Source organism: Phytohabitans sp. LJ34 (assembly GCF_052068095.1).
GTDB lineage: Bacteria > Actinomycetota > Actinomycetes > Mycobacteriales > Micromonosporaceae > Phytohabitans.
Genome location: NZ_JBQHDG010000013.1, coordinates 169,476 through 227,146 on the forward strand (window position 1 = coordinate 169,476; position 57,671 = coordinate 227,146).

The following is a 57,671-nucleotide window of genomic DNA, read 5'->3' on the forward strand; positions in this document are numbered from 1 at the left end:
CGCAGAATCGCTGGAAGCGCTGGCCGCGGACGGTCAGCTCCGCCTTGCCGCGCGGTCCCACGCCCTCGCGCAGCGCGGGGCGCCCCAGCCACCTGTTGATCTTCAGGAGGATGGTGCGCACGCCCTCGACGGTGATGTGCTCGTCGTACCGGTCGGCGAGCAGCCGCACGGCACGCTGCCGGGTGCCGGCCTCCACCACCGCCATGAAGACGACGCAGTCCCACTCGTCCGGCGCGCGGTCCCTCACCTTTCCCACAGCGGAAAGTTACGGCCCACACACGGCCTGCTTAGGTGATTTGCGGTACAGCGGCGTGGCTCCCGACAAGCGGAGCTTGCCGAGCGCAACAAATAGTTCTTCCGATCTTGGCCGAACCCGCGCCGCCAGGCACCGCCGAAAACCGGCCGCGATAATCGCCGCAACAGGTACAAAGCGGATGTGTTCGCCCGGCCGAGCTGGCACTCGCTCATCTTCTACGTCGGGGCCGCCAACGTGGCTCGGACGCTGCTCGCCCGTTGCCAAGGCGACCCCGAGCCGCACGCACACGTCGGCGTGTACGCGCTCTGCGCCGCGCTGGCCGTCCTCGTCGCCCGGCTCGTGGAGCGGGCCCGCAGCGCGCTCACCTCACGGGTGTGGAGCGCGTGCCTCGGCATGACCGGCCTGCTCTACGCCACGCTGCACGGCGACATCCACCCCTGGGCGCCGGTGCCGGCGGCGGCGCTGCTCCTCGCGGCAGTGTGCGCGGGCGAGCTCGGCTACCGGCTCAGGGGCACCCGCCGCCCCTCCTGGCACGCGGTCATCTTCTTCGTCGCGTCCTCCGGCGTGAGCCGCACGGTGCTGGTGGCGTACGGCGCCAGCCTGCCCCTGCTCGTCCACTGTGGCGCGTACCTGCTGTGCCTGGGCTTCGCGCTGGTGGCGGGCGGCATCATGCGGCGGGTCGAGAGCCCGCTGACGCCGCGCGTACACAGTGGGAGCCTCGGCCTCACCGGGCTGCTGCTCGCGTCCGCGCACGCGGAGACGCCGGCCCACGCGCCGGTCGCGGTCACCGCGCTGGTCCTCGGTGCGACCTGCGTGGGAGAGCTGGCCTACCGCCGTCGCAGCCTCTCGCGACGGAGTCAGGCCGGCACGGGGTGGCCGTGGTAGCCGGCCACGTGCTCGACGAGCGCGATCAGCACCAGCTTGCCGGACTGCCGCTCGCGCACGTCGCAGAGCACCACCGGCACGTCACGGTCGAGGTCGAGCGCCTGCCGCACCGCGTCCGCGGTGTAGCGGCGGGCGCCGTCGAAGCAGTTGACGCCCACGACGAACGGGATGCCGTGCCGCTCGAAGTAGTCGACGGAGGGAAAGCTGTCGGCCAGCCGGCGGGTGTCGGCGAGCACCACGGCGCCGAGCGCGCCGTACGCCAGCTCGTCCCAGAGAAACCAGAAGCGGTCCTGCCCGGGTGTGCCGAAGAGGTACACCTGGAGATCCTCGTTGATGGTGATGCGACCGAAGTCCATCGCGACCGTGGTGGTGCGCTTGCCCTCGACGCCCGCCAGGTTGTCGGTGCCGATGCTGGCGTGGGTGATTACCTCCTCGGTGTGCAAAGGTCGGATCTCGCTCACCGCACCCACCAAAGTGGACTTGCCAGCGCCGAACCCGCCCGCGATGAGTATCTTCAGCGCGAGCGGGATCCGCCGATCGGCGTCGAGGTCAGAGTGCCCGTAGTCCATTCACCACCGCCTGGAGGACGTCGTCTTCGGGGAAGTGGGCCGCCGTGGACGGCTCGTGCATCGCGATGAGACCGGCCGCGAGGAGGTCGCCGAGCAGCACCCGGACGACCCCGAGGACCAGGTTGAGCCCGGCGGCCAGCTCGGCCACCGACACGGGATCCTCGGCCATCGCGAGGATCGCGCGGTGTTCGGGTTGCAGGTAGGCGGCGTCCGGCGAACCCGCGGCACCCGGTGCCGCGAGGACGAACGCCATCAGGTCGAACCCACCGGTCACCGGCCGCACCCGGCCACCGGTCACCGTGTACGGACGGACTACCGGCCCGGCATCTTCGTCGAGCCAGTCGTGCTGGGCCTCGGGGGCCGGCGACGTCCGATCCGAGGAGCGCAGCGGCGAGGACGGACGGAGGCGGCCGTCCCCGGGGCCAACGCGCGCGGCCCGCGCGTCAGCCGGCTCAGCCCCGGAGGCCTCACCCCGCATCGGAGGGCACCGTCGGGTGGCGCATGGGTGTGCTCATGTTTTGCCCCACCCGCGCGACCAGCATCGCCATCTCATATGCGATCAAGCCAATGTCCGAGTCGATGCCGGCCAGCAGCGCCAGGCACGCACCGCGCCCGGCGGCCGTGACGAAGAGGTACGCCCCCTCCATCTCGACCACGGTCTGCCGCACCGGCCCGGTCTCGAAGTGGCGGCTCGCACCCTTGGCCAGGCTCTGGAAGCCGGCGGCCATGGCGGAGAGGTGCTCGGCGTCTTCTCGGGTCAGGCCGTGCGACGAGCCCATCAGCAGCCCGTCGGCGGAGAGCACCACGGCGTGGTGCGCGGACGGCACCCGCTCGATGAGATCGTCGAGCAGCCAGTTGAGTCTGGCGGCCGGGCTGGTCGTCGACACCACTACTTGTCTCCTTCCGGCTCGGCGGGCGGCTCACCATTGTCGCCTGCCGGCCCGACGTCGTCCGCGGCCAGCTTGCCGTGCCCGTTGGCGTCCGCGGGTGGCTTGTCGCCGACCGGGAACGCCTCCGCGCCGGCGACTCCGGGCTTGCGGGTGGGCAGTCCGTCGCCGGTCTTGCGGCGCGGCAGCCCGCCGCCCGTGGACCTGCGGGCGGGAGGTCCCTCCGCACCGGCCCGCCGGGAGGGTGGGGCGTCGGTGGCCCGCTTGCGGCGGGGCAGGCCGTCGACCACCTCGGGCGCCTCGCCGGTGGCCGCCGCGGGCGGGGGGACGACCGCGCCCGGCGGTGGCGACGCGGTGCCCCGGGCGAGCGGCACGGGCCCGGCCGGAGCGTCTGCGCCACCCCTCCGCGCCAGCGGCACGGCACCGGGCGGCCGGCTCGGCGGTATCGCGTCGGCGTCGCGGCGGCCGCGGGCGGTGCCGGCCTGGAGGGCGGCCATGGTGGCGCGGGCCTGCTCGGCGGTGCGCGGCGGCGGCTCCGCGTCGGCCCGGTCGAGCGTGAGCGGGCCGGCCGGCTCGCCGCGCAGCTGCGGCGCCAGGCTCGCCTGGCGCACGCGCTTGGGCAGCCCATCCGGCCCCGCCGTGAGCGACGCGTCGGTGGGCTCCTCCGGCTCGATGACGGGAGCGGGCACCAGCACCGGGCGGGCCACCGCCTCCAGCGAGCGGCGCGGCCCCGAGTCGATGCTGGCGAGCGCTCGGGCCCGGCGCACCCGGCGGGTCTCGGCACCGGCCGGGCCGGCCGGCAGCGCGGCCGGCTCGTCGCGCGGGGTGACGAGGTCGGGCGGAACGAGCACGACGGCGGTGACCCCACCGTACGGCGAGCTGCGCAGCTGGATCTTCACACCGTGGCGCGCGCCGAGCTGGGCCACCACGAACAGGCCCAGCCGAGCGCTGTTGGCCGGATCGAAGTCGGGCGGCCGGCTCAGCTTGCGATTGGCCTCGCCGATCGCCTCTGGCGTCATGCCGAGCCCGCGGTCTTCGATCTCGACCGCGTACCCATTGGGCACCGAAGCGCCGGTGACCTGCACCTTCGTCTCCGGCGGCGAGTACGACGTCGCGTTTTCGATCAGCTCGGCGAGCAGGTGGATCAGGTCGCCGACCGCGCGGCCGGCGATGTCGGCGGGCTCGGCCTTGGTGATCGCGACCCGGGAGTAATCCTCCACTTCGGACACCGCACCGCGGATCACGTCCATCACGCCGACCGGGTTTCGCCAGCCGCGGCCCGGCGCGGAGCCGGCGAGGATGACGAGGTCTTCGGCGTGCCGCCGCATGCGGGTGGCGAGATGGTCGACGCGGAAGAGGTTTTCCAGCTCGTCCGGGTCGGTGCTCCGGCGCTCCATCGAGTCGAGCAGCGCCAGCTGGCGATGCAGGAGCGCCTGGCTGCGCCGGGCGATGTTGAGGAACACCTCGTTGAAGCCCTGCCGCAGCGTCGACTCGTCGACCGCGGCCTGCACGGCGGTGCGCTGCGCCTCGGTGAACGCCCGGCCGAGCTGGCCGATCTCGTCGCTGCCGTACTCCAGCGGGGGCGCCTCCTCGGCGACGTCGACCTCCTCGCCGCGCCGCAGCCGGGCGACAACCCCGGGCAGCCGCCGGTCGGCCAGGTCGATCGCGCTCTCCCGCAGGCTGCTGAGGCGCCGGATCAGCGACCGGCCCACGCGCAGGGAGATCAGCAGCGACAGGGCGATCGCGGCGAGGCCGAGGAGGCCGGCGAGCGCCAGGCGGAGCAGCACACCGACGGCGACCGGCGTGGCCCGCTCGGCGAGCGCGTCGGCGCTGGAGAGCTCGAACTCGCGCAGCTGGCGCACGGCCGGCTCGTACGCGCTCTGCCAGGACGCGGCGGTGATCGGCAGGGCCTGACCGTCGCGCCCCTGTGCGATCACGCGGTCTTCGAGCCCGCGGAGCCGGGTGAACGCCTCGCCCTCGGTCATCCGCTGGTAGGCGACCCGCTCGGCGTCCGGCAGCGCGGGCAGGGCCTGGGCGAACAGAAAGCGGTGGGCGCCGATGATCTGCACCAGCTGGGCATGCTCGCCGCCGGAGAACCTGCCGGCCGCGAACGCACCCGCCAGCAGCGCGTCGGACTGCCCGAGCACCTCGCGGGCCCGGCCCAACGCGGTGATCGCGCGGGCCTCGCGGTTGAGGTCGTCGTCGTCGACGTCCGCGATGATCTCGAAGACCCGGAACCCGCCGTCGATCACACCGCTGTACAGCCCGAGCGCGCCGGCCTGGTCCATTTCCCGCCGGTCGATGAAGCCGCGGCCGGTGGGCAGCAGGTCGAGCGAAGTGAAGAGCTGGTCGAGGTGGCTGCGGAGCCGGCCCTCGGCGGTGTCGTGCAGGTCGGGGCTGCCGGCCCGGCGGCGAAACTCGGCCACCGCGGCGTCGGTGCGATTGCGCTGCTCGCCGAGCGCCGGCAGCTCGCCCTTGCCGGCGAGGTAGACGAGTGAGAGCCGCCGCTCGCGCTGTAGCTCGGCCACCATGCTTTCGCCCGGCCTGCCCACCTCGTCGAGGAGCTTTTGCGCCCCGAGCAGGGCCAATGCGGGGCCGACCGTGAGCGTCGTGGTGAATATCCAGAGCGCCAAAAGGGCGGCGAGGGGCACGGTGACCAGGGCGATAATCTTCGCGCGGATCGACCAGTTGCCTGTATTCATGAGACCTCGCCCGACGGGGGTACGGTACGGCAGCCTTGGGCAGGATACATTGCCCCCGCAAGTATCAAGGTGCCCCTTCTCGCGCGAAATGAGCACCGAAGATCAACGCTAATCGCGCCGAGATTTTGCCGGCTCGGGGATTGTTGATCATGGTTGAGCGGGAACTACACACCCATGTCAGCCACGCAGATCGTTGTCACCCTCATCGTCGTGCTCGCGGTGCTGGCCGCCGCGGGTGCCGGCTGGATGTTGTACCGCCGGTGGTCGCTGCGTCACCGGTTCGGCCCCGAGTACGACCGCCTCGTCGCACAGCGCGAGGGCAGGTCGGCCGCCGAGCGCGAGCTGCGCGAGCGCGAGCGCCGGCACGCCGAACTGGACCGCAGGCCGCTCAGCCCCGAGTCCCGCGCCCGCTACGCCGCGGAGTGGGAAGAAATCCAGATCCGTTTCGTCGAGTCGCCGGTCGAGGCCGTGAGCGCCGCCGAGGACCTCGTGGGCCGCATGGCCACCGAGCGCGGCTACCCCGCGGGCGACTTCGAGGAGCAAGCCGCATACCTGTCCGTCGAGCACTCGCGCTCGCTCGACCACTACCGCCAGGCGCACTCGGTGCGCGAGGCCGTCGACCGCGGCGAGAGCGACACCGAGCAGCTGCGCGAGGCGCTCGTGCACTACCGCGAGATGGTCACCGAGCTGCTCGGCCGCGAGGCCGTGCCCACCGCTCGCCGGCCCGCCGAGGAGGCCGCGCCGACGGCCGACGGTTACGAGAACAACCGGTGAGAGAGGGACACACGATGGCCAACCAGCAGACCCCCGAGCGGGTCACCTCCGATCCGGTTCCCGTGCCGCCGCCCACCGACGAGGACCGCGACCGGGACGGCGTTGTCGACGAGGACCGCGACCGGGACGGCGTCGACGAGCACGACCGGAACGGCGTGGTCGACGACCGCGACCGGGACGACGCGCGGCGGGACGCGGCCGAGGACGTCACCGACCGGGTGCCCGAGGACGCGATCGACGACCGCGGCACGTTCGAAGACCCGGTGCTCACCGGCGAGCGAAACGACCCGGACGACCTGACCGCCGTCGACACCCGTTCGTCCCACTTCGACGAGCCGGCGCCGCAGGAGACCGCGTTCGGCGCGGCCACCGTCGGCGGTGCGGTCGCCGCGGCGGCGCAGGCGGGCCCGTCCCGCGAGGTCCGCGACACCGACCCCGGCGCCGAGGGCGCCGTCGATGACCGCGACTTCGGCACCGACCCCGACGCTGTTCGGGACGGCCGCGACGACCGCGACACGGACACGACCCGCGATGACCTCCGCGGCGACACGACCGCGCTCGACGCGGACCGTGCGGCCGAGGAGCGGGCCTACCAGGACACGGCGGAGCGGCCGGTCGACGGCGCGGCCGACCTCCCGGAGATCGCGCCGGCCGTGGACACCCCGGCGGCGCCCAGCGCGGCGCCCGCCGTCGAGGAGCCGGTCGCCGGGCTGTGGGGCGAGGGGACCGCCCAGGGCTACCGCGACCGGTGGCGCGAGGTGCAGCTCCGCTTCATCGATGACCCGGCCGGTGCCGCCCGCGAGGCGAACCAGCTGGTCGAGGAGGCCGTCGGTGCGCTCACCGCCGAGCTGTCCCGGCAGAAGGAGTCGCTCAGCGGCTGGTCCGGTGAGGACACCGAGGAGCTGCGTTCCGTCGTCCGCCGCCACCGCGACTTCCTGGACCGCCTGCTCGGGCTTTGACAACGCTATTCGCATCCCGCGGGCCCGCGGATTGCTCAATGCGAGCTATCTGACAGCGACCCGTCCGGCACACATCGGGGTTCCGAACGCCTGGCATCACCTCGCACCGGGCGGAAGGAACCCCGATGTCCATAAGCACCCTAATGAACCTTTTTCAACCTCACCTCTCGGTCCGCCGTGAGCGTAAGCGCCGCGCCGTCCAGGTTGAAAAAAGTTCAATCTCCACGCGGCGCGGCGCCGCCGCACTCGCGGCGATGGCCGTGCTCGGCGGCGCGGGGCTCTACGGCCTCGGGCCGAGCGGCGCCGTGGCCTCCAGCCACCGTGAGGCGCCACTGATCGCGGCCGACCCGGCCGTCGACAACACCGACCTGTACGCGTTCGTCAGCCCCGACCGGCCCGACTACGTCACCTTCGTGGCGAACTGGATCCCGTTCGAGGAGCCCAACGGCGGGCCGAACTTCTACCCGTTCGCGACCGACGCCACCTACAACATCAACGTCGACAGCGACGGCGACGCCAAGGCCGACGCCGTCTTCCGCTGGAAGTTCAAGACCGAGGACCGCCGCGGCACCAAGACGTTCCTCTACAACAACGGCCCGGTGACCTCGCTGGACGACGAGAACCTGCTGGTCCGCCAGACGTACACGATGGAGTCCTCGTTCGGCGGCAAGCCGTTCAAGACCCGGGTGACCCGCGGGCCGGTGGCGCCGTCCCGGGTCGGCCCGGCGTCCATGCCGGACTACGCCAAGCTGCGCGACCAGGCCTCGATCCAGCTGCCCGGCGGCTGGAAGATCTACGCCGGCCAGGCGGACGACCCGTTCTTCCTGGACCTGCGGGTCTTCGACCTGCTGTACGGCGGCGACCTGAGCGAGACCGGCCAGGACACGGTCGCCGGCTACAACGTCAACACGATCGTCCTCCAGGTGCCGTTCAAGGACGTGGCGCTCAACGGCGACGCGAAGCGCAACCCCAACATCGGCGTGTGGACCACCACCGACCGGCCGCGCGTGCGGCTCGCCGGCGGCGGCTCGTCGGGTGACCGCGTGCAGGTCTCCCGCCTCGGCAACCCGCTGGTCAACGAGGTTGTCGTGCCGGCCGGGCTCAAGGACGCGTTCAACGCCTCCCGCCCCGACCAGGACGCCAAGAACCCCACCATCGTCAAGCGGGTGACCAACCCCGAGGTGCCGATGCTGATCGAGAAGATCTACGGCATCCCGGCGCCGGCGACACCCCGCAACGACCTTGTCGAGATCTTCCTGACCGGTATCACCACCAAGGCCGGTGGGCCGATCAAGGCGGACCTCAACTCGCAGCTCAACAACAAGGACGTGAATCCGAAGCGGTTCGTGCCGTCCGAGCAGCTGCGGCTCAACCTGACCGTGCCCGTCACCGCGGAGCCCAACCGGCTCGGCGTGCTCGCCGGCGACCTCCAGGGCTTCCCGAACGGGCGGCGGCTAACCGACGACGTGCTGGACATCGAGATCCAGGCGCTCGAGGGCGCGGCGCAGACCGGCAAGATCGTGGACGCGCTGGCCGCCGGCGACAAGGTCGACGCCAACGACCAGCAGTTCAGCGACACGTTCCCGTACCTCGCGCTGCCCAACGGCGTCGGCGTCAACACCGGTGGCGACGGCGTGAAGCCGGCTGCCGCCGACGGGTCCTCTTCGGACGGTCCGGCCCTGACTCCGGCCGGGTTCGCCAGCAAGGCCGACGACGACATGCCCGCCACCATCGCGGCGGCGGCCGTCGGGGTCGCGGCGAGCGCGGGCCTCGGCCTGCTGGTCCTCGCCTGGCTGTGGCGCCGCCGGGTCCGCCTCGCGGACCAGCGCACCCAGCGGTTCTGACCCTCGTTCCGGACGCGCCGCCCCAGCGCGGCGCGCCCGCTCTCCCTGGAGGCTCCACATGCGACGGACAGTCCTCATCGGCGGCGCGGCGGCGCTCGCCGTCGCGGTGACCGGTGCGGCGGCCGTGTTCGGCCCCACCGGAAACACCCCGGCGACCGCGCCGGCCGCGGCCGCCGCACCTGCCGACCCGATTGTCCGCGCGCAGGAACGCGTCCGGCTCGTCCCGGGCGACTGGCGCGGCTGGGCGGCGCTCGCGGTCGCGTACGTCGAGCGCGGCCGCACCACCGGCGACCCCACCAACTACCCGCGCGCGGACGAGGCGGTCCGCCGGTCGCTGGCCGTACGCGCCACCGGCAACGGCGAGGCGCTCGTCGCGCAGGGCGCGCTGGCCAACGCCCGCCACGAGTTCGCCGCCGCCCGGCGCTTCGCCCTCGACGCCACGAAGATCAACGAACACGACGCGGACGCCTACGCGGTGCTCGCCGACGCGGAGACCCAGCTGGGCAACGTGGCCGCCGCGACCGCCGCGGTACAGCGCCAGCTCGACCTGCGGCCGGGCCTGTCCGCGTACGCCCGCGCCTCCTACGACCTTGAGCTGCGCGGCAAAGTCGCCGAGGCCACCGACCTGATGCGGCGGGCACTCGACGCGGCGTTCAGCCCCTCCGACATCGGCTTCTGCCGGGTGCAGCTCGGCGACCTCGCCTGGCACGCCGGCGACCTCCACGAGGCGACCCGCCAGTACGACGCCGGCCTCGCCGCCGACCCCACATCCGTGACGCTGCGGCGCGGCAAGGCACGCGCCGACTGGGCCGCCGGGCGGCGGGAGGCGGCCCTCGCCGGGTACGCCGACATCACCCACCGCGCGCCAACACCGTCCTATGTGCTCGAGTACGCCGACCTGCTCCGCGCCGCCGGCCGGGCCGCCGAGGCGGACGCCCAGCTCGATCTGGCCGTCGCGGGCCACCGCCTCTTCACCGCCGCGGGTGGCGTCGACGGGCTGACCGGCACCGCGCTCGCCCTGGCCGCCGGCGACCCCGCCACCGCGCTGAAGGAGGCGCGGGGCGAGTGGTCGCGCCGCAGCCACGCCGACGTCGCGGACAACCTCGCCTGGGCGCTGCACCACGCCGGGCGGGACGCCGAAGCCCTGCGGTACGCCCGCGCGGCGGTCCAGAGTGGAGCGAAGTCGGCCACGTACATGTACCACCTGGGTGTGATCGAGCTGGGTCTGGGCCGCACCGGCCCGGCAAAGGCCGACCTGGCCGCGGCGCTGCGCCTCAACCCCCACTTCTCGCCCACCGACGCGCCGCTGGCGCGCACCCTGCTCGCGGGACCGGAGGTCACCCGATGAAACGCCGCTGGCTGCTCGCGCTCGCCGCCGCACCGCTCGCTTTCCTGCTGCTGCCGGCCGCGCCGGCGAGTGCGCACCCGCTCGGCAACTTCTCCGTCAACCAGTACACCGGCCTGACCATGCACCCTGACCGGATCGACGCGACGGCGGTCGTCGACTTCGCCGAGATCCCGACGCTCCAGGCCACGGCGGAACCCACCTGCGCGGACCTCGCACTCTCCGCGGCCGTCGACGGCGAAGCTCTACAGTGGACTCTCAAGTCGAGCGACTTCGCCTACGTCGAGGGCAGCGGGGGCCTCAGGACGAGCCGCCTCACGTGTGAGCTGTCGGCCGCGGTCCGCTTGGAGACCGCGACGGTGACGGTGGAAAACCGGTACGCGCCGGACCGGATCGGCTGGCGCGAGATGACCGCCCGCGGCGAGGGCGTGCGGGTCGAGTCGTCACTGCCGGCCGAGAGCATCAGCGACGAGCTACGCACCTATCCCGCCGACCCGCTGTCGTCCGCGCCGGACGTACGCTCGGCCACCCTGCGGGTCACCCCCGGCGACGGCACGGCGGGCGCCGCACTGAGCCGCCCGGACGACGGCCTGCTCGCCGGCGTCACCGCGGGCGTGGAGCGGCGCTTCCAGGAGCTGGCCGGCGGCCGCCTCACCCCGACCGTCGGGCTGCTCGCCGTGCTGCTGGCACTGCTGCTCGGCGCCGGGCACGCGGCACTGCCCGGGCACGGCAAGACAGTGCTGGCCGCCTACGCCGCGGCCCAGCGCCGCCGGATCCGCGACGCGCTCGCGGTCGGCGCAACCGTGACGCTCACCCACACCGGCGGCGTGCTGGTGGTCGGCCTGCTGCTGGCCACGTCCAGCACGCTCGCCGGGGACCGCCTGCTCGGCTACCTCGGCATCGTGAGCGGGGCCATCGTGGTCGCGGTGGGGATCGGCATGTTCGTCCGCCGCCGCAAGGGCGCACACCATCACCATCACCACCACGGCCACACGCACTCGCACGATCACGACCATGGGGACGGGCATCACCACCACCATCACCACGGCGGCTCAGGGCGGCTCGGTCTCGCCGGCATCGGCATCGCCGGGGGCCTGGTGCCCAGCCCGTCCGCGATCGTGGTCCTGCTGGCCGCGATCGGGCTGGGGCGCACGGCGTTCGGCGTGGTGCTCGTGCTGGCGTACGGCGTCGGCATGGCCGCGACCCTCACCGCGGTGGGCCTGGCGCTGGTCGCCGCCCAACGCCGCCTCGGCCGCCTGCCCAAGCTCCCCGCGCTCGCCCAGCGCTTCTCGAAGCTGGCTCCGGCCGGCACCGCCACGCTGGTCATGATGGTCGGCGCCGGCGTAGCCGCCCGCGCCGCCGCAGGCGTCTTCTAGAAACCTCCGGCGACAACCGCTTCGACCGCCACGGCCACGAAACCCCGTTCGAAGGACAGAGATCCGAGCTACCGCGATGCCCGTCGTGGTCCAGACCGCTGCTCCCGCGGCCTCACCCGTCCGCTGCTGGTCGCGCCCACCCCGCCGGCGTACCACTACGACCGCATCATCGAGCAGGGCTTCTACGGCTGGCTCGGCGACGTGCGGATCGTCGACCGACCGGTGCCAGTGAGCTCATTCCTCAACGCGTTAGCACCGCACGGGCTTAGAGTCGGCCACGAGGGAGGTACGCACCATGAGCGGAAAGATCGTTCACTTCGAAATGCCCGCCGACGACATGGAGCGGGCGCAGACCTTCTACCGGGACGCCTTCGGCTGGCAGCTCACCCCCGTGCCGGAGATGTCGTACACGATGGTGGTCACCACACCGAGCGACGAGCAGGGCATGCCCATCGAGCCGGGCGCCATCAACGGCGGGCTCACCCCGCGCCAGTCCCCCGTCTCCGCGCCGACGCTCACGATCGGCGTGGACAGTGTCGACGAAGCGCTGGCGACGGTGGAAAGGCACGGCGGCAAGGTGGTGGCCGGCACGATGGCGGTCGGCGACATGGGGTTCGTCGGCTACTTCAGCGACACCGAGGGCAACGTCGTCGGGCTCTGGCAGAACGCCGCGCCGGCCTGATCGAAAGCCGCCCTTCCCCGGGGCGTTACCCGATGGTAACTTCCGAGAATGGCGGGTCCACAGCACCATCGGATCGCGGTGATCGGGGCGGGTTTCAGCGGCCTCGGCGCCGCGATCCGGCTCAAGCAGCGGGGATATGACGACTTCGTGGTGCTCGACCGGGGCACCGAGGTGGGCGGCACCTGGCGCGACAACACCTACCCCGGCTGCGCCTGCGACGTTCCCTCGCACCTCTACTCGTACTCTTTCGATCTCAATCCGGAGTGGAGCCGCAGCTTCTCCCCGCAGCCGGAGATCTGGGACTACCTGCGCCGCCGCGTCGCCGTGTACGGCCTGGACCGGCACCTGCGCCTGGCGACCGAGGTGCACACCGCGGCCTGGGACGGCGGCCGGTGGATGGTCGAGACGTCCACGGGCACGTACAGCGCGGACATCCTCATCTCCGCCACGGGCGCGCTCTGTGAGCCGGCGCAGCCGAAGCTGCCCGGGCTGGAGACGTTCACCGGCGAGGTCTTCCACTCGGCTCAGTGGAACCACGACCTCGACCTCACCGGCCGCCGCGTGGCGGTGGTGGGCACCGGCGCGTCCGCGATCCAGTTCGTGCCGGCGATCGCGCCGGACGTGGAGCGGCTGCACGTCTTCCAGCGCACCGCGCCGTGGGTGATGCCGAAGACCGACCGGCCGATCAGCCGGCTGGAGCGGCGCGTGTTCCGGGCGGTGCCGGGTACCCAGCGGCTGGCCCGCGCGGGCATCTACTGGCTCCGGGAGTTCTGGCAGGGCACCGCGTTTCTCCAGCCGGTCATGATGCGGCTCGGCCAGCGGATGGCCCGGGCCCACCTGCGCAAGCAGGTGCCCGACCCGGAGCTGCGCGCCAAGCTCACCCCGCGATACCGGATGGGCTGCAAGCGGGTCCTGCTCTCCAACGACTACTACCCCGCGCTGACCCGGTCCAATGTGGAGGTCGTCACCGACGCCGTCACCGAGGTGCGCCCCGACGCGGTGGTCGCCGCCGACGGCACCGTGCGCGAGGTCGACACGATCATCTTCGGCACCGGGTTTCACGTCACCGACAACCCGATCGCCCAGAAGATCCGCGGCCGCGACGGGCGCACGCTCGCCGAGGTGTGGCAGGGCTCGCCGAAGGCATACCTGGGCACGACCGTCGCCGGCTTTCCCAACCTCTTCCTGCTGCTCGGCCCGGGCACCGGCACCGGGCACACGTCGGTGGTCTTCATGATGGAGTGCCAGCTCGCGTACGTGCTGGACGCCCTGCGCCACCTCGACCGCACCGGCGCCGCCGCGATCGAGCCGACGCCGGCCGCACAGCGCGGGTTCATCTCCACTGTGGACAAGAAGATGGTCGGCACGGTGTGGCAGACCGGCTGCAAGAGCTGGTACCAGGACGCCACCGGCCGCGTCGCCGCGATCTGGCCGGGCTACACCTGGTCGTACCGGCTGCGCACCAGGCGCTTCGATCCCGCCGACTACGAGGTGGTGGCCAATGCTTGACGGCAAGGTCGTGTTCATCACCGGCGCCGCCCGGGGCATCGGCGCGCACACCGCACGGCTGGCGGCGGCCCGCGGCGCGACGGTAGTGCTCGCCGGACTGGAGCCCGAGCGCCTCGCCGCCGTCGCGGCCGAGACCGGCGGCGCCTGGTTCGAGGCCGACGTGACCGACCAGTCGTCGCTCAACCGCGCGGCCGCCGGGACGGTCGAGCGGTACGGGCGCATCGACGCGGTCGTGGCCAACGCCGGCATCTTCCCGCGCGGCACGATCGCGGCCGGCGACATCGAGGCGATGACACACACCGTGCAGGTCAATCTCGTCGGCGTGATGCGCACGGTCGCGGCGACGGTCGACCACCTCATCGCCAGCCACGGGTACTGCCTGCTCGTCTCGTCGGCCGCCGCGTTCACCGCGCTGCCCGGCATGGCGGCGTACTGCGCGTCGAAGGCGGGCGTGGAGCAGTTCGGCAACGCGATCCGGCTGGAGCTGCGGCACCGCGGCGTCCGGGTCGGCACGGCGCACATGTCGTTCGTCGACACCGACATGGTCCGCGACGTGCAGGAGGACATGCCCGAGTTTCGCGAGACGCTGCACAAGCTGCCGTGGCCGCTCGGCACGCTCACCTCCGTGGAGACGTGCGCGCGGGCGTTCGTCGACGCGATCGAGCGGCGCCGGCGCAAGGTGTACGTGCCGCGCGCGATCGGCGCGGTGCAGGCGATCCGCTCGGTGATGCTCAGCCCGCTCAGCGACGCGATCGTCGGGCACAGCGCCCGCACCGGCGTGCCCCGGATGGAGGAGCAGGTCCGCGCGCTGGGACGCGCCTTCGGCCGGCACGGCGGTGGCCGATGATCGTGTACGAACGGCGCGGCGCCGGTGAGCCGCTCGTGCTGCTGCACGGCATCGGCCACCACTGGCAAGCCTGGCTGCCGGTACTCGACCGGCTCGCCGAGGCACACGACGTGATCGCGGTCGACCTGCCCGGCTTCGGCGGATCCCCGATGCCGGCCGAGGGCCCGCCGCGCGACATGGCCAAGGCCGTCGACGGCGTCGCGACCTTCCTGACCGACCTCGGCCTCGACCGGCCGCACGTGGCCGGCAACAGCCTCGGCGGCGCGATAGCGCTCGAGCTGGCCAACGCCGGCCTTGTCTCGTCGGTGACCGCGCTCTCCCCCGCCGGCTTCTGGAACCGCCGCGAACTGCGCTGGGCGATCGGCACGCTGACCGCCCACCGGTGGGGCACCCGGCTGCCCGAGCCGTTCATGCGCACCGCGTTCCGGTACGGCGCCTTCCGCGCGCTCTGCTTCGGCATGATCTGCGCCCGCCCCGGCCGCATCACGCCCGAGGTGGCCCTCTCCGACGCGCTGGCGCTCCGCGACGGCCACGCCTTCCGCGCGGTGGCCAGGGCCGGCCGGGCATACGCCTACCAGGGCGCTCCGCCCGTGCCGGTGACCATCGCCTGGGGCACGCGCGACAAGATCCTGCCCTACCGACAGGCCGCCCGCGCGAAGGCGGCACTGCCCGAGGCCCGCCACGTCGACCTGCCCGGCTGCGGCCACGTGCCGATGAGCGACAACCCGGACCTCGTCGCCTCGGTGATCCTCACGACCACAGGCGCCACCCGCTCGACTCCTTGACCTTGGATTTGCCCGCGCTCTCTGTCCGCTTTCGAAATCCAATTTCGAAAATGAGCTACCGCGATGCCCGTCGTGGTCCAGACCGCTGCTCCCGCGGCCTCTCCCATCCGCCGCTGGTCACGCCCAGCCCGGCGGCTGCGCCGGGCCCTACGGGCCCCGGCTGGGTAGGTGCGCGTGGGATGCATTTGCTCTGCTTCCCTGGAGTGGCCACCCCCATCGGCCCGCCGCCAGCAAGGGGAGGGCGTCGTGCGTGGGAGCGGTCTAGAGACCTTTCGGGTTCAGGGTGACGCTGTTGTGGTGTGTCTCAAGCTTGGGTTGCCCGGGTCCTCACGTCGCCGCCGACCCGGCAACAGACATTGTCGGCGAATCCCCTCCCGGGAAGGGGTGACCGTGACCAACCGCGAAGGGTGAGGCTGCGGGAGCAGCGGTCTGGACCACGACGGGCGTCGCGGTAGCTCAAATCTCTGAAGATTTGGGGAGGGGTCACGAGATGAGGCGCTCGGCATCCTCGGCGGGCACCGGCTCGGAGAAGAGGTGGCCTTGGCCGTAGGCGCAGCCGAGCCGCAGCAAGTGGTCGCGCTGCTCCTCGGTCTCCACGCTCTCGGCGATGAGTTGGAGGCCGAGGTTGCTGCCCATCAGCACGATCGTGTGCACGAGCGCGCTGCTCTTGGCGTCGACGCCGAGCCGGGCCACGAAGGAGCGGTCGATCTTCAGGGCGTCGATCGGTAGGCGGTGCAACGCCTCCAGCGACGAGTAGCCGGTGCCGAAGTCGTCGATGTGTAGCTCGCAGCCCAGGTTGTGCAGGTCTTCGAGCATCTTGCGGGCCAGCCCGACGTTGTTCATGATCACGCCTTCGGTGATCTCGAACGCCAGGCAGCGGGGGTGCAGGCGGGACACGCGCAGCGCCTCCGCCACGTCGTCGACAAGGCCGCCCTGCCAGAACTGGCGGTTGGAGACGTTGACGCTGATCCGCAGGTCTTCGCGCCCGGGGGTGCGCTGCCAGGCGGCCAGCTGCCGGCACGACTCGGCGATCACCCAGCGGCCGATCGGGATGACGAGTCCGGTCTCCTCGGCCACCGCGAGGAAGTATTCGGGCAGCACCAGGCCGCGGGTGGGGTGCCGCCAGCGGATCAGCGCCTCGAACGCGCGGGTGCGGCCGCCGACGAGCTGCGCGATCGGCTGGTAGTGCACCTCCAGCTCGCCCCGCTCGATGGCCCGGCGCAGCTCGGTCTCGATCTGGAGGCGCACGACGGCCTTGGCGTGCATGGCCACGTCGAAAAGCGCGTGCGAGCCCTTGCGCTGCGACTTGGACCAGTACATCGCGATGTCCGCGTCGCGCACGAGGTCTTCGGGGTCCGCGTACCTCGGGCCGCCCAGCGTGATGCCGATCGAGGCGGTCACCACGACTTCCTGCCCTTGCAGGCGGAACGGGGGCGCCAGCGCGGCGTGCAGGCGCTCGGCGACCTGCGTCGGCGTGTACGGGTCGGCGACGCCGTCGAGCAGGATCAAGAACTCGTCGCCGCCGAACCGGGCCGCGGTGTCCCGCTCGCGCAGGCTGTGCGAGATCCGGTTGGCCACCTGGATCAGCAGCGCGTCGCCGGCCGCGTGCCCGAGGCTGTCGTTGACCACCTTGAAGCCGTCGAGGTCGACGAAGAGGACGGCGCACTCCTCGCCGTCGCGCATCGCTTCGCGGAGGCGTTCCAGGAAGAGGGTGCGGTTGGGCAGGTGGGTGAGGTGGTCGTACTGGGCGGCCACCCGCAGCCGCTCCTCCTGCTCGCGGAGTGTGGCAAGCACCTGCTGGTAGTCGAGGGCGACGGTGAGCAGCGCGGCCCAGTGATTGATCGGCTCGCGCCCGGTGCCGGTGCGGGTCTCGACCGCGTCGACGACCGCGAGCAGCCCCCAGTCGCTGCCGTCGACCTTGACCGGGACCACGAACGTGACCGCGTCGCCGTCCTGCCGCGCCACGTCGAGCAGGTCGGGCGGCGGGAACTCGCTCACCGGGATCACCAGCGGCTGGGCGGTGCTCGGCTTGTCGCGCGTGTACACGCCGACCAGGTCGAGCGGCGGGTCGGTGCGGGAGGGGTCGGTCCAGAGCCCGAGGCTGCCGGCCCGCGCGCTGGTGCGGCCGAGCCAGCTCAGCCGGCGCGGGTCCTCCTCGTGCGCGCGGAGCAGGTCCATGCTCACCACGTACTGCTTGCTGAGGATGCCCTGTAGGTGGGTGCGCTCGCGGAAGTGCGCCCGCCCCTCGGCCTCCATCCGGGCCAGCGGCGGCAGAGTGGGCGCCTCGCCGGTGTCGTGGCGCCGGCAGCCGCACGACTCGCGGACGACGAGCGAGGTGCTCACGTACTGCCGGCCGCGCGGCACCGCCTCACCGCGGATGCGGCGCACCAGCAGGTCGGCCGCGGTCCGCCCGATGGTGTCGACCGGGTGGTTGACGGTGGTGAGGCGGGGCAGGCTGTACTGCGCGCCACGCACGTCGTCGAAGCCGACCACGGCCAGGTCTTCCGGCACCCGGTAGCCGGCGGCGATCAGGCCCTGCATGAGGCCGATCGCGTTCGCGTCGGTGCCGGTGATGACCGCGGTGGCGGGCATGCCGGCGCCGATCACCACGCGGGCGGCCTCCTCGCCGCTGGACATCTGGTTGTCCTCGATCGGGAAGAGCAGCCCCGGGTCGGGCTCGATGCCATGCGTGCGGAGCGCCTCGCGGTACGCCTCGTACCGCTGGCGGATGTCCTTCGCGCCGAGGTAGCCGGCGAACGCGATCCGCTCGTGGCCGTGCGCGACGAGATGGGCCACCGCTTCGCGGATGCCGCTGCCGTTGTCCGGCACCACCACCGGGCAGTCCAGCTCCGGCACTTCGTGGCTCACGATCACGACCGGCTTGCCGGCCTCCTGGACGGCCGCGAGGTAGCCCGGGTGCACCGCGTTGATGATCACGATGAACCCGGAGACGCGCCGCCACGCCACCGGATAGGAGAGGTCGGAGGGCTCCACCTCGGTCTGGTCGGTGCCGGCGTCAAGCGTCTGCACGGCGACGACGCTCGCGCCCTCGACCGCGGCGGAGCGCGCGATGCCACGCAGCAGCCCGCCGAAATACCAGCCGCCGAGGAAGGGCGTCAACACGCCCAGGGTCAGATCTCCCGACACCTGCGAGGCTACGCCGATCTTGCGCGCGCCGTCCGGCAATCGGGAATGACCACGGGGCCCGGGCGTTTCGCCCGGACCCCGCAGCCTCTTCATGTCTTCCTTACCTTGTACTCACTGTCGCCTTACAGGGGCGGGTAGGCGTTCTGCATCAGCTGCGAGAACTGAGCGGCGAACCAGGCACCGGAGATCGGAGCGCCGGAGAGCGCGCCGCTCATGCTGTTGCCGTTACGGGCGTTGCCGGCGTAGTTCGGGTCGCACATCTGGTCGAAGCCCTTGCCCTCGTTGTTCGGGATCAGGGTGCTCGAACCGTCCGACTCACCCGGAGGCTTGACCCACACGTAGGCGTCGATGCCAGCCGGGCCGGGGTTGGCCCGCGGACGCTCGCCGAGGCCGGCGCCGCTCTGGTTGCACCAGTTGCCCTTGTGGATACGGCGGTCGATCTTCGAACCGTTGATCTGCTCGTCGAGCGTGCCCGTGGTACGCGGGCCGGTCGGGCGGGCCGAGCCGCCCCAGCCGTTGCGGGACGTGTCGATGATCATGCCGATGTTGGACGAGAAGCCGGCCTGGACAAGCCGCGTGCGGAACGCCTGGGCGAAGCTCAGCTCGTCGTTGTACCGGTTCCAGTCGATCCACTTGGACTGGCGGTTCTGCTCGGTAACCGTGATGTACGGCTCCGACAGGGCCGAGTAGTTGGCCGTGTTGACGATGAAGCCGGTCACGTTGGCGATGTTGCTGCCCTGGGCGCGGGCGGCGGTGGCGAGCAGCTCGGCGGTCGGGCCGAAGTTGTCGTCCCAGCCGATCCAGCCGTGGTGCGCGGCGTCGATGTAGTTGTACACGTTCGGGATCGCGCCAAGCTTGGCCAGCGCGTATCCGACACCGTTCACGTAGTTGCCGTTGGACTTCATCGTGTTGCACATCGCGGTCTCGGTCGGCCGGCCGGACACGTTCGTGATCAGGTTCGGCAGCGAGTCGATCTCGATGATGTTGATGATCCGCAGGCTGCGGAACCGCGCGTCGTTCTGGTACGCGGCGATCGGGTCGATGTACGCCGTCTTGTACCGGTCGATCTCGGTCGGGCCGAGCTCACCGTTGGACGCCAGCGCGGCACAGTCGCGGCCGGGCAGGTTGTAGATCACGAACTGGATGTAGTTCGCGCCCTGCTGGACCGCTGCGAGCAGGTGGTCCTCGACGCCCATCGGGCCGTTCGAGCTGCTGCCGCTGGTGCCCTCGATCGCGGCGATGCGGTCGATCCACACCGCGGTCGGGTTGTTGGAGACCCGGCTACCGCCGGAGACGCTCTCCGCCTTGGCCTTCCACTCCGGGTTGACGTAGCCACGGCCAACGTACGGGTTGTCGACACGCGTCCCGGGCGGACCCGTCGTGGGGTTCGTGGTCGGCGGGGTGGTCGTCGGGTTCGTGGTCGGGTTGCCCGTCGGGTTACCGGTCGTCGGGTTGGTCGTCACCGGCGAGCCGGTGCAGACGGTGCCGTTGACCGAGAACGAGGTCGGCGCCGAGTTGGTGCCGTTCCAGTTGCCGATGAAGCCGAGGCTGAGCGAGCCGCCGTTGGCGACGTTGCCGTTCCACCCCTCGTTGGCCACGGTCACATTGCTGCCGCTCTGCGAGAAGCGGCCGCCCCAGCCCTGCTGCACGGTCTGGCCGTTGGCGAACGAAAACGTCAGGCTCCACGAGGTCCAGGCGTCGCCGACGTTGCGTACGGCGATGTCGCCCTGGAACCCTGGGGTCCACTGGTTTGTGACCCTGTAGGTCACGCTGCAACCCGCGGCGGCGCTGGCTGGCAAAGCCTGGATCACCGAGAGGCCGCCCAAGCCAAGCACAGCGACCGCGCCAATGGCGAGGCGCTGTTTCCGGGTACGACTCGAGACGAGTCTCATTCCTGTTACTCCTACATCGTCGCGCGGCAACCAGAGCGGATAGCTCTGGCCCGGCGGGCCGCGGGCGTCGCGGACGCGCGCGCCGCAGGCACGCCTTAGGGTTAGCTCGCCGGCCCGGAAGGCAAGCTGGAGATGGTGAGATCCCGCCCAGCCTGAAGGCTGGGGGAAGTGGTCCGCCGTGCGGAACGGCTGGAGACCGGCCCGCGTGCCCTGGCGAAGCTCACTCGCATCGGCTCCCCCGAATGCGTAGAGCGAGTCTTGCATGGGAGGGCTCCCATGCACAAGAAGCTCCGCAAGAAAGCGATTCCTACCTGGCTTTCCGGTACCAAGACAGATCGGACGCATCGGCGCGACTCGATGCCCTAGCTGCCCGTGGACCCGTCGCCGGGCCTCCACACCGACCCTCCGCGGAGGTCGGCGGCCCGCGGAGCGAGCCGAGCTCCCCCGCTCCGCCGCCAGGTCCGCGGTCCAAGCCCTCGGCGACCGCAGGGCGGCAACGCCGCATAAGCGAATGCGACGGCGAGGCTTGAGATCTAGGCGACTTTGGGTTGATATGGCGCCCTAACTCTCCCGGGATCGTTGGCCGGTATTTCCAGTGCCTGTGTGTCACCGTCCGACTGGCCCTTGATCGGCGCCGAGGACTCAACGCCCCTGGAGGGGTCCAGATGACCACGATCCACAAGCTGGCCGCCGATCACCCTTCGATCCCTGAATCCCTTATCTGGACAGAGATTTGAGCTACCGCGACGTCCGTCGTGGTCCGGACCCCTGCACGGGGCCCCCGGGGAAACGTGGAGCGCCGCGGAGCGTTTTCTTGGGGTGCATTTCCCGCGGCCTCACCGTCCGCTTTTGGTCGCGCTCTGCGCGCAGCCGGCCGGGAGGAAGAGGGCGATCCTGGAAAGCCACGGGGGTTTCGTCGCCGCGAGTAACCGCTGCGACGGTGTGAGCGGCGCAAGATTCGAGATCTAGGACAGTTAGGGCGCTATATCAACCCTAAACGTCCTAGATCTCGAAGGCCCGATCCCGGACTGGTCACGGCGCGTCACGGTGGCGGAGGTACGGTCGCGAAGACTCCTGCGGGGGCTTGTCCCGCGGACCTGGCAGTGGACGGCCGGGAGTTTCGGCGAGCGCTGCGAGCCGCCGGCCGGGAACGGTGCCCGCGGGAAAGCACCCCAAGAAAACGCTCCGCCGCGCTCCACGTTTCCCCGGGGACCCCGCGCACACGGCCCGCCGCTGACGCGGACGCGGACAAATCCGCGCAAGAAGCCGGTCTTGATTGGGGCGCGGCGCGGGGGCCGGAGGGTGGCAGCCCGCGCGCCGCGAACGACAAGAGCTAGAGGGACTTACGGCCGCGGGTGGAGACGAACTGGTAGGAGAGCGACGCGAACGCCGGGTCCCGCGACAGCTGCCGGAACGCGCGCAGCTGGTCCAGCGAGATCCCCGACGCCAGCAGCCGCGGCTCCAGGGTGCGGGAGTTGAGGTCGTGCAGGGCGGCGCCGGACGAGCCGCCGGTCCAGCTCTGTGAGTGGGTGATGGTGTCGATGTCGGTGAGGCCGGCCAGCGCCATCTCGGTGTGCACGTCCTGGGCCCACGCCAGGTCGGCGCCGCGGTCGCGCAGGCAACCCAGGATCGCCTCCATGACCTGCCCGAAGAGCTTGGCCGCGTCATCGGTCGGCGCGGTCAGCACGCGCAGCGGCGCCGTGCAGTCGAACTCCTCGACCACCAGCCAGCCGCCGGGAGCCAGCGCGTTGACCAGCTCGGTCAGCACCTTGCGGCGTTCCGGCAGGTGGAGCAGGAGCAGGCGGGCGTGGATCAGGTCGTACGGGCCGCCCGCCGGGGCCGGCTCGGTGCGGGCGTCGTGGCGCACCACGGTGAGGTTGCCACCGGAGGTTATGTGGGACGGGTCGATGTCGGAGGCGACCACCTGGCCCTCGGGTCCGACGGCGCTGGCCATCAGCCGGGCGACCGAGCCGCCGCCGGCGCCGACCTCCCAGCAGGTCGCACCGGCGCGCATGAGCGGGCGGAGGCGGGCGCCCGTCAGCGGGTCGAGGAATGCCTCCAGCGTGGCGAGTTGGGCGTCGGCCTCTGGTGCGTGGTTGTCGAACGAGTAGCCGGTGGGCACGATCGGTCAGCTCCCTTGCGGTAGTGGCTGGTCGATGCTGAGCATCGATTGGACGGTCGTGGGGTCCGCGCGTACCCGCGCGGTTGGCGCGTCGTAGATCACGCGCCCGTAATCCAGGACTGCGATCCGGTCCGCCACCTCGATCGCGTGGTCGAGCCGCTGCTCGACGAGCAGCAGGCCCAGTCCGGCCTTGGCCAGGCCGGTGACGAGGCCGCGTACCCGTGCGGCCAGGTCCAGTGCGAGCCCCTCCGAGGGCTCGTCGAGCAACAGCACCCGGGGCTGTGTGAGCAGCGCGCGGGCGATCGCGAGCATCTGCTGCTCGCCGCCGGAGAGCTGGTCGCCCCGGTGGTCGAGCCGCTCGCCCAGGCGAGGCAGCAGCTCCAGCACGCCTCTGACGGTCCACATCGGACCTTCTTGGTGGCGGGCCGCCAGCTTCAGGTGTTCGGCCACGGTGAGGCTGGGGAAGACCCGCCGTCCCTGCGGGACGATGCCCACCCCGGCCCGCGCCACCTGATGCGCGGGCCGGCCCGCCAGGTCCGCGCCGCAGATCTCCACCACGCCGGAGTACGGGCGCAGCAGGCCGGCGATCGCGTGTACCAGCGTGGTCTTGCCGGCGCCGTTGCGCCCGACGAGCGCCTGCACCGTGCCCGCCTCGACGCAGAGCCCGACGCCATGCAACACCCGCCCGCCGTGGTAGCCGGCGTAGAGGTCGTCGACGCGCAGAGCGACGGCCATTACGCCACCGCCCCGCTGTACGCCTGCCGCACCGCGTGCGACACCCGGATCTCGTCCGGCGTGCCGGTGACCACGTACTGGCCGTCGCGCAGCACGGTAACCACGTCGGCGAGCGCGTACACGAGGTCGAGCCGGTGCTCGACCAGCAGTACGGTCACGTCTTCGGGCAGGTCGCCGAGCACCGCGCCGAGCCGTTCGAACTCCACAGCGGACAGTCCCGCCGCGGGCTCGTCGAGCAGGAGCAGCCGCGGCTCGCCGGCCAGCGCCATGGCGATCTCCAGCTGCCGCCGCTGGCCGTGCGAGAGGCGTTCGGCCTGTACTCCCGCGTGGTCGGCCAGGCCGAGCCGGTCGAGCAGCTCGATGGCCGGGCGGCGGGAGCGCTTGACCCCGCCCCGCCGCCGGGACGCCGCCACGGCCACGTTGTCCAATGTGGTCAGTGATGGCCACACCGCCGGACGTTGGTGGATCCGGCCGATCCCCAGCCGCGCCCGCCGCGCCGGCCCGTAGCCGGTGATGTCCTGCCCGTCGAAGCGGATCCGCCCGCCGCTGGGCCGGATCGCGCCGGCCACCAGGTCGAGCAGTGTGGTCTTGCCGGCGCCGTTCGGCCCGATGACCGCCCGGCGCTCGCCCGGTACGAGGCGCATGTCGAGCCGGTCCACCGCGACCAGCGAGCCGTACCGCCGGGTGAGTGCCTCCGTTACGAGAATGTCCGCCATAGAACCCCCTTCGCCGCACGGTCCCGCCGACCGATACGGCGCCAGTCGAATCCCGCCACCCCGCGTGGCAGGAGGTAGGCCGTCAGCACGAACAGCGCGCCGAGGAGCAGCGGCGCGTGTCCGGGCAGCAGGCCGGAGAGCCAGTCGCGGGCGGCGAAGACGAGCGCCGTGCCCGCGACCGCGCCGAGCATCGACCCGGCGCCACCGATCACCACCCCCAGCAGGAGCAGGGCGGCGACATCGAACCCGAAGTCGGCCGGCGAGACGTACTGCTGGGTGGTGACCAGGAGTGCCCCGCCCGCGCCGGCGATCGCGCCCGCCGCCACGTACGCCCCGGTCAGGTACGCCGTCACCGGATGACCGCTGGCCCGCATCCGCGCCTCGTCGTCGCGGCTGGCCCGCAGGAGCAGCCCAGCCGGCGAGCGGAGTGCGAGCAGCACGAGGGCGAGGATCACGACGACCACCGCGAGGGCGTAGAGGTAACGCGCCCGGTCGGTGTCGAGCGTGGTGGTCGCGATAAGCCCGTCGGTGCCGCCGGTCACCGACTTCCAGCGGCCGGCCACGATGATCGCCAGCTCGCCGATCGCCAGCGTGATCATGAGTACGTACACGCCCCGCGCGTACACCACCAGCGGCGCGGTGAGCAGCGCGAAGCCGGCGCCGGCGCCGATCGCGGCGACGAGTTGCACCGGCCCGTCGAGTTGGGCGGCCGTGTACGCGCCGGCGGCGAACGGGGCCGTCTGCCCGAGCGTGGGCAGCCCGGTGACGCCGGTCAGCAGCGCCACGCTCACCGCTACCAGCCCGAGCACGAGGATCCGTGCCACCGTGGCCGTCGTGTAGTCGTCGACGAACCACGGCACCGCCACCGCGACGGCGCCCAAGACCGCAAGTAGTTTCACGCCATGCTCCAACGCCGCAGGAGGCCTCGCGCGCGGGCGGCGAGGATCAGGGCCATGGCCGCGTACAAGAGGAAAGGAGCGGCCGTCGGAAGCAGAGCGACCCCGAGGGTCTGTATCTCTCCCACCGCGAGTGCCGCGAGCAGCGTGCCCCCGACGGAGTTGAGGCCGCCGAGCACGACCACGACAAGAGATAGAAGGAGCACGGTCGCGGCCGTCGACGGCCCCGGGCCGATGATCGGCGCGCCGAGCACACCGGCGAGCCCGGCGAGTGCGCCCGACACCGCGAGCACGCCGACCCGCACGCGGGTGGGGTCGACGCCGAGGCAGGCCACCATCTGCGGGTCGTCGACCGCGGCCCGCACCAGCATGCCGGCGCGGGTGCGGGTCACGGTCAGGTAGAGGCCGACCGCGATCGCCGCGGCGACCACGATGAAGACCAGCCGGTACGCGGCGTAGGGGTGGCCGGCCAGGTCGATCGGGCGGTCCAGCGCCACCGGCACGCGCACCGGCAGGTCCTCCGGGCCGAACGCGCTGACCAGCAGGCTCCCGCCGGCCAGCGCGAGCCCGAAGGTCAGCAGCGCCTGGGTGAGGTGGTCGCCCCGCTTCACCGGTGTGAGCAGGCCGGCCAATGCCGTGCCCGCGGCTGTGGAGGCGACCACCCCGGCGACCAGCGCCAGCGGCACCGCGGCCCAGCCTCCGTCAGCCAGCCATGCCGCCATGTAGGCGCCGATCGCGTACAGGGTGCCGTGGGCCAGGTTGAGGATCCCGGCGACGCCGAAGCTCAACACCAGCCCCGCGGCGACCACGAAAAGCAGCAGACCGTACGCGACGCCGTCGAGCGCCGGAATCAGGTACGGCTCCACTGTGGACTCACTCGCCGACGGTCGCGAGGTCGCCGACGACCGTGTTGGACAATGCCCGGCCGTCGGGGCGGACCTGCCGCAGGTACCACTTCTGCACCGGCGAGTGGGTCTTCTTGGAGAACTGCCAGGCGCCGCGCGGGCTCTCGATCTGGCCCAGCCCGGCGATCGCGTTGTTGATGCTCTCCGCGGTCGGATTGGCGCCCGCCGCACCGATCGCCTTGTCCAGCACCGCGGCCGCGTCGAACGAGGCCATCGCGTACGTGGTCGGCGGGCCGTCGTGGTCGGCCTTCCACGCGGCGACGAACTCGCGGTTTTGCGCGTTGTCGAGGTCGGGCGAGTAGTTGAGCACCGAGAAGACGTTGCGGGCCGAGTCACCCTGCGCGTTGAGCACGCCGCCTTCGGTCAGGAAGCCGGCCGCGTACAGGGGCAGGTCCTTGACCTCCGACTGGGCGTACTGCTTGACGAAGTCGATCGCCGCCCCGCCCGCGTAGAACGTGTAGACCGCCGAGGCGCCGGAGGCCTTGATCTGCGCGAAGTAGGGGGTGAAGTTCTTCGTCGCCGGGAACGGCGTGAACCGCGCCTTGCCGTCCGGGTTGGCGAGCTCGCCGCCGGCCTTGGCGTACGCGTCGGTGAAGCCCTTGAGCTGGTCCCAGCCGCCCTGGTAGTCGGGGCCGATCGCGTAGACCTTGCCCTTGACGTTGTCGCGCACGTACTGGGCGATGGCCGCGCCGGTCTCCTGGGAGAGGTACGAGGTGTGCCAGGTGTGGCTGATGTCGTCGATCTTCGGCCGCGCGTTGGCGCCGATGAACGGGATCTTCGCCTGGGCCAGCACCGGCTGGATCGCCGCCGCGGAGCCACCGCCGACGACGCCGGTGAGCGCGACGACCTTGTCCTGCTTGACGAGCTTGGTGGCGGCGGGCACCGCGGTCGGCGCGCCGTCGCCCTCGTCGGCCACGACGAGCTCGACCGGGTGGCCGCCCAGCTTGCCGCCGTGCATGTTGAGGTAGAGCTGGAAGCCGTCGCGCATGTCCGTGCCGATCGCCTGGTACGTGCCGGACAGCGAAGCGAGCAAGCCGATCTTGAGCGAGCCGGTGGCGGCACCGCTCTCGTTGCTGCAAGCTGTCGCGCCGGTCGCCGCCAGGCCGAGGGCAATCAGCGCGGCGGTCATCTTGTGGGTACGCATCGAGGTGTACTCCGGGGGTCGGTTCAGCGGGAGTGGGAAAGGGCGGAGCGAGCCGCCGGGGTGAGCGCGTCGCCGATGCGGTTGGCCAGTTCCGTCATCTCGTACGACACCTTCCCGACGTCACAGTTGGGCGTGGCCAGCACGAGCAGCGAAGCGCCGTCGTTGAAGGCCATGGAGAACATGAAGCCGCCCTCGAGCTGGGTGACGTTGGAGATCACCGCGCCCGCGTCGAAAAAGGCGGCGGCGCCGCGCAGGAGGCTGACGAGGCCGCTGCCGGTGGCCGCGAGCTGGTCGGCCCGGTCCGGCGGCAGTGCGCGCGTGGCCGCCACCATGAGCCCATCGGCCGAGATGGCGATGGCATGGCTCACGTCCGGTGCGCGCTCGGCGAAGCTGTCCAGCATCCAGCCGAGGTCTCGTTGGTTGGTCACGAAGGCTCTCCTGTCGCGTCGTTGTTGGTGGCGTTGGCCAGGGGGCGGCGGCCCGCGACACCGCGGGCGTACGCGGACATGGCGGACGCGACCTGCGCGGGGTCGCGCTGCTCGGGCCGGCCCTGGTCGCCGCTGGGCGGCACCGCGCCGGGGATCAGGTGTGCCTGCGGCTTGCGGATCGGCAGGCCGGTGCGGGTGGTGCCGGCCACCTTCGGGGTTTCGAGCTGAGACGCCGCGCGCCAACCGTCGTCACCGGGCGTGCTCCAGTTGGCCACGGCCGGTGGGACCGGGGACTCGGCGACCGGCGCGGGCGCGGGCTGGGCTGGCGCTTCGCTCTGCTCCAACCTGACCGCGTGGTCGTGATCCGCCCGGAACCAGCTGTTGACCTGCTCGAAGATGATCAGCTCCTGGGTCTGGTCGATCTCCCGCACGGGTGCACGGCCCTGGATCGGGAGGGGTTCCGGCGGTGCGGGCGGCGGTGTGGCCGGCGGCCGTGCCGGTAGTCCGCCGTTCGCGCCGTAGATACCGCCGTTGGTGCCTTGCTGACCGCCGCCGTTGACCGGGGGCAGTGGCCCGGCGTGCGGCGTGCGTGGCAGCGGGATCTGCATGCCGGCCGGCGCGGGGCTGACCGGGATCGGGCCGTCCATGCGGATGGCGGCCTCCATCGGGCTCCCGAAGAGCGGCGCGTGGCCGGCGCTGGGCAGCTCCTGGTCCTCGGGCACCGGGCGGATCAGGTTGCCCGGCAACGCGACCTCGGCGATCGTGCCGAGCCGCGGGCCGGGACGCAGCTCCACCGTCGCGCCGAGGCGGATGGCGAGCTGGCCGACCACGACGAGACCCATGGCCCGCACGGCGGCGACGTCGATCGCCGGGGGCCGGGAGAGCACGTGGTTGAGCTGGGCCAGCCGCTCCTTGGGCAAGCCGACACCCTCGTCGCTGATCTGCACGATGACCCGGTCGCCGAGGCTCCGGGCGGTCACCCAGGTCTCGCTCTCCGGCGGGGCGTACGTCGTCGCGTTGTCCATCAGCTCGGCGAGCAGGTGCACGACCTCGTCGACCGCGTCCCGGGAGACCGCGACGTCGGTGTCGACCACGCCGAGGCGCACCCGCTCGTAGTGCTCGATCTGGGAGAGCGCGGCTTGCAACATCTTCGACAGCGGCACGTCGTCCTGCCGCATGCGGCCGACGCCGACGCCACCGAGCACCAAAAGGCTGGCGTTGATCCGCGCCATCCGGGTGGCCAGGTTGTCCAATGTGTACAGCCGCTGGAGCCGCTCGGGATCGGTCTCGTCCTGTTCGACGAGGTCGACCTGGGCCAGCACCGAGTCCACCAGGCGCTGCTCGCGGCGGCTGAGGTGGATGAAGATCTTCGCGGTGTTGGCCCGCATGACGGCCTGCTCGGCGGCGGTGCGGACAGCCGCCCGGTGCACGGCGGTGAACGCCTCGCCCACCTCGCCGATCTCGTCGCCGCTGCCCCGCTCCATGCTCGTGGTGACCTGCGCGGCCAGCATCTCGGGATGCACGGACGCGTCGGGCCGGCGCAGCTCCTCGACCATCGCGGGCAGCTCGTCGAAGGCCACCGCGTTCGCCTCGTCGCGCAACCGCCGCAAGCGGTGCGTGATCTGGCGGGCGACCGCCCACGTGACGAGCACGGTGAGGGCGAGCGCCACGGCCATCGCGGCCGCCTCGAGGATCGCGTTGCGCCGCTCGTCCACCCGCGCCGCGTCGATCCGGTCGAAGACGGCGCTGTCGACGCGCTGCTGCACCTCGAACAGCCGGCGGGCCCAGGACTGGGTCGCGGCGATCCAGTCGGCGGTAGGCACCCGCAGCTTGCTGCCCGGCTCGGCGCGCGAGACCTGGTCCTGTAGCCGCTGGAGCCCGACGATCTCCTGGCCGCTGCCCGCCTGCTCCCACCAGACCCGCCACTCGGGGCTGGCGAGGCTGAGGAAGGCGAGGCTGTTTTCGGTGAAGCCGGTACGCGAGGCGGTGATGTCCTGCTGCATCGCGGGCGTCAGCTGCCCGGCGGCGAGGGCGCGCATGACCGCGACCTGCTGCTGCCCCACGGCCTCGCCGGCCTTGGAGAGCGCTGACGACGCACGGATCTGGTCGGCGATCTCCGCCGACTCGACGCCCTGCGCGGTCGCCTCGCGGTAGGCCAGCAGGTCCGCGACGATGATGCGGTAGCTGAAGGTCATTGCGGAGACCGAGGCGTTCGCCGCGGTGCGCACCTGCGCCCGCAGCGGTCCAAGGTCGTCGATGGATCCGTCGATCCGCTGAAGGACGGCCGCGGTGCTCGACGGCACGGACGGCACGAGGGCCCGCTGCCGCCGGTACTCGGCGACCGCCTTGTCCGTCTCCGCCGTCTGCTTCGCGTACGCGTCCTCCTGGCGGGTGCCCCCGGTGGCCAGAAGATCGGCCGCGGAGACCCGCTCACGCTGCAACTGGTAAGCCAGGGCGCCCGCGTCGGCGCCAAGGCGCGCGAGGACACCGAGGTCACTGGCCCGCTCGGCTTGCTGGACGCTGCCCGCTAGCGCCAGGCCGGCGAAGCCGACGACAGCGACAAGGGGCGCGGCAACGATGATGCGCATGCGAGAGGCGATCTTCCAGCCCCGCTGCCGAGGGCCCGGTCGGGCCGCATGGGCATTCTTCCCGGACGCCAAGATTTCACTCCCACGGGTGGTCGGCACAGTTCCATGTGCACGTTGCAGGTAGCAATTCCCATCCGATCGCACACGTGGTGCGACAAACAGGGTTGCCCGAGGTACGAAAAACTGGTACCTGCATCTGTACCGCCCGGAGAGGATCAACCACTCTCCGTAGCAAAGCCTGATCCACCCGCTCCACCGGCAACCGGCAGTTGGCAGGTCAGCGGCGCCGGCTCCGGCTCAGGGCGCGGTCGATGACCGAACGCAGGTCGTCGATCTCGACGACGACCTCCGTGGGGCCGAGCATGGCTCCGTTGTCGACGATCATCGCGACGATGTCGTCGGCCGGCGTGCGGGGGCGGGGCGCCGGCCGCTCGCGCGGCCCGCGCCGGCCGTCGGCGGCGATCTGCTCGCGGGCCACGTCTGGCCAGAGGGAGGCGAGCAACCCGCCGGTGCCGAGCACCTCGTCGCAGCGCACGGCGAGCTCGAGGCTGCCGTAGCGCCGGCCGGACTCGACCGCGGCAACGGTCTCCCGGCTGAAGCGGACGCGGTCGGCGAGCGCGCGCTGGGTCAGCCCGTTACGGGTGCGCCAACGCCGCAGCTCCCGCCGAAACCGGCGACTGGCCATGGGATCAGGGGCAGCATCGGATGGCGCACGGTCCATGTGCTCACCTTCGAGTCAACCCGGCCTATCGGAAAAACCCGCCGCTCCCATTCTGACGGGCCGGCCGAGCCGTGGAAACCCACTCCAAAAGATCGACTCGGATAGTAATCGTCGATCAAGCCGCCCGCTGAGTGGCGTCGTCCAGCTGGGCGAAGGTGTCAACGAGGACCGGCAATGCGTTGTGCGCCCGGAAACCCACATTTGGCTTGAAGGAACTGATGTGCTCGGGCGCCAGCCGCAGGCCCGGAACCGCGGCGGTCAGCTGGGTGAGCGCCACCTGCGCCTCCAGCCGGGCCAGTGCGGCGCCGATGCAGAAATGCGGTCCGTAACCGAACGACAGGTGGTCGCGGACGTCGGCGCGGTGCGGGTCGAAGACGTCGGGGTGCGCGAAGGTCGACGAGTCGCGGTTGGCGGCGCCGAGCAGCAGTAGGCACCGCGAGCCCGCCGGGATCGTGGTTTCGCCGATGGCGACGTCACGCGTGGTAACCCGCAGCCAGCCGTCGATCGCCGGGCCAAAGCGCAGCGTCTCCTCGACGAACGCCTGCACGCCGGCCGGGTTTTCCACCAGCCGCTCCCACCGGGTGGGCACCGAAAGCGCGTTGTCGAGGCTGTGCGCGATCAGGCCGGACGTGGTCTCGTGCCCCGCCACCAGCAGGTTGAACGCGAAGCTGGCGACCTCGTTTTCGGTCAGCACCTCGTCGTCGCCACCGCGGTAGCGCAGCGCCCGGCTGATGAAGTCTTCGCCCGAGTCGCCGTCTTGGAGGCGGAGGGTCACGAGCTTTTGGCAGTAGCGCCAGAAGTCGAGCAGGCCCTGCGCCAGGCGCACCTGCTCGGCCGGCTCGGGCTGCCCCCACACCAGCGCGATCTGCCCGTCGGACCAGCTCTTGATCGCCGGTACGTCCTCGGGTGGCACCCCGAGGAGGTCGACGATGACGAGCAGGGGCAGCTCGGCCGCGAACTCGGGAACGAGATCGACGACGGTGCCCCGCCGGGCGACAAGGCGGGACACCAGCTCGTCGACGCGCCGGCGCACGATCGCGCCGTAGTGCTCGTTGACGCGTGCCGCGGTGTTGGGGAACGTCGCCCGCAGCGCGCGGCGAGTGCGCGTATGCGTCGGCGCGTCGGCCGCCGCGGTGGTCGGCGGCGCGTCGATCTCCATGACGATCGCCAGCGCCTCCGGACACATGTCATAAATGGGCATTAAGGTCAACGCGTTACTGAATGCTTCACTGTCGCCCAGCGCGTTGCGCACGTCTGCGTGTTTGGTGATCAGCCAGAGGCCGAGATCGTCGGCGAAATGTACCCGCTCGGGCCCGTCGAGCAGATCCCGCCAAATAGCGGCGGGGTCGGTGAGATACGAGCCAGAGAACGGCCTGAGCTCCATGCCTGCCTCCTCGGGACTTCTACCGTGCGATACGACGGAGGCGTTAGTCAATAGCCATTCCTGATACGCAATTCCGGGTTCACCGCGTCTCAATAGATGCAAGTTGCGTAATGCACATGAGCGCCGTTTGTGCGGGCGACTAATAGCGCGATTGACACCCTGGCATAAGGTACATGTGTGACGCGGCGTTGGTTGGCCGCGGTGGCCGCGCTCCTGCTCCTCGGCACCGCGGCGTGCGGGGGCACGACGGCGGCGGGGGGCATACCCGACGGGGTGATGCTCCAGCCGGACGACATCGACGGCGGCTCCGCCATCTCCGCGGCGCCCGACCAGAGCACACACCCGCTGCCGCCGGCGCCGTGCGAGCCGCTGCCGTCCGGGCCGCCGGTCGAGTCCCGCACGGTCGCCTTTCAGGCCGGGCGCCACAAGGTGTTCGAGTACGTCGCCCGCGGCCAGCTCTGGGCGCTGACCGCGGTGCGCGAGGCGATCGCCCAGTGCCCGGACGCGTACCGCGTCGCCGCGACGGACCTCGGCTACCGGGACACCGTGCTGATCAGCCACGACAGCGCCGCCTACTACATCGGCACGACCGGCGACTACTTCGTCGCGGTACTCGTCGTCGACGACATGACGCTCGCCGCCGACTACGGGCAGCGGGCGATGGCGCGGGCCGGGGCGAAACGCGAGCCAGGTGTCGAGATGCGGACGCCGACGGAGCCGCCGCGCTGGGTCAGCTACGCGGCCGAGGTCACCGGGCTGCGCATGGGCAAGAACGACCGGACCCTGCTGATCGACGTGCTCGTGCCGGAGTGCTCGCGCGACCGGAAGGTCACCTACCTCGACGAGTCGGTCAAGGGCGCGGTGCACGCCAACGTGGTGTACGAGGTGCGGGAGCCGAACGCCTGCCTGACCAAGATCCCGGCGACCGTCACGCTCACCACCAAGGCGCCGCTCGGCGACCGCGAGATCGTGCTCAACAGCGACAGCATCGCCTGGGGTCGCACCACGACCGGCTACCGGCGCTGCACGGGTGCCTTCGGCTGCGCCACCCCACCGGCCGACCACTGCGCACAAGGCTGGCTCGACGTGGTCCGAGGCGGCATGGACGTGCCGAAGCACAGCTCCTACAACTTCGAGCACTGCGACCAGACCTGGCTCATCGTCAGCGTGAACGAGACCGCCGGCGAGTGTGGCCCGGTCGAAGGCCAACGCCCCGGCTGCGCGGCCGAGCCCCGGGTGCAGCGGTGGTTCCTGCGCTTCGAGACCGGCTGGCAGGTGCGGACCGCCACCCGCGAGGCGGGCTGCCCCGCGGGGCTCGACATCCCCACCCGCCTCTGCGAAGGGCTCCCCGCACCGCGCTAGGCCCTGTCGAAACAGGGCCTAGGGCACGAAGACCTCGCCGGGCTTGACGACGCGCAGCCAGCGGCAGCCGTAGCGGCCGAGGCTGAGCCGCACCTCGCCGTCCTCGACGGGTGTGGTGCCGTCGCTGAGCAGGTCGACGAGGCGGTCGCCGGGCTCGAGGCGGTCGAGGCGCAGCGTCACGTCGACCGGCTCGTCCGCGAAGTTGTGCGCCGCCACCACCGTGCCGCCGTCCTGGTCGGCGCGGTGGGCCAGCACCGATTCGGCGTCGTGCTCCAGCACCTCGTATCGGCCCCAGGCCAGCTCCGGGCACTGCCGGTAGCGGCGGATCAGCAGCTTCATCCAGGACAGCAGCGAGTCCGGGTCGCGCAGCTGGGACACCACGTTCACCTTCTCCGGGCCGAACTCGCCTTGCACCATCGGCGCGGGAAGCTTTTCCGGATCGGCCGTCGAGAAGCCGCCGTTGTCGTCGTCGGACCACTGCATCGGGGTACGCACGGCGTTGCGCCCCTCCACGCTCAACTCCTCGGCCATGCCGATCTCCTCGCCGTAGAAGAGCACCGGCGTGCCGGGCATCGAGAAGAGGAGGCTGTACACGAGGCGGATGCGGTCCATGTCACCGTCCAACATGGAGGGTAGGCGGCGGCGCAGGCCGCGGTCGTAGAGCTGCATCCGCTTCTCCGGGCCGAACGCCTCGAAGACCTCCTGCCGCTCCTCCTCGCTCAGCTTGTCGAGCGTCAGCTCGTCGTGGTTGCGGACGAACGTCGCCCAGTGCGTGTCCTTCGGCTGCTCCGGCCGTTCGCGGAGCGCCTCGGCGAGCGGGGCGGCCTTTCCACGGGCCAGCGACAGGTACAGCCGCTGCATGCCGATGAAGTCGAAGCACATCGTGAGCTCGTCGCCGTCTTCGTCGCCGAAGAAGCGCATCGTGTCCGGGTACGGCAGGTTGACCTCGCCGAGGATTACCGCCTCGCCGTTGCGCCGGTTCAGGAAGGCGCGCAGGTCGCGCAGGTACTCGTGCGGGTCGGGCAGGTCCTCCGCGTCTAGCGCTCCCCCGGTCTCCAGCAGGAACGGCACCGCGTCCACCCGGAAGCCGGACAGTCCCAAGTGGAGCCAGTAGCCGAGCACGCGGGCGATCTCGTCGCGCACGGCGGGGTTCGCGACGTTGAGATCCGGCTGGTGCTTGTAGAAGCGGTGCAGGTAGTACTGGCCGGCCTTCTCGTCGTACTCCCAGAGGCTCTTCTCCTGGTCAGGGAAGACGACGCCCTTTGGGCCGTCGGCGGGCGGCTCGTCGCGCCACACGTACCAGTCGCGGTGCGGCGAGTCAGGGCTGGACCGCGCGCTCTGAAACCACGGGTGCTTGTCGGAGGTGTGGTTGACGACGAGGTCGGCGATCACGCGGATGCCCCGGTCTCGGGCGACCCGGAGAAACTCGACGAGCTCGCCGTTCGTGCCGAGGCGCGGGTCGACGCCGTAGAAGTCGGTGATGTCGTAGCCGTCGTCGCGGTCCGGCGTCGGGTAGAAGGGCATGAGCCAGATGCACGTCACGCCCATCTCGTCGAGGTAGCCGACCCGCTGTGCGAGGCCGTTGAAGTCGCCGCACCCGTCACCGTCGCCGTCGAAGAACGTCTCGACGTCGAGGCAGTAGATGACCGCGTTCTTCCACCACAGGTCGGCGGCGTGGCTCATCCTCATGACACACCTCCACGCAGCTGCGGCAGCACCTTGCCGCCGAACACCTCCAGGAACTCGTCCTGCTCCTGCCCCACGTGGTGCACCATGATCTCGTCGAACCCGAGGTCCGCGTACTCCTGGAGCCAGGCCGCGTGGCGCGCCGGGTCCGCGGAGATCCGCACCACGTCGTGCATGGCCTCCGGTGGCACGTGTTTGGCCGCCTCCTCGAAGTGCTCGACGAGCTCCAGGTCCCAGCAGACCGGCGGCGCGAAGACGTTGGTACGCCACTGGTCGTGCGCGATCCGCAACGCCTCGTCCTCGTCGGCCGCGTAGCTGATGTGCACCTGAAGGCGCAACGGTCCGCGGCCACCCGCCTCGCGGTACGCGTCGATCATGCGGCGCAGATGCTCGTGCGGCGCGCCGACGGTGATGAGCCCGTCGGCCCACTCCGCGCACCATCGCGCGGTCTCGACGCTGACCGCGGCGCCGACCAGGGCGGGTGTCTCGGTGGGCCGGGTCCACAGCTTCGCCCGGTCGACCGTGACAAGGCCGTCGTGGGTCACCTCGGCGCCGGCCAGCAGCGCCCGGATCACGTCGACGCACTCGCGCAGGCGGGCGTTGCGGACCTCTTTGCGGGGCCAGGCCTCGCCGGTGATGTGTTCGTTGCTGTACTCGCCGGTGCCGAGCGCGGCCCAGAAGCGTCCCGGATACATCGACGCCAGCGTGCCGATGGCCTGGGCGATGATCGCCGGGTGGTAGCGCTGGCCGGGTGCGGTCACGACGCCGAAGGGCAGCCGCGTGGCCTGGAGCGCGGCGCCCAGCCACGACCAGGCGAAGCCGGACTCGCCCTGGCGCTCGCTCCACGGCGAGAAATGGTCGGAGGACATCGCCGCGTCGAAGCCGGCCCGCTCGGCCCGAACGGCCGCGGCGAGCAGGCTTCCGGGGTCGATCTGCTCGTGCGAGGCGTGGAAGCCGTAGAGGGTCATGAGCACAACGTGCCCTTATCCGCGCCGTCTTACACCGGTCGTTCATCGGTGGCGGCTAAGGTCGGGTGGGTCCGTACCGAAAAGCCGGGAGTGAGCGATGCCTGACACAGTCCGCCTCAACGAGCTACCCGAGTGGGCCGCGCTGGCCAAGCACCGCGCGGAGCTGGGCGGGACGCACCTGCGGGAGCTGTTCGGGGTCGACCCGGGGCGCGCCGACCGGCTCACCGTGCGGGTCGGTGACCTCTTCCTCGACTACTCGAAGCACCTGGTCACCGACGAGACGCTGGGGCTGCTCCGCGACCTGGCCGCGGCGCGGGACGTCGCCGGGCTTCGCGACGCGATGTTCCGGGGCGAGAAGATCAACGTCACCGAGCGTCGTGCCGTGCTGCACACCGCGCTGCGCGCGCCGCGCGACGCGGTGATCGAGGTCGACGGCGAAAACGTCGTGCCGGCCGTGCACGCCGTCCTGGACAAGATGGCCCGCTTCGCCGACTCGGTCCGCTCCGGCGCCTGGACCGGTGCGACCGGCAAGCGCATCCGCACGGTCGTCAACATCGGCATCGGCGGCTCCGACCTCGGGCCGGCGATGGCCTACGAGGCGCTCCGCCCGTACACCGCGCGGGCGCTCGACTTCCGCTTCGTGTCCAATGTCGACGGTGCCGACCTGCACGAGGCCACCCGCGACCTCGATCCGGCCGAGACGCTGTTCATCGTGGCCTCGAAGACTTTCACGACGATCGAGACCATCACCAACGCCACCTCCGCGCGCGAGTGGCTCGTCGACGGGCTGGGCGGCGACAAGACCGCCGTCGCCAAGCACTTCGTGGCCCTCTCGACCAACGCGTCCGAGGTGGCCGACTTCGGCATCGACACCGAAAACATGTTCGAGTTCTGGGACTGGGTGGGCGGCCGCTACTCGTACGACTCGGCGATCGGCCTCTCCTTGATGATCGCGATCGGACCGGAGCGCTTCCGCGAGATGCTCGACGGCTTCCACCTCGTCGACGAGCACTTCCGCAACGCGCCGCCGGAGGCCAACGCGCCGATGGTGCTCGGCCTGCTCGGCGTCTGGTACGGCGCGTTCTTCGACGCCCAGTCGCACGCGGTCCTGCCTTACAGCCACTACATGTCGAAGTTCGCGGCGTACCTTCAGCAGCTCGACATGGAGTCCAACGGCAAGTACGTCGACCGGCAAGGCCAGCCGGTGGCCTGGCAGACCGGCCCGGTGGTGTGGGGCACGCCCGGCACCAACGGCCAGCACGCCTACTACCAGCTGCTGCACCAGGGCACGAAGACGATCCCGGCCGACCTGATCGGCTTCGCCCGTCCGGTCGCCGAGCTCGGCCCGCGGCTGGCCGCACAGCACGACCTGCTGATGGCCAACCTCTTCGCGCAGGGGCAGGCGCTCGCGTTCGGCAAGACCGCCGAGGAGGTACGCGCCGAGGGGGTGGCCGAGGAGCAGGTGCCGCACCGCACGTTCCCCGGCAACCACCCGACGACCACGATCCTCGCCACCGAGCTGTCGCCGTCGGTGCTCGGGCAGCTCGTCGCGCTGTACGAGCACAAGGTCTTCGTGCAGGGCGCGATCTGGGACATCGACTCGTTCGACCAGTGGGGTGTCGAGCTGGGCAAGGTGCTCGCCAAGCGGGTCGAGCCGGCGCTCACCGAAGGCGCGGACGTGCCCGGCCTCGACGCGTCGACGGCCCACCTCGTCGCCAAGTACCGCGAGCTACGCGGCCGGTAGCCGGGATTGGTCGCTAGTGCGGTGGCCACAAACGTTGGCCGGCTTCGCCGGACCGGGTGAGCGGCGGCCGAAGGCCACCGCTCACCCGTTGAAGGTTTGTGGCCACCGCACTAGGCGGTTACCAGCACCGGCGTCAGCGTTCCGGCGGCGCGCGTCCGGCCGCGTTCCGCCCACCGGAGCGCCGGCGCCATCCCGAGGCCGGCGGCGAGGAAGAGGCCGCCCAGCACCAGCCAGCCGGGCGTGCCCCAGCCGATCAGCAGCGTGGTCATCACGACCGGCCCGAGCATGCGGGCGATCTGCGGGCCCATGCCGAAGAATCCCTGGTACTGCCCCTGCTTGTCGGCCGGCGCCAGCCCGAACCCGAGCTCCCAGGCGGCCGCGCCCTGCATCATCTCGCCGAGCACCTGCACCGCCGCGGCGATGAGCAGCACCACCACCGTCGCCAAGGCGCCGATGCGGCCGGCGGAGAGGGCGTACACGCCGCAGGCGGCGAGCAGCACCCAGCCGGCCCGGCCGGTGATCCGGGCGGCGATGCGCAGACTCGTCACCCGCTGCGCCACCCGCACCTGGAAGAGCACCACGCTCAGCATGTTGACGATCAGGAGGCCGGCGGCCATCGCTTTGGGCGCGTCGGTGCGCTCTACGATCCACAGTGGAAGGCCGAGGCTGAGCAGCGGCATGTTGAGGTACATGACCGCGTTGAGCAGCGTGATCACCGCGTATGGCCGGTCGCGCAGCACGGCCAGTCGCGGCCCGGCGTCCGGAGCGACCGGCGCGGGCGGCACCTCGGGGAGCCGGCGCAGCACGAGCGCGGCGGCGAGGAAGCTCACGGCGTCCATCGCGAAGACCGCCAGGTAGGCACCGCGGGTGTCGAACGTCAGGGCCAGGCCGCCCAGCCCGGCGCCGACGGCGAGGCCGGCGTTGAGCGTCGACTGGAGGTGCGCCCGCACCCTGGTGCGCTCGCCAGCCTCCACGAGACCCGCCAGCAACGCGCCGCGGGCCGAGGTGAGGCCGCCCTGGCAGCACGCGTACAGGCAGGCGACGAGCAGGAAGAGCGGAAACGAGCGGACCGCCAGGAAGCTCGTCAGCGTGCCCGCGGTGACGACGGCGAGCACCACGGCGGTGCGGCGCGGGCCGAACCGGTCGGCGACGTACCCGAGCGGCACGCCGGCCAGCATGCCGGTGGCCCAGGCGAGGGTGAGCGCGACGCCGACCTGGGTCGCGGAAAGCCCGACCACGCGGGTGAAGAAGAGCGCCGAGCAGGCGTAGAACGCGCCGTCGCCGAGCGAGTTGGCCATCTGGGCGAGCGCCAGGGTGCGGGGTGAGCCGGCGGGCGGGAAGAACCGAGACATGAGATCAACGTAAGACCGGCGATTGGCTCACTGAAGCGCCAATCCTGGCCAATCCAATTGGGCCAATATTTCGCCCGTTACCTCGGACGACGGCCGCCGTCGTGGTGTGTCGCAAGCTTGAGTTGCCCGGGTCCCGCGTCAGCGCGGACCGCTGCTCCCGCCGGAGACCGCGCGGGTCGGCGGCGAGCTGGCGCTCGCCGAGTTCCCCGACCCCCGCTGCCAGGTCCGCGCCGCAAGCCCGCGGGGCGGGACCGTGTCGGAAGGGGTGTCCGAGGGTCGTTGCGGCTGCCGCCGCACCGGTTGTGACACAGCGTTACCAGCCCAGGGTCGGGACGCTGGCCACCCTCGCCACCGGCCTGGCAACGGACATGGTGGACAAATCGTCACCCCGCAAGGGGTGAGCGTGACCAGTCGCGAAGGGTGAGGCCGCGGGAGCAGCGGTCCGGACCACGACGGACATCGCGGTAGCCCAGATCTCGTTTTGAATCTTGGTTTCGAGGCCGCGGCGCACTCGCACCGGCCCGAAACAAAGCCCTCCGGTGCCGGCGCTGCCCCGCACATGGCCTCGCCGGCACCGGAGGAGTCTCATCCTCTAGAAGTTGAACTGGTCGATGTTGGAGGCGTCGAAGACGGTGGGCGGGCCGAGCACGACAACGCCGTCGGCGCCGATGGTGTACTCGCCGAGCTTGCCGGCGGTGAACTTCTCGCCTTCCTTGCCGGTGATCATGCCGGAGGCGAGGGCGGCGCCGGCGTAGGCGGCCAGGTAGCCCAGGTCGGCCGGGCTCCACAGGGCGAAGTTCTTGACCGTGCCGTCCTTGACGAACTCGCGCATCTGGTTGGGCGTACCGAGGCCGGTCAGCGCGACCTTGCCCTTGTACTGCGAGCCGGACAGGTAGCGGGCGGCCGCCGCGACGCCGACGGTGGTGGGCGAGATGATGCCCTTCAGGTCGGGGTAGGACGACAGCAGACCCTGGGTCTCCTGGAACGACTTCTGATCCTGGTCATCGCCGTACACCGTGGTGACCAGCTCGATCTTCGAGTACTCGGGCTTCTTCAGCTCGGTCTTCATCAGCTCGATCCAGGCGTTCTGGTTGGTCGCGTTCGCCGTCGCGGACAGGATCGCGATCTTCCCCGCCCCACCGATCTGGTCGGAGATGAGCTTGACCTGGTTTTCCGCGATGCCCTGCGCGGTCACCTGGTTGACGAACAGGTCACGGCAGTCCTTGTTGGTGTCCGAGTCGAACGTGACGACCTTCGCACCACCCTGCCGGGCCTGGTTGACCGCGCCGCAGATCGCGTTCGGGTCGTTGGCCGAGATCGCGATCACGTCGGAGCCCTGCTGGGTCAACGTGTTGATGTAGGAGACCTGGGAAGAGGCACTGGCCTCGGAAGGGCCGACCTCCTTGTACTCGCCCTTGAACTCCTCGACCGCGGCCTTTCCACCGCCGTCCGAGACGGTGAAGTACGGGTTGTTGACCTGCTTGGGCAGGAAGGCGACGCTCAGACCTTCCTTTATCTTTCCGGACGCACCCGCACTGGCGTTACCGCCGGCGGCCGGTGTGTCGCCGTCGTCGCTGGCGCAGGCCACCGCGCTCAGCATCAGCGCCGACAGCGCGACGGCGGAAGCCCCTAGGCGCATGCGTCGGGTCCGCATACCTCTCATGGCTTGTCCTTCCTCGACATATCAGAAACAGGGCTCGGCCCTAACCGCCGGCGGCGGGGGATACGGCTGGTCGTCGGCGCCGCAGCCGAGCGCGGATCATGCTGGCCGCGTTGGGTCCGACGACGGAGACGATGAGTAGCGCGCCGGTGACGATGGTGAGAGTGTCGGCCGGCACGTCGGCGAGCTGGAGCGCGTTGCGCAGGGTGATGAGCAGCAGCACGCCGGCCATCACGCCGATCAGGGTGCCGCGGCCGCCGAAGATGGAGACCCCGCCGAGCAGGACCGCGGCGACGACGGACAGTTCGAGTCCGGCGCCGTTGTCGGCGCGGGCGGACGCGTAGCGCATGGTCCAGAAGAACCCGGCCAGCGCGGCGACGGTGGCGGTGAGGACGAACAGCCAGAACTTGGTCTTCGCCACCGAGATCCCGGAGAAGGTGGCCGCCTGGTCGTTGTTGCCCATGGCGAACAGGGCCCGCCCGATCGGGGTGGCGTGCAGGATCACGCCGAACACGACGGCGAGGCCGAGCACGACGAGGGCGACCCAGGGGACGGTGGTCCCGGGGAGGGCTTCGATCATGTTGCCGGTCCAGGAGAACGGGAAGTCCGCGACCGCTTTGTCGCCGAGCACGACGTAGGCGAGTCCTCTGTAGAGGGCCAGGGTGCCGATCGTGACCGCCAGCGACGGGAGGCCGAAACCGGTGACGAACAACCCGTTGAGCGCCCCGCACACGACACCGAGCAGCAGGATGAGCGGCAGGATAAGCGGAAGGGGGACACCGGCGGCCCACAGCTGGCCCATGACCGCGCTGGACAAGCCGAGGACGCTGGCCACGGAGAGGTCGATCTCGCCGGTGATGATCACGTAGGTCATCGGCAGCGCGATGAGCGCGATCGGGACGACGTCCAGGAGCAGGAAGCCCCAGAACCGCGAGCTGGCGAAACCGTCCACTGTGGCCGCCGATACGACCACGACGATCGCGAGGACGACGATGACGAGCACGTCCCAGCTGCCCAGTCGTCTAAGCACCGCGGGCCCTCCTTCCCCGCAGTCGTTGCGCTATCCGCGCGGTCAGCGCCCGGTCGAGTCCGATCGCGGCCAGGATGAGGGCACCGACGACCGCCTGCTGCCAGAACGGGTCGATGCGCAGCACCGGCAGGGCGGACCCGATCGTGCTCAGTAGCAGCGCACCCAACGCGGCGCCGTAGACCGAGCCGCTGCCGCCGAAGATGGCCACCCCGCCGACCACGACGGCGGCGACGACGTTGAGCTCGATGCCGTTACCGGCCGCGGCGTCCAACGTGCCGAACCTTGCCGCGTAGAGCACTCCGGCCAGGCCGGCCAAGGCGCCGGAGACGGCCATCGCGGTGAAGACCCGCCAGCCGACCGGGATCCCGGACAGCCGGGCGGCGGCCGGGTCGGAGCCGATGGCGTACATCTCCCGCCCGGACCGGTACGAGCGCAGGTAGAAGCCGGCGATCAGCAGCACGGCGATCGCGAACAACGCCAGGACCGGAACGCCGAGCAGGGTCTGTGTGCCCATCCGTTTGAACCCGGATGGCATGTCCGCGGCGTTGATCTGCTGCCCGGCCGCCCACGAGTAGTCGATCCCCCGGAAGACGTAGAGGGTGCCCAACGTGACCACCAGGGCCGGGACCCGGGCGATAGCGATCAGGGCGCCGTTGACGATCCCGCACAACAGGCCCAGGCCCACGCCGGCGAGGATCGCCAGGACGATCGGCGCGTCCGGCATCGCCAGAAACAGCTTGCCCGTGGCGAAAGCGGACAGGCCGAGGACCGAGCCGACGGACAGGTCGACGTTGCGGGTGATCACCACCATCGCCTGCCCGACCGCCAGAACGACCAGGATGGTGGCGCCGAGCATCAGGTCCTTGCGGGACTGGGCGTTGAGGAAGCGCGGGTTGTAGATCGTGGTCACCGCGATCAGCAACACCAGCGCCAGGCCGATACCCAGCTCGCGGACCACGAACAGGCGGCGTGCCCCACGCACGTCACCGCGGGCTCTCGTCGGCGGGGGCGCGGCCGCACGTGTCGCCGCCGTCACGCCGCACCACCCTGGCTCTGTCCCGTGGCTGCCAGCATCACCGACTCCTCGTCGGCCCGCTCGCGGGCGATCTGCTCGACCAGACGGCCCTCGTGCATGACCAGCACTCGATCCGCCATCCCCAACACCTCGGGCAGCTCGCTGGAGACCATCAACACCGCCACACCCTCGGCGGCGAGCTGCGACATCAGCCGGTGCACCTCCGCTTTCGTGCCCACGTCGATGCCGCGGGTCGGCTCGTCGACGATCAGCACCTTCGGCTGGGTGGACAGCCATTTGGCGAGGACGACCTTCTGCTGGTTGCCACCGGACAATGTGGACACCGGGTCGGACAGGTGGCCGGCCTTGACCTGAAGCCGCTGGGTCCACTTGTGCGCGGCCTCCCGCTCGGTGCGTGGGCCGAGCAGGCCGAGGCGGGAAAGCGACCAACGGCGGGTCAGGGTGGCGTTGCGCTCGATGGACAGCTCCATCACCAGGCCCTGCTGGCGGCGGTCTTCCGGCACCAGGGCGAGGCCGGCGGCCATCGCGGCGGCCGGTTTGCCGCGTGGCAGGTGCTGGCCGGCGACGACCACCTCGCCGGAGTCGTAGCGGTCGACTCCGAAAACGGCGCGGACCACCTCGCTGCGGCCGGCGCCGACCAGGCCGGCCAGCGCGACGATCTCCCCCGCCCGGACATCGAAGCTGACGCCGTCGAAGACACCCGCCCGGGTCAGCCCGCGGACCTCCAGCACCACGTCGCCGGCGTCGGTGTCCTGCTTGGGATACAGCTGGGAAACCTCCCGGCCGACCATCCGCCGGACCACCTGCCCGACGGTCAGGTCGGCCGTCGGGTCGGTGGAGACCCAGCGGCCGTCCCGCATCACCGTCACCCGCTCGCACAGGGCGAACACCTCGTCGAAACGGTGCGAGATGAACAGCACCGCGGCGCCCGCCTCGCGCAGCGATCGGACCACCGCGAACAGGCGCTCCACCTCGACGCCGGACAGCGCGGCGGTCGGCTCGTCCATCACCAGCACGCGGGCGTCGAACGACAGCGCTTTGGCGATCTCGACCAGCTGCTGGTCGGCGATCGAAAGACCGCGGGCCGGACGGTCCGGGTCCATCCGCACACCGAGCCGGGCGAACAACTCCACCGTGCGCTCCCGCATCGCGGCGGCGTCGATCCGGCGCAGGCCGCGCAGCGGCTGACGGCCCATGAAGATGTTTTCCGCCACCGACAAGTCCGGGAACAGCGTCGGCTCCTGGTAGATCACCGCGATCCCCGCCGCGCGGGCATCGGCCGGGCCGCTCAGCGACAACGGCTGGCCGTCCAGCGTCATGCCACCCTCGTCCGGGGCGTGCACACCGGCCAGGACCTTCACCAGCGTGGACTTGCCCGCCCCGTTTTCACCTACCAGAGCGTGCACCTCACCCGCACGCAACTCCAGCTGACCGTCCGCCAACGCGTGGACGGCGCCGAACGACTTGCGCACCCCGGACAGGGTGAGCAGCGCCGCAGGGTGATCGGGACGTTCGGGCACGACACGCCTCCCCGGCATCAGGTCAAGATGACCGGATTTTGTGAAACGTTTCATGAACTTGTGGGGTAGACGTTAAGGGCTCGTTTCGGGGTCGGTCAAGGGTTTCAAGCCGGTTACCGAATCGTTAGGCAGGTAAGGGCTTTCCCGGAGGCCGCTATCCTGAGGCATTCTTGACACGATTCAGTTAGGCTGACGCGAGGGAGAGTGACGGTGTCGGAGATCCCGCTGGTCAGCATCCGAGACGTGGCCAACCACGCTGGAGTCTCCGTTGGCACCGTCTCCAACGTGCTCAACCGCCCCGACATCGTGGCCAACGCGACGCGCGCCCGCGTGCTGGCGGCGATCAGCGAGCTGGGCTTCGTGCCCAACGACGCCGCCCGCCAACTGCGCCGCGGCCGCGGCCGCACCCTCGGCCTGGTCGTCCTCGACGTCGCCAACCCCTTCTTCACCGACGTCGCCAAAGGCGTCGAAGACACCACCGGCGCCGCCGGCATGGCCGTCATCTTCTGCAACAGCGACGGCGACCTCACCAAAGAAAACGCCTACCTCGACCTCCTCGAAGAACAACGCGTCCAAGGCGTCCTCATCACCCCCATCGACGACGCCAGCCAACGCCTCCACCAGCTCCGCGACCGCGGCGTGCGGGTCGTGCTCCTCGACCGCCGCTCCACCGAGAAGGATCTGTGCTCGGTGTCGGTGGACGACCGGCTCGGTGGCGAGCTGGCGATGCGACACCTGGTGGAGAGCGGCCACCGCCGGATCGCCTTCGTCGGCGGGCCACACCGCCTCGAGCAGGTCCGCGACCGCTACGACGGAGCGCTGCAAGCCCTCAAAGACGCGGGACTCGACGAAGACGAGCACCTGCGCCGGTACGACACACCCGCCCTCACCGTCGCCGCCGGACGCGACGCCGCGGCCCGCATCCTCGGCCAGCCCAAGAACTCCCGGGCCACCGCCGTCTTCTGCGCCAACGACCTGCTCGCCCTCGGCGTCCTCCAGGTACTCACCCGCCAACAAATCCGGGTACCCGACGACATCGCCCTGGTCGGCTACGACGACATCGACTTCGCCGCCGCCGCGGCCGTGCCCCTCTCCTCCGTCCGCCAACCACGCCAACGCCTCGGACAGACCGCCGCCGGTCTCCTGCTCGACGAGGCCAACCAGCCCGAAACCCACCAGCACCAACAGGTCGTCTTCGAGCCCGAGCTCGTCGTACGCGAGTCGAGCCAGCGGATCGTCACGGCGGAGTGATCCGGGTCAGCGTCTCCTCGTACGCTGTGGAGGGCACGCGCCCCTGCGCGAACGGGCGCTCGATCTGCTGGATCGTGAAGAGCAGCAACGTGATCATGCTGGCCACCGTGGCGGTGAGGGCGAGCTGTGGCAGCGCCCGGTCGAACGGGAAGAAGAACATCGGCAGCCCGGCCAGCACCGCTCCGGCCAGCAAGGCGAACCAGGTCGCGTCGCCGATCCGCGACTCGGCCAGGGCGAGCCGCTCCTGGCGGGCCTGTAACAGCGACTCCACGGCGGCCGGCGCGTCTTCGGCCTCCTCGCCGTTGCGGCTGGCGAGGTCGTGCATGTCCTGCACCAGCTGCCAGCCGCGGGGGTGCTCCTCGGCGCTCGCCTCGGCGAGCCGCGGCCACTCCCGGTCGACCACCTCGCGCAGGTAGTCACGGGTGAGCCTGGTCATCTCGGCACGGTCCGGCTCCGGCATCCCGTTGACCGACCAGGCCACGAGCTGCGCCGCCTCCGCCTCCGCGTACGTGGCGTCGCGGGCCTCGTCGGCACCGCTCCACACGTCGATGAACACGAACGCGGCGACGATCGCGAAGAGCATGCCGGCGAGCGAGAAGACCGCGCTCAGCACGTTGATGTCGACGAGCGGTTTCGAGTCACGCCGCCAGCGGCGCAGCAGCGCGACAACGGCGAGAGCGGCGGCGGATACGCCCACCAACCAGAGCGTGCCGACTAGGTAGGTATTCATCGAGGTTCCATTTAGGATGCATCCACTTCGTCCGGGCTTACCAGGGTAGATGGGGTGTCATCTGTGCGAAACCGGCATGTCGCCTTACGGATGGTCGCGCTGCTCGCCACCGGCGGCGGTCTCGCACTTGCCGCACCGGCCGCCGCCACCCGCCCTGTGTCCACAGTGGAGGCGTCGTCGAACCAGTGCACCGGTGGGCTCTACCAGGTGCGCACGGTGCGCAAACACCGTTCGTCCACGCTGGACTCCATCGACCCAGATACCGGTGACACGCGGCGGTCCACAGGCCTTGCGTACACGGTCAACGCGATCGGGTACGACGCCGGGCAAGGGCTCTTCGCCGGCGTGGCCACCCGCCACGAGGGTCACCCGATCGGGGACGGCGGGCACGTCGTCACCATCACCCCGGAGGGTGAAACCCGTGATCTGGGGCCGGTACGGGGTGCTTCGGTGGCCGGGGCGTACTCCGGCACCGTCGTCGACGGCCGGCTGCTCCTGCATCTCGACGGTCATCTCGTCGCGGTGGACGTACGCCCGGGGAGTCCCACGTTTCGCACGGTGGTACGCCGCCTCGACCTGCCGCGCCTGCCCAGTTTCGGCGACTGGGACGCCCGGCCCGGCGACGGCGGCCTGTACGCGGTCTCCACGCAGGGCCGCGGCCCGAGCCGGCTGGTCCGCGTCGACCCGGCCACCGGCGCGGTGACCGAGAAGCCGGTGCCGGACCTGCCGGGAGACGGCTTCTTCGGTGCGGTCGCGTTCGACGACGGCGGCACACACCTGTACGCCACCGACAACAACCACGCCAGCACACTGTGGCGGATCGGGCTGGACGGCACGGCCGCGAAGCTCGCCCGCGGGTCCGGTCTGCTCGGCTCCGACGCGGCCTGGTGTCCACGCCCGCCGCCACCCTCACCGAAACCGACCACGCCGCCACCCGCGCGTCCGCGCCCGCCGGCCGCGGTTCCACCGCCCGCCGTGCCGCCGACGCCACCGCGACCGGTGCCGCCGGCGACGACCCCGCCCGTCACCACACCGCCGGTCACCACGCCGCCCCCGTCACCCACACCGGCGGCTGTGGCGAACGCGACCCGCAAGCCGCTGGCCGTCGTGGAACCGCCCAAGGACGACCGGATCACCACCGTGCGCTGGGGCATCGTGCTGCTCGTCCTCGGCCTCGGCGCGATCGCGCGCACCCGCCGGATCCGGCACCCGTAAGGGGCTCGTACGTCACCGTACGTACCCCGGATGCCGTCGTGGAGCCGACGCCGCGGGCGGCGGCCTGGGACACGATTTCTGGCATAGGGCGAGTAACCAAAGGAGATCGTGATGTTGGCAGAGCTGACGAGCTACACGGCGTACGCCCACCCGGGTCCCGGCTGGGACGGCAACGGCTGGGACGGCGGCGGCCCCGGCTGGTGGATCATCGTGCCCATCGTGTTCTGGGTGGCCGTGCTCTCCGCCGCGGGCTACCTGATCTACCGCTTCTCCCCGCGACGCGCGGCGCGCACGGCCGCCGAGCGCACGCTGGCCGAGCGGTTCGCGCGTGGCGAGATCGACGCGGAGGAGCTGAACCACCGGCGGTCCGTGCTGCGCGGCAAGGGCTGAGCCGCTTGGTGATCAAAGGTCCTCTCCAGCAGTTCGAACTGCTGGAGAGGACCTTTGATCACCAAGGGAGGGGGCGCGACATGTCCATCTGGCGACATGTCGCCTTTGCGCGCGCGACAGGTAGTGACCGTCGCGGGAGCGCGACCACAGACTCACGCCATGGTTCGTATCGCGCGTGCCGCGGTGGCGGGGGTCCTGGTCGCGGTGGCGCTGACCACGCCGGCGGCGGCGGACAGGGGCGGGACGCCGGCGGGACACACAGTCACCGCCGCAACGGGGGCGTCCCGGATCACGCTCATCACCGGCGACGTGGTGGACATCGCGCCCGCCGGTGACGGCCGGTACGCGGCGTCGGTGCGGCCAGGTCCGGGGCGCGAGCGGATCACCTTCCACACCGTCGAGGCGGACGGCGGGCTGCGGTTGCTGCCCAGCGACGCGGTGCCGTACGTCTCGTCGGGCGTGCTCGACGCCGACCTCTTCGATGTGGAGGAGCTCGTCGCCGGCGGGTACGCGGACGCGTCGGCCGGCCGGCTCCCGCTGATCGTGCGCTACGCCGGCGGGCGGGCGCCCGCGGTCGGCGCGCTGGCCGGCACGGCGTCGGTACGCCCGCTGCCGAGCGTGGGTGGGGCGGCCGTCGCCGCCGAGAAGGACACCCTCGGAGAGCTGTGGCGGTCGTTCACGGCCACACCCACCGCCGCGCTCCGTGGTGAGGGCATCACCGGCATCTGGCTGGACGGCCGGGTGCGCGCCAGCCTCGACCGGAGCGTCGCGCAGATCGGCGCGCCGGCCGCCTGGCAGGCCGGGTACGACGGCAGCGGCGTCGACGTGGCGGTGCTCGACACCGGGGTCGACGCGGCACATCCGGACCTGGCCGGCAAGGTGGTGGCGCGGGAAAACTTCACCGACGCCGCCGACGCGGCCGACCACTTCGGGCACGGCACCCACGTCGCGGCCACGATCGCCGGCACCGGCGCGGCCTCCGGCGGTAGCCGCAAAGGCGTGGCGCCCGGCGCGGACCTGATCGCCGGCAAGGTGCTCAACGACGCGGGCGACGGCTACGACTCCTGGATCATCGCCGGCATGGAATGGGCGGTCGCACAGGGCGCCGAGGTGGTCAACCTCAGCCTCGGCGGCGAGGCGACCGACGGCACCGACCCGCTGAGCGAAGCGGTCAACCGGCTCACCGCCGAGCACGGCACGCTCTTCGTGGTCGCCGCCGGCAACACCGGCAAGGACGCGGACGTGGGCACACCGGCCGCCGCCACGGCCGCGCTGTCAGTGGGCGCGGTGGCCCGGGACGAGAGCCTCGCCGACTTCTCCAGCCGCGGCCCGCGCCTGGGCGACGAGGCGGTCAAGCCCGAGATCACGGCGCCGGGCGTGGGGATCGTCGCGGCCCGGGCGGCCGGCACGGGCATGGGCGCGCCGGTCGACGACCGGTACACCGCCGCGTCGGGCACCTCGATGGCCACGCCGCACGTCGCCGGCGCGGCCGCGCTGCTCGCCCAGGCCCGTCCAGAGTGGACGGCGGCGCAGCTCAAGGACGCGCTGGTGAGCACCGCCAAGGGCAACCCCGCCATCGCCGTCGACGCGCAGGGCGCCGGCCGGGTCGACGTGGCCCGCGCGGTCGGCCAGGGCGTGTACGGCACGGCGACCGCGAGCCTCGGCACACACACCGAGCCGGCCACCGGCACGCGCGAGCAGGAGCTCGTGTACACCAACACGACCTCGGCGGCGGTGACCCTCGACCTCGCGCTCGACCTGCCCGCGTTCTCGCTCTCGGCCGACCAGGTCACCGTCCAACCTGGACAGTCGGCGGCGGTGACGCTCCGGCTGGACACGGCGAAGCTGACCCGTGGCCGCCATACCGGTTACGTGACCGCGACCGCGGCGGGCGGGGTGCTGGTGCGCACCGCGGTCGGTGCGACGCTCGACCTGCCCATCCACCGGATCACGTTTCGGGCGGTCGACCGCCAGGGCGCGAAGGTTTCGGTGCCGGTGATCCTGCTCTACGGCGACGAGCGCCGCAAGGACCAGACCGGCTACATCATGCCGTGGGACGAGAGCAAGACCATCGAGGTGTACGAGGGCACGTACGTCATGAACGCCCTCGTCGAGGACGGGGCGCCCCTCGACGAGCAGGCCACGTTCATCACCAACCCGGAGCTGCGCGTCACCGGCGACGTGGAGATCCTGCTGGACGCCCGCACCGGCACGCCGATCCGGATCGAGACGCCGAAGCCGGCCGAGCAGCAGGCGATCCTCAGCTACTACGAACGACGGGTGCACGCCAACGGGCGCTCCACCGCGCACGGCGTCATGCACTTCAGCACGATCCAGCAGGTCAACGTCACGCCGACCAGGCGTCCGGCGGCCGGCCAGTACGAGTTCTCGTCGCGCTGGCAGCTCGTGGCGCCCATGGTTCAGGTCAAGGTGACCGGGGTATCCGGGCCCATCGACATCAATCTGCTGCACCAGTCGCCCGCGTACGAGGGCACCCGCAGGTTCCGCCTCGTGCCCTTCGGCAAGGGTGACGTGCGCGGCGCCGCCGCGTTGATCGTCGGCGCGGAAGACCGCTCGGAGCAGGAGCAGATCGCCGACGCGGCCGCTGCCGGCGCCGCGGTGGCCATCATCGTGCGTACCCCGGACATGCCGGCCTGGACCGTGTGGCGGCCGGTCGGCGACCGGGAACCGATCCCATCACTCGTGGTCGCCAACGACGACGGCCAGAAACTCCTCAAGGCCGCGGGCGGCAAGGCGCGCCCGGCGATCGACCTCACGCTCGACACGTCCAGCCCGTACCTGTACGACGTCTTCCACGTGGAGCGGGGACGCGTGCCGGATCGGATCGTGCACCGGGTGACCCGCGACAACACCGTACGGATCTCCTCCCGGTACGCGGACAACGGCGGCTTCGGTTGGGCGAAGGAGCAACGGTTCGGGTGGCGGCCCTGGCAGGAGTACGCGTGGAACGACACGCAGCGGTTCGTACAGACGCCGAAGGTGCGCGAGGAGTGGGTGTCGGCGGGTGACTCCGTCTGGCAGCACCGCGTGCACCACGAGTACACCTGGGATGACATGAACCCGATCGGCGGAGGAATGACCGAGGTGCCGCGAAGCTACGCGGCGCGCAGCACGCTGACGGAGGGGTGGTTCACGCCGGTCGTGCGCCCCGCCGCCGTACCGGGCATGATCTCCGCCCGTACGGCCGACACGCTCGCCCTCTGGGTGCCCGAGTTCGTCGACGCGACCCGCGGACATTTCCAGGTGGCCGAGGGCGAACCGGTGGGCGCCAAGCTGTGGCGCGACGGAAAGCTCCTGGCCGAGCTACCCGACGCCCGCCGCGACGTGGGCACGACCGCCGCGCCGGCCACGTACCGGCTCGACCTGACGACCGAACGCGGCGGCGAGGAATGGCTCTGGGCCACCCGCACCGAGACGTCGTGGGAGTTTCGCTCCGGACGCCCGGCGGCGGGTCGCACCGAGCCGCTCCCGTTGCTCCAGATCGGGTACGGCGTGCCGGCCGACCTGACCGGGTACGTCTCCGGCCGGCACCCGCACCTGCTCGGGCTGACCCTGTGGCACCAGGAGGGCCTACGCCCACCGCGCGGCACCACCCTGCGCGTCGAGGTGTCACTCGACGAGGGCGCGAAGTGGCGCAGCGTCCCGGTGATCCGCCACGGCGACGGCTACCGCGCCCTCCTGCCCGCCGGCTACGGCAGCGTGTCACTGCGGGTCCATGCCCGCGACGCGGCCGGCAACGCGGTAACCCAAACCGTGATCCGCGCCTACGGCCTGAAGTAAATCCCAACACGGGAGAACATTTGGGCTACCGCGATGCCCGTCGTGGTCCAGACCGTTGCTCCCGCGGCCTCACCCGTCCGCCGCTGGTCGCGCCCAGCCCCTGCGCGCAACCGGCCGGGAGGAAAGGGGGCGGGGTGGCAGGGCTCGCGCCAGGCGGTGGTCGACGTTTGTCCACAATGTCTGTTCCCGGATCGGCGATCCGGGAAAGCAACGGGGTTGTCGTCGCCGTGTGTAACCGCCACGAGGGTGTGAGCGGCGCGAGGCTCGAGATCTAGGAGGGTTGGGGCGCCATTTCAACCCTAAATCTCCTAGATCTCGAAGTCTGGTGTCGTTGGCTGGTTACGTTGCGTCAGGATGGTGCAAGTGGGGCCGCGCCGACCCGCTCGGGCTTGTCTCGCGGAGCTGGCAGTGGACGGCCGGGGATTTCGGCGAGCGCTGCGAGCCGCCGGCCGGGAGCGGTGCCCGCGGGAGCATACGGTCCGCAGCTGACGCGGACGCGGGCAAATCTGCCTCGAAGCAACGCCACGACGAGCGGCGACCCTGACCCCGAAAGATCTCTAGAGCCAGCCGCGGCGGGCGGCTTGGAAGGCCAGGCCGGGGCGGGTGTCGACGCCGGCCAGTGCCATCAGGCGGTCGAGGCGGCGTTGCACCGTGCGGCGGCTGACGCCCATCTGGGAGGCGATCGACTTGTCCGGCACACCGGCCACGAGGAGCGAGAGCACGAAGCGTTCGGACTCGTCCGGCAGGTCGGGCTCCTCGTCCGGGACGCCGCCGTCGATCCGCACCGGCGTGGCGATGTCCCAGTGGCTCTCGAAGAGGGCGATCAGCGCGTCGAGCAGCTGGCTGCGGCCGATGACCGCGGCGGACGGCTCGCCGACGTCGCCCTCGTCGCCGCGGACCAGCGGGCAGATCGCCGTCGTGCGGTCCGCCACCGCCAGCCGGACCGGCAGCGTGCGTAGGCTGCGGGCCTCCTCGCCACGGCGGATGCCCTCGGCGACGTTGGCCTGCATGCCCGGCTCCATCAGCAGCGCCCGCTCGTAGATCACCTGGTAGTGCACGCCGCGGTCGAGCGCGTCGAACTCCTCGGTGTTTTCGGCGCTCTCCATCGCTACCGCGTTGGCCCGGCAGAGCCAGAGCATCTCCGACTTGGCCGAGTCCTGGAGCCGGCGGATGCGCTCGCGCAGCGCCGCCGCGCCCACCACGATCTCCACCAGCTGGTCGGCGTGCCGGCGGCGGGCGCTGGTCAGGTACTCCTCGCTCAGCGCGGCCAGGGCCCGCCGCGACTCCTCCAACGACTCCTGGCGGCGTAGCAGCTCGGTGCCGAGCGCGGGCTCGGGCGGCAGGGGGCGGTAGACGTCGGCCCCGTCGGCCGCCACCAGCCCCTTGTCGCTGAGTCCTTTCAGCAGCCGCTGCCCGTCGTCGGGCCGGAGCGACATGCGCTCCGCCACCTGGTCCGCGCGGGCCGTGCCAAGGCGCACCAGCACCCGGTAGGCCCACTCCTCCTCCGGCCCGAGCAAAGCCTCCCCGTCTCGCATGGCATCCACCATGCACCCGGCCGAGAGGATTGATCAATGATCGACGAATCGCGGAGCACCCGCCAGCGGGGGCCGCCGGGTCGCCCCGACGGCCCCCGGCCACCCCCGTCATTCGTTGTGCAGCACCTGGGCGATCGTGACCCGGGCGGCCGACCTGGCCGGTATGAACGCGCCGATCGCGGCGATCGCGACGCCGGCCAGAGCCAGCAGCACCAGCGTCGGCGCCTGGTACACGTCGAGAACGGCGGAGGGGAAGGCGACCTGGGCGGTGTTCGCCATGGCCGGGAGCACCACCCGGTGCACGGCGACCCCGATCGGGATGCCGAGCAGGCCGCCGAGCGCGCCGAGCGCGGCCATCGAGGTCACCACCATCACGGTGACCTGACCCGGCGTCATCCCGATCGACTTGAGCATGCCCAGGTCGCGCCGGCGCTCGCGGGTGCTGAGCACGGCCGTGTTGAAGACGCCCAGCGCGGCCACCACCGCGAGCATCAGCGTCAGCAACGTGACGGTGAGCAGCACGATCACGATGAACTCCTCGGCGCCCTCGGGCGGGCCGGCGGCAAGGCCGGCCTGCCGCACCGCCGCCATGTACGCCTGCGTGTCCGTGCCCTCGGTCAGCTGGATCTCGTAGTGGCCCGGGAACGCGTCCGGCGCCACGGTCGCCGCGGTCGACCAGTCGGCGATGATCGTCTCGGTCTCGTTGTACAGCACCATGCCGACGATCCGCACCTGCGTCGCGCCTTTGCCGGCCTCGATCGTGAAGGTGTCGCCGATGGACAGTCCACGCTGGACAAGGAAACGCTTGGCGACGGCCACCTCACCGGCCGCCGACGGCCACCGTCCCTCCAGGACCTGTTGGCCGAGCGCGGCGGTGTCTCCCTTGTAGAGCTTCAGCATCGTCTGGTCGGTGTTGCCGACCTGTCTGACCATCATGTCGAAGGAGCCGAGCACATAGCGGGTGCCGGATATCGAGCGCAGCAGCGCCTCGTCTTGTGCGGAGCCGCCTTCCGGGCCGCCGTCCGGAAACACCTCCACCTGCACCGCGCCCATGCGCGCCTCCTCCCGCTGGTACCGGGTCAGCGAGTCGGCGAGGCCGATCGCCAGCGTGACGCTCGTCACGCCGAGCACCACAGCGGCCATGGTCAGCGCGCTGCGGGCCGGGCGGGCGAAGGGCAGGCCGAGGCCGAGGCTCACCGCGCGGGGCAGTCGCGTGCCGCTGAGCCAGCGCTGCGTCCGCAGGCCGCGACCGGTGTGCGGGGCGCTGCCCGCGCTGATCGCTTCGGCCGCCGGCAGGCGGCGGGCACGCATCGCCGGCACGAAGGCGGAGAGGGCGACCATCAGCGGTACGCCGAGCAGCGCCGCGACGCTCACCCAGATCGGCACGCCGATGCCCTCGCTCCCCAGGTTGCGGAACGCCTGGGAGAGCAGCGGCCGGGCCAGCATGTTGCCCAGGATCGTGCCGAGCGCGCAGCCGACGATCGCCGGGACCGAGACCATCACCAGGTACACGGCGAGCACCTGGGTCGGTGTGAAGCCGAGCGCCTTGAGCACGCCGATGTGCCGGAAGCCGGCGACGACCGCGCCGCTGACCACGTTCGCCACGATGAGGATCGCGACCGCGAGGCCGAGCAGGCCGAACGCGATCAGGAACGTCACGTACGTCGCCGCCTCGCGCGCCGCCTCGTCCCGCAGGACCAGGTACGAGGTCGAGCCGAGCCGCGCACCGGCCGGCAGCCCTTTCGACACCTCGGCCTCGCCGGTCTGGATCTGGGCGGCGGTCGCGGCGTGAGTGAAGCGGTACAGCATCTGGGTCGAGGTCGGGCCCAGCGCGGTCATCTGCTCCGGCGTGACCCAGGCGTCGGCCGAGCGGCTCATGCTGTACGCGTGGCCGACCACCGTCAGCGTCGTGCCGTCCGGGGTGGTGAGCCTTTCACCGAGGCGGAAGAAGACGCCCGGACCTACCGGGTTCTGGTTGACCACGACCTCGCCGGGCGCGGACGCCCAGCGGCCCCGCCACACGTTGAGACGGTCCACCGACCCGTCGGGGTCGCCGCGGCCCACGATCGTGAGCGGCATGCCCGGCCGGCGCCTGCCGTCGCTGGGGTCGGAGTTGGTCTCGACCGTCGCCTGGCCGAACGGGCCCGCCGCGGCCGTCACCCCCGACCACCCGGCCCCGGAGGTGAGCTGCGCGTCGGTCGCCTTGGTCCGGTCGTAGGTCGCGGCCAGGTGCGCGCCGAGCTGCCGGGCGTACGCCTGGTCGAAGGGGGCTGACGAGACGGCGAGCAGGCCGAGCGCGACCACGATCATCGTGGTGGAGACCAGGACGACGATGCCCACGACGGCGGTTTGAAGCCGGCGCCGGCGTACCGCCGCGCGGGCCGCCAGCCAGACGGCGCTCACGCCCGCTCCAGGGCGCGTTCGCGGGCGACCCTGCCGTCGACGATCTCGATCACGCGGCTGGCGCAGCGGGTGGCGAGCCGCTCGTCGTGGGTGACCATCAGCAACGTCTGACCGATCTGGTTGAGGTCGAGCAGCAGGTCCATCACCTGCTCGCCGACCTTGCTGTCGAGCGCGCCCGTGGGCTCGTCGGCCAGCAAGAGGGCGGGCCGGTTCATCAGCGCCCGGGCCACCGCCACCCGCTGCCGCTCGCCGCCGCTCAGCTGGGCCGGGTACGTGTTGCGCCGCGCCGCGATGCCGAGCTCGTCCAGCAGTTCCAGCGCGCGGCGGCGGGCGTGCGGCGCGGCTACGCCGGCGAGCTGGGCGGCGAGCGCCACGTTGTCGAGGGCGGGCAGGTCGTCGATCAGGTTGAAGAACTGGAAGATCATCCCGATCCGCCGGCGGCGGAAGAGGGCCAGGCCCTTCTCGTTCAGCCGCCCGAGGTCGTCGCCGTGCACCACGACCGAGCCGGACGTCGGCCGGTCCAGCCCGGCGATGACGTTGAGCAGGGTCGACTTGCCGCTGCCCGAGGGGCCCATCACCGCGACCGCCTCCCCCGGGCGGATCTCCAGCGAGATCCCGTCCAGGGCGATCGCCTCGCCGTACTCCTTGCGGACGCCGGTCAGCTGGACGACCGCTGGCTCGTTGCCTTCGTCACTCATAGTCGTAGAGATTGGCGGGTCGGGTGCCGCTCGGGCATCGGCTCGCGGTGGTAACTCTCCGCGCGTCTCATCCTGGGGATGTAGGCGCTGCCTCCGGGGAATGATGTGCCGCTCGGCGGTGGCCTGAGAGAGTTGTCGTCATGGTGGGTTGGCTGGTCGCGCTGGTCGCGGTCGGGTTCGCCGCGCTCTTCGCGGTGCAGCTGGTCCGCACCCGGCGCGCCTTCACGAGGGCGCTGGAGGAGCGCGGCTGGCTGCTGGAGCGGGAGCGCGAGACGGCGGCGCGCGGCGCGGTCGACGCCGAGCGCGCCCGGATCGCCCGCGAGCTGCACGACATCGTCAGCCACAACGTGAGCGTCATGGTCGTGCAGGCCGGAGCCGCCCGCCAGGTGGTCGCGGCGGACGCCGACGAGGCCACGGCAGCGCTGCGGGCGGTGGAGAGCGCCGGCCGCGACACGATGACGGAGCTGCGCCACCTGCTCGGCGTGCTCGCCCCGGCGGCCGACGGTGAGGATGTCGACCTGTCGCCGCAGCCAAGCCTGAGCCGGCTCAGCCCGCTGGTCGACCGGATCGCGTTCGCCGGGCTGCCGGTCGAGGTGCGCATCTCCGGCGAGCCGCGGCCGCTGCCCTCCGGGGTCGACCTGACGGCCTATCGGATCATCCAGGAGGCCCTCACCAACGCGCTCAAGCACGGAGACGGGGGCAAGGCGGAGGTGGCCGTGCGCTACGGGGAGCGCTACCTGCGCATCGAGGTGCTCAACACCGGTCCGAGCGTGCTGTCCGGCGGCCGCCCGCGCCCGCGGGGCAACCCCGGCGAGGGCCGCGGCCTACTCGGCCTGCGGCAGCGGGTCGCGGTCTTCGGTGGAGACCTGGACGCCCGCCGCCGGCTGGGTGGTGGCTTTCGGGTCCGCGCCAAGATCCCCCTGGAACGCGCATGAACGCCCCACGGGTGGTCATCGCCGACGACCAGGCGCTGGTACGCAGCGGCTTCCGCCTGATCCTGACGGCCGGCGGGATCGACGTGGTCGGCGAGGCGGCAGACGGCGCCGAGGCGGTCGCGGCGGTGCGGCGGCTCCGCCCGGACGTCGCGCTGATGGACATCCGCATGCCGGGCATGGACGGTCTGGAGGCCACCCGCCGGGTGCTGGAGCACGCGCCCGAGTGCCGGGTGCTGATGCTGACGACGTTCGACCTC

General features: G+C 71.5%; 46 protein-coding genes (2 of these 46 cut by a window edge). 18 read left to right on the forward strand and 28 right to left on the reverse strand.

Annotated elements, in window-relative coordinates; genetic code table 11:
• Positions 1 to 256 carry the 5' portion of a hypothetical protein gene (locus tag ACTMTJ_RS23605; RefSeq protein WP_441219879.1) on the reverse strand. 839 nt of this gene lie to the left of the window's left edge, so the window shows 256 of its 1,095 coding nt (coding positions 1-256); its start codon is at positions 254 to 256; its stop codon lies beyond the left edge, outside the window.
• A 180-nt stretch (positions 257 to 436) separates the two neighbouring features.
• Between ACTMTJ_RS23605 and ACTMTJ_RS23610 the strand changes: the two genes are divergently transcribed.
• Complete coding sequence (locus ACTMTJ_RS23610; protein WP_441219880.1) at positions 437 to 1,141, forward strand: hypothetical protein; 705 nt, start codon at positions 437 to 439, stop codon at positions 1,139 to 1,141.
• Here the strand turns inward: ACTMTJ_RS23610 and ACTMTJ_RS23615 are convergent.
• The 4 genes from ACTMTJ_RS23615 to ACTMTJ_RS23630 all read right to left on the reverse strand — a co-directional run bounded on the left by ACTMTJ_RS23615 (position 1,114) and on the right by ACTMTJ_RS23630 (position 5,299).
• Entirely contained in the window at positions 1,114 to 1,710 is a 597-nt protein-coding gene (locus ACTMTJ_RS23615) for a GTP-binding protein (protein ID WP_441219881.1), read from the reverse strand. The two genes, ACTMTJ_RS23610 and ACTMTJ_RS23615, sit on opposite strands and share 28 nt — an antisense overlap.
• The gene (locus ACTMTJ_RS23620) at positions 1,691 to 2,098 is read right to left on the reverse strand and encodes a DUF742 domain-containing protein (RefSeq protein ID WP_441219986.1); all 408 of its coding nucleotides are present in this window, start codon (positions 2,096 to 2,098) and stop codon (positions 1,691 to 1,693) included. Before ACTMTJ_RS23620 ends, ACTMTJ_RS23615 begins: the two co-directional genes overlap by 20 nt.
• A 79-nt stretch (positions 2,099 to 2,177) precedes the next feature.
• A complete protein-coding gene (locus tag ACTMTJ_RS23625; protein ID WP_441219882.1) occupies positions 2,178 to 2,600 on the reverse strand; it encodes a roadblock/LC7 domain-containing protein in 423 nt (140 codons plus the stop codon).
• Positions 2,600 to 5,299 (reverse strand): nitrate- and nitrite sensing domain-containing protein, encoded by a 2,700-nt coding sequence (locus ACTMTJ_RS23630; RefSeq protein ID WP_441219883.1) that lies wholly within the window; start codon positions 5,297 to 5,299, stop codon positions 2,600 to 2,602. The genes ACTMTJ_RS23625 and ACTMTJ_RS23630 overlap by 1 nt, the downstream gene beginning before the upstream one ends.
• A gap of 174 nt (positions 5,300 to 5,473) precedes the next feature.
• Between ACTMTJ_RS23630 and ACTMTJ_RS23635 the strand changes: the two genes are divergently transcribed.
• From ACTMTJ_RS23635 to ACTMTJ_RS23675, 9 genes are all read left to right on the forward strand, one after another.
• Positions 5,474 to 6,073, forward strand: a complete 600-nt coding sequence (locus tag ACTMTJ_RS23635; RefSeq protein WP_441219884.1) for a hypothetical protein — start codon at positions 5,474 to 5,476, stop codon at positions 6,071 to 6,073.
• The gene (locus ACTMTJ_RS23640) at positions 6,070 to 7,032 is read left to right on the forward strand and encodes a hypothetical protein (protein ID WP_441219885.1); all 963 of its coding nucleotides are present in this window, start codon (positions 6,070 to 6,072) and stop codon (positions 7,030 to 7,032) included. The genes ACTMTJ_RS23635 and ACTMTJ_RS23640 overlap by 4 nt, the downstream gene beginning before the upstream one ends.
• A gap of 254 nt (positions 7,033 to 7,286) precedes the next feature.
• Entirely contained in the window at positions 7,287 to 8,876 is a 1,590-nt protein-coding gene (locus ACTMTJ_RS23645; protein ID WP_441219886.1) for a DUF4331 domain-containing protein, read from the forward strand.
• Positions 8,877 to 8,934: 58 nt separating this feature from the next.
• Positions 8,935 to 10,224, forward strand: coding sequence for a hypothetical protein (locus ACTMTJ_RS23650; protein ID WP_441219887.1), 1,290 nt, complete (start codon positions 8,935 to 8,937; stop codon positions 10,222 to 10,224).
• Positions 10,221 to 11,597, forward strand: coding sequence for a hypothetical protein (locus ACTMTJ_RS23655; protein ID WP_441219888.1), 1,377 nt, complete (start codon positions 10,221 to 10,223; stop codon positions 11,595 to 11,597). The genes ACTMTJ_RS23650 and ACTMTJ_RS23655 overlap by 4 nt, the downstream gene beginning before the upstream one ends.
• A gap of 295 nt (positions 11,598 to 11,892) precedes the next feature.
• Complete coding sequence (locus ACTMTJ_RS23660) at positions 11,893 to 12,279, forward strand: VOC family protein (protein WP_441219889.1); 387 nt, start codon at positions 11,893 to 11,895, stop codon at positions 12,277 to 12,279.
• A 48-nt stretch (positions 12,280 to 12,327) separates the two neighbouring features.
• Positions 12,328 to 13,788: a flavin-containing monooxygenase gene (locus ACTMTJ_RS23665; RefSeq protein ID WP_441219890.1), complete on the forward strand. Its 1,461-nt coding sequence runs from the start codon at positions 12,328 to 12,330 to the stop codon at positions 13,786 to 13,788.
• Positions 13,781 to 14,635 carry an SDR family oxidoreductase gene (locus tag ACTMTJ_RS23670; protein WP_441219891.1) on the forward strand — a complete coding sequence of 285 codons (855 nt, stop codon included), beginning with the start codon at positions 13,781 to 13,783 and terminating at the stop codon, positions 14,633 to 14,635. The genes ACTMTJ_RS23665 and ACTMTJ_RS23670 overlap by 8 nt, the downstream gene beginning before the upstream one ends.
• Positions 14,632 to 15,420, forward strand: a complete 789-nt coding sequence (locus ACTMTJ_RS23675) for an alpha/beta fold hydrolase (RefSeq protein ID WP_441219892.1) — start codon at positions 14,632 to 14,634, stop codon at positions 15,418 to 15,420. The genes ACTMTJ_RS23670 and ACTMTJ_RS23675 overlap by 4 nt, the downstream gene beginning before the upstream one ends.
• Positions 15,421 to 15,903: 483 nt before the next feature.
• Here the strand turns inward: ACTMTJ_RS23675 and ACTMTJ_RS23680 are convergent, their stop codons facing one another.
• The 12 genes from ACTMTJ_RS23680 to ACTMTJ_RS23735 form a co-directional block, all read right to left on the reverse strand.
• Entirely contained in the window at positions 15,904 to 18,567 is a 2,664-nt protein-coding gene (locus tag ACTMTJ_RS23680) for an EAL domain-containing protein (RefSeq protein WP_441219893.1), read from the reverse strand.
• 122 nt (positions 18,568 to 18,689) lie between these two features.
• The gene (locus tag ACTMTJ_RS23685; protein WP_441219894.1) at positions 18,690 to 20,459 is read right to left on the reverse strand and encodes a glycoside hydrolase family 6 protein; all 1,770 of its coding nucleotides are present in this window, start codon (positions 20,457 to 20,459) and stop codon (positions 18,690 to 18,692) included.
• Positions 20,460 to 21,792: 1,333 nt separating this feature from the next.
• On the reverse strand, positions 21,793 to 22,581 hold the full coding sequence (locus ACTMTJ_RS23690) for a class I SAM-dependent methyltransferase (protein ID WP_441219895.1): 789 nt from the start codon (positions 22,579 to 22,581) through the stop codon (positions 21,793 to 21,795).
• Positions 22,582 to 22,587: 6 nt separating this feature from the next.
• The gene (locus ACTMTJ_RS23695; protein WP_441219896.1) at positions 22,588 to 23,316 is read right to left on the reverse strand and encodes an ABC transporter ATP-binding protein; all 729 of its coding nucleotides are present in this window, start codon (positions 23,314 to 23,316) and stop codon (positions 22,588 to 22,590) included.
• Positions 23,316 to 24,032 carry an ABC transporter ATP-binding protein gene (locus tag ACTMTJ_RS23700; RefSeq protein WP_441219897.1) on the reverse strand — a complete coding sequence of 239 codons (717 nt, stop codon included), beginning with the start codon at positions 24,030 to 24,032 and terminating at the stop codon, positions 23,316 to 23,318. The genes ACTMTJ_RS23695 and ACTMTJ_RS23700 overlap by 1 nt, the downstream gene beginning before the upstream one ends.
• Positions 24,014 to 24,931 carry a branched-chain amino acid ABC transporter permease gene (locus tag ACTMTJ_RS23705; RefSeq protein WP_441219898.1) on the reverse strand — a complete coding sequence of 306 codons (918 nt, stop codon included), beginning with the start codon at positions 24,929 to 24,931 and terminating at the stop codon, positions 24,014 to 24,016. Before ACTMTJ_RS23705 ends, ACTMTJ_RS23700 begins: the two co-directional genes overlap by 19 nt.
• A complete protein-coding gene (locus tag ACTMTJ_RS23710) occupies positions 24,928 to 25,794 on the reverse strand; it encodes a branched-chain amino acid ABC transporter permease (RefSeq protein ID WP_441219899.1) in 867 nt (288 codons plus the stop codon). The genes ACTMTJ_RS23705 and ACTMTJ_RS23710 overlap by 4 nt, the downstream gene beginning before the upstream one ends.
• Positions 25,795 to 25,801: 7 nt before the next feature.
• On the reverse strand, positions 25,802 to 26,977 hold the full coding sequence (locus ACTMTJ_RS23715; RefSeq protein WP_441219900.1) for an ABC transporter substrate-binding protein: 1,176 nt from the start codon (positions 26,975 to 26,977) through the stop codon (positions 25,802 to 25,804).
• Positions 26,978 to 27,000: 23 nt separating this feature from the next.
• Positions 27,001 to 27,405 (reverse strand): roadblock/LC7 domain-containing protein, encoded by a 405-nt coding sequence (locus tag ACTMTJ_RS23720; protein ID WP_441219901.1) that lies wholly within the window; start codon positions 27,403 to 27,405, stop codon positions 27,001 to 27,003.
• Positions 27,402 to 29,993 (reverse strand): sensor histidine kinase, encoded by a 2,592-nt coding sequence (locus ACTMTJ_RS23725; protein ID WP_441219902.1) that lies wholly within the window; start codon positions 29,991 to 29,993, stop codon positions 27,402 to 27,404. The genes ACTMTJ_RS23720 and ACTMTJ_RS23725 overlap by 4 nt, the downstream gene beginning before the upstream one ends.
• A gap of 277 nt (positions 29,994 to 30,270) precedes the next feature.
• A complete protein-coding gene (locus ACTMTJ_RS23730) occupies positions 30,271 to 30,678 on the reverse strand; it encodes a helix-turn-helix transcriptional regulator (protein WP_441219903.1) in 408 nt (135 codons plus the stop codon).
• 151 nt (positions 30,679 to 30,829) lie between these two features.
• Positions 30,830 to 32,098 (reverse strand): cytochrome P450, encoded by a 1,269-nt coding sequence (locus ACTMTJ_RS23735; protein ID WP_441219904.1) that lies wholly within the window; start codon positions 32,096 to 32,098, stop codon positions 30,830 to 30,832.
• 177 nt (positions 32,099 to 32,275) lie between these two features.
• Here ACTMTJ_RS23735 and ACTMTJ_RS23740 point away from each other — a divergent pair, with 177 nt between their 5' ends.
• The gene (locus ACTMTJ_RS23740) at positions 32,276 to 33,460 is read left to right on the forward strand and encodes a hypothetical protein (RefSeq protein WP_441219905.1); all 1,185 of its coding nucleotides are present in this window, start codon (positions 32,276 to 32,278) and stop codon (positions 33,458 to 33,460) included.
• A gap of 18 nt (positions 33,461 to 33,478) precedes the next feature.
• On the opposite strand, the gene ACTMTJ_RS23745 is transcribed toward ACTMTJ_RS23740, so the two are convergent.
• Both ACTMTJ_RS23745 and ACTMTJ_RS23750 read right to left on the reverse strand, forming a co-directional pair.
• A complete protein-coding gene (locus tag ACTMTJ_RS23745; protein WP_441219906.1) occupies positions 33,479 to 35,149 on the reverse strand; it encodes an alpha-amylase family protein in 1,671 nt (556 codons plus the stop codon).
• Complete coding sequence (locus ACTMTJ_RS23750; RefSeq protein WP_441219907.1) at positions 35,146 to 36,114, reverse strand: TIGR03885 family FMN-dependent LLM class oxidoreductase; 969 nt, start codon at positions 36,112 to 36,114, stop codon at positions 35,146 to 35,148. Before ACTMTJ_RS23750 ends, ACTMTJ_RS23745 begins: the two co-directional genes overlap by 4 nt.
• A gap of 97 nt (positions 36,115 to 36,211) precedes the next feature.
• Between ACTMTJ_RS23750 and pgi the strand changes: the two genes are divergently transcribed.
• The gene (pgi, locus tag ACTMTJ_RS23755; RefSeq protein ID WP_441219908.1) at positions 36,212 to 37,858 is read left to right on the forward strand and encodes a glucose-6-phosphate isomerase; all 1,647 of its coding nucleotides are present in this window, start codon (positions 36,212 to 36,214) and stop codon (positions 37,856 to 37,858) included.
• A gap of 110 nt (positions 37,859 to 37,968) precedes the next feature.
• Here pgi and ACTMTJ_RS23760 read toward each other — a convergent pair whose 3' ends face one another.
• The 5 genes from ACTMTJ_RS23760 to ACTMTJ_RS23780 form a co-directional block, all read right to left on the reverse strand.
• Positions 37,969 to 39,210: an MFS transporter gene (locus ACTMTJ_RS23760; protein WP_441219909.1), complete on the reverse strand. Its 1,242-nt coding sequence runs from the start codon at positions 39,208 to 39,210 to the stop codon at positions 37,969 to 37,971.
• A 592-nt stretch (positions 39,211 to 39,802) separates the two neighbouring features.
• A complete protein-coding gene (gene rhaS / locus ACTMTJ_RS23765; RefSeq protein WP_441219910.1) occupies positions 39,803 to 40,873 on the reverse strand; it encodes a rhamnose ABC transporter substrate-binding protein in 1,071 nt (356 codons plus the stop codon).
• A 40-nt stretch (positions 40,874 to 40,913) separates the two neighbouring features.
• Entirely contained in the window at positions 40,914 to 41,900 is a 987-nt protein-coding gene (locus tag ACTMTJ_RS23770) for an ABC transporter permease (protein WP_441219911.1), read from the reverse strand.
• Positions 41,893 to 42,936 carry an ABC transporter permease gene (locus ACTMTJ_RS23775; protein WP_441219912.1) on the reverse strand — a complete coding sequence of 348 codons (1,044 nt, stop codon included), beginning with the start codon at positions 42,934 to 42,936 and terminating at the stop codon, positions 41,893 to 41,895. Before ACTMTJ_RS23775 ends, ACTMTJ_RS23770 begins: the two co-directional genes overlap by 8 nt.
• A complete protein-coding gene (locus ACTMTJ_RS23780; RefSeq protein WP_441219913.1) occupies positions 42,933 to 44,456 on the reverse strand; it encodes a sugar ABC transporter ATP-binding protein in 1,524 nt (507 codons plus the stop codon). Before ACTMTJ_RS23780 ends, ACTMTJ_RS23775 begins: the two co-directional genes overlap by 4 nt.
• A gap of 210 nt (positions 44,457 to 44,666) precedes the next feature.
• Here ACTMTJ_RS23780 and ACTMTJ_RS23785 point away from each other — a divergent pair, with 210 nt between their 5' ends.
• Positions 44,667 to 45,707: a LacI family DNA-binding transcriptional regulator gene (locus ACTMTJ_RS23785; protein ID WP_441219914.1), complete on the forward strand. Its 1,041-nt coding sequence runs from the start codon at positions 44,667 to 44,669 to the stop codon at positions 45,705 to 45,707.
• Here ACTMTJ_RS23785 and ACTMTJ_RS23790 read toward each other — a convergent pair.
• Complete coding sequence (locus ACTMTJ_RS23790) at positions 45,694 to 46,437, reverse strand: hypothetical protein (protein WP_441219915.1); 744 nt, start codon at positions 46,435 to 46,437, stop codon at positions 45,694 to 45,696. The genes ACTMTJ_RS23785 and ACTMTJ_RS23790 overlap by 14 nt on opposite strands.
• A gap of 63 nt (positions 46,438 to 46,500) precedes the next feature.
• Between ACTMTJ_RS23790 and ACTMTJ_RS23795 the strand changes: the two genes are divergently transcribed.
• The 3 genes from ACTMTJ_RS23795 (at position 46,501) to ACTMTJ_RS23805 (ending at position 51,843) form a co-directional block, all read left to right on the forward strand.
• Complete coding sequence (locus tag ACTMTJ_RS23795; protein ID WP_441219916.1) at positions 46,501 to 47,652, forward strand: DUF6923 family protein; 1,152 nt, start codon at positions 46,501 to 46,503, stop codon at positions 47,650 to 47,652.
• 111 nt (positions 47,653 to 47,763) lie between these two features.
• Complete coding sequence (locus ACTMTJ_RS23800) at positions 47,764 to 48,042, forward strand: hypothetical protein (RefSeq protein ID WP_441219917.1); 279 nt, start codon at positions 47,764 to 47,766, stop codon at positions 48,040 to 48,042.
• A 159-nt stretch (positions 48,043 to 48,201) separates the two neighbouring features.
• Positions 48,202 to 51,843 carry a S8 family serine peptidase gene (locus tag ACTMTJ_RS23805; protein WP_441219918.1) on the forward strand — a complete coding sequence of 1,214 codons (3,642 nt, stop codon included), beginning with the start codon at positions 48,202 to 48,204 and terminating at the stop codon, positions 51,841 to 51,843.
• Positions 51,844 to 52,400: 557 nt separating this feature from the next.
• On the opposite strand, the gene ACTMTJ_RS23810 is transcribed toward ACTMTJ_RS23805, so the two are convergent.
• The 3 genes from ACTMTJ_RS23810 to ACTMTJ_RS23820 form a co-directional block, all read right to left on the reverse strand.
• Positions 52,401 to 53,378 carry a helix-turn-helix domain-containing protein gene (locus tag ACTMTJ_RS23810; protein WP_441219919.1) on the reverse strand — a complete coding sequence of 326 codons (978 nt, stop codon included), beginning with the start codon at positions 53,376 to 53,378 and terminating at the stop codon, positions 52,401 to 52,403.
• A gap of 108 nt (positions 53,379 to 53,486) precedes the next feature.
• On the reverse strand, positions 53,487 to 55,781 hold the full coding sequence (locus ACTMTJ_RS23815; protein WP_441219920.1) for an ABC transporter permease: 2,295 nt from the start codon (positions 55,779 to 55,781) through the stop codon (positions 53,487 to 53,489).
• A complete protein-coding gene (locus tag ACTMTJ_RS23820; RefSeq protein ID WP_441219921.1) occupies positions 55,778 to 56,479 on the reverse strand; it encodes an ABC transporter ATP-binding protein in 702 nt (233 codons plus the stop codon). Before ACTMTJ_RS23820 ends, ACTMTJ_RS23815 begins: the two co-directional genes overlap by 4 nt.
• 140 nt (positions 56,480 to 56,619) lie before the next feature.
• Between ACTMTJ_RS23820 and ACTMTJ_RS23825 the strand changes: the two genes are divergently transcribed.
• Positions 56,620 to 57,414 (forward strand): sensor histidine kinase, encoded by a 795-nt coding sequence (locus tag ACTMTJ_RS23825; RefSeq protein ID WP_441219922.1) that lies wholly within the window; start codon positions 56,620 to 56,622, stop codon positions 57,412 to 57,414.
• Positions 57,411 to 57,671, forward strand: partial view of a response regulator gene (locus ACTMTJ_RS23830; protein WP_441219923.1) — the beginning only. The gene runs 408 nt beyond the window's last position; 261 of the gene's 669 nt are visible here — the first part of the coding sequence; it begins with the start codon at positions 57,411 to 57,413; its stop codon lies beyond the right edge, outside the window. Before ACTMTJ_RS23825 ends, ACTMTJ_RS23830 begins: the two co-directional genes overlap by 4 nt.

Coding starts and splice junctions, on each gene's coding strand:
- ACTMTJ_RS23615 (WP_441219881.1), bottom strand. CDS start 1,710: ATGGACTACGGGCACTCTGACCTCGACGCCGATCGGCGGATCCCGCTC.
- ACTMTJ_RS23630 (WP_441219883.1), bottom strand. CDS start 5,299: ATGAATACAGGCAACTGGTCGATCCGCGCGAAGATTATCGCCCTGGTC.
- ACTMTJ_RS23635 (WP_441219884.1), top strand. CDS start 5,474: ATGTCAGCCACGCAGATCGTTGTCACCCTCATCGTCGTGCTCGCGGTG.
- ACTMTJ_RS23645 (WP_441219886.1), top strand. CDS start 7,287: ATGGCCGTGCTCGGCGGCGCGGGGCTCTACGGCCTCGGGCCGAGCGGC.
- ACTMTJ_RS23650 (WP_441219887.1), top strand. CDS start 8,935: ATGCGACGGACAGTCCTCATCGGCGGCGCGGCGGCGCTCGCCGTCGCG.
- ACTMTJ_RS23655 (WP_441219888.1), top strand. CDS start 10,221: ATGAAACGCCGCTGGCTGCTCGCGCTCGCCGCCGCACCGCTCGCTTTC.
- ACTMTJ_RS23660 (WP_441219889.1), top strand. CDS start 11,893: ATGAGCGGAAAGATCGTTCACTTCGAAATGCCCGCCGACGACATGGAG.
- ACTMTJ_RS23665 (WP_441219890.1), top strand. CDS start 12,328: ATGGCGGGTCCACAGCACCATCGGATCGCGGTGATCGGGGCGGGTTTC.
- ACTMTJ_RS23670 (WP_441219891.1), top strand. CDS start 13,781: ATGCTTGACGGCAAGGTCGTGTTCATCACCGGCGCCGCCCGGGGCATC.
- ACTMTJ_RS23675 (WP_441219892.1), top strand. CDS start 14,632: ATGATCGTGTACGAACGGCGCGGCGCCGGTGAGCCGCTCGTGCTGCTG.
- ACTMTJ_RS23685 (WP_441219894.1), bottom strand. CDS start 20,459: ATGAGACTCGTCTCGAGTCGTACCCGGAAACAGCGCCTCGCCATTGGC.
- ACTMTJ_RS23695 (WP_441219896.1), bottom strand. CDS start 23,316: ATGGCCGTCGCTCTGCGCGTCGACGACCTCTACGCCGGCTACCACGGC.
- ACTMTJ_RS23700 (WP_441219897.1), bottom strand. CDS start 24,032: ATGGCGGACATTCTCGTAACGGAGGCACTCACCCGGCGGTACGGCTCG.
- ACTMTJ_RS23715 (WP_441219900.1), bottom strand. CDS start 26,977: ATGCGTACCCACAAGATGACCGCCGCGCTGATTGCCCTCGGCCTGGCG.
- ACTMTJ_RS23725 (WP_441219902.1), bottom strand. CDS start 29,993: ATGCGCATCATCGTTGCCGCGCCCCTTGTCGCTGTCGTCGGCTTCGCC.
- ACTMTJ_RS23730 (WP_441219903.1), bottom strand. CDS start 30,678: ATGGCCAGTCGCCGGTTTCGGCGGGAGCTGCGGCGTTGGCGCACCCGT.
- ACTMTJ_RS23735 (WP_441219904.1), bottom strand. CDS start 32,098: ATGGAGCTCAGGCCGTTCTCTGGCTCGTATCTCACCGACCCCGCCGCT.
- ACTMTJ_RS23745 (WP_441219906.1), bottom strand. CDS start 35,149: ATGAGGATGAGCCACGCCGCCGACCTGTGGTGGAAGAACGCGGTCATC.
- ACTMTJ_RS23750 (WP_441219907.1), bottom strand. CDS start 36,114: ATGACCCTCTACGGCTTCCACGCCTCGCACGAGCAGATCGACCCCGGA.
- pgi (WP_441219908.1), top strand. CDS start 36,212: ATGCCTGACACAGTCCGCCTCAACGAGCTACCCGAGTGGGCCGCGCTG.
- ACTMTJ_RS23760 (WP_441219909.1), bottom strand. CDS start 39,210: ATGTCTCGGTTCTTCCCGCCCGCCGGCTCACCCCGCACCCTGGCGCTC.
- rhaS (WP_441219910.1), bottom strand. CDS start 40,873: ATGAGAGGTATGCGGACCCGACGCATGCGCCTAGGGGCTTCCGCCGTC.
- ACTMTJ_RS23790 (WP_441219915.1), bottom strand. CDS start 46,437: ATGAATACCTACCTAGTCGGCACGCTCTGGTTGGTGGGCGTATCCGCC.
- ACTMTJ_RS23800 (WP_441219917.1), top strand. CDS start 47,764: ATGTTGGCAGAGCTGACGAGCTACACGGCGTACGCCCACCCGGGTCCC.
- ACTMTJ_RS23805 (WP_441219918.1), top strand. CDS start 48,202: ATGGTTCGTATCGCGCGTGCCGCGGTGGCGGGGGTCCTGGTCGCGGTG.
- ACTMTJ_RS23810 (WP_441219919.1), bottom strand. CDS start 53,378: ATGCGAGACGGGGAGGCTTTGCTCGGGCCGGAGGAGGAGTGGGCCTAC.
- ACTMTJ_RS23820 (WP_441219921.1), bottom strand. CDS start 56,479: ATGAGTGACGAAGGCAACGAGCCAGCGGTCGTCCAGCTGACCGGCGTC.
- ACTMTJ_RS23825 (WP_441219922.1), top strand. CDS start 56,620: ATGGTGGGTTGGCTGGTCGCGCTGGTCGCGGTCGGGTTCGCCGCGCTC.